Annotated in this window: 54 protein-coding genes, 1 tRNA gene and 1 other annotated feature (1 of these 56 running past the window's edge); of the genes, 42 read left to right on the forward strand and 13 right to left on the reverse strand. The window is 35.7% G+C overall.

Features of this window, described 5'->3' with window-relative positions:
• From RTL21_RS15690 to cysK, 12 genes are all read left to right on the forward strand, one after another.
• Positions 1 to 192: hypothetical protein (locus RTL21_RS15690; protein WP_312097074.1), on the forward strand; the 192-nt coding region annotated here is incomplete at its 5' end.
• Positions 193 to 500: 308 nt separating this feature from the next.
• The gene (locus tag RTL21_RS15695; RefSeq protein ID WP_312097076.1) at positions 501 to 1,043 is read left to right on the forward strand and encodes a YwhD family protein; all 543 of its coding nucleotides are present in this window, start codon (positions 501 to 503) and stop codon (positions 1,041 to 1,043) included.
• 17 nt (positions 1,044 to 1,060) lie between these two features.
• Positions 1,061 to 2,125: an LLM class flavin-dependent oxidoreductase gene (locus RTL21_RS15700; protein ID WP_312097185.1), complete on the forward strand. Its 1,065-nt coding sequence runs from the start codon at positions 1,061 to 1,063 to the stop codon at positions 2,123 to 2,125.
• Positions 2,126 to 2,128: 3 nt separating this feature from the next.
• The gene (locus RTL21_RS15705) at positions 2,129 to 2,695 is read left to right on the forward strand and encodes an NADPH-dependent FMN reductase (protein WP_312097078.1); all 567 of its coding nucleotides are present in this window, start codon (positions 2,129 to 2,131) and stop codon (positions 2,693 to 2,695) included.
• Positions 2,696 to 2,993: 298 nt separating this feature from the next.
• On the forward strand, positions 2,994 to 4,001 hold the full coding sequence (locus RTL21_RS15710) for a sugar-binding protein (protein WP_312097080.1): 1,008 nt from the start codon (positions 2,994 to 2,996) through the stop codon (positions 3,999 to 4,001).
• On the forward strand, positions 3,994 to 5,433 hold the full coding sequence (locus RTL21_RS15715; protein ID WP_312097082.1) for a sensor histidine kinase: 1,440 nt from the start codon (positions 3,994 to 3,996) through the stop codon (positions 5,431 to 5,433). The genes RTL21_RS15710 and RTL21_RS15715 overlap by 8 nt, the downstream gene beginning before the upstream one ends.
• Positions 5,430 to 6,998, forward strand: coding sequence for a response regulator (locus RTL21_RS15720; protein WP_312097084.1), 1,569 nt, complete (start codon positions 5,430 to 5,432; stop codon positions 6,996 to 6,998). The genes RTL21_RS15715 and RTL21_RS15720 overlap by 4 nt, the downstream gene beginning before the upstream one ends.
• 392 nt (positions 6,999 to 7,390) lie before the next feature.
• Positions 7,391 to 8,806 carry a D-xylose transporter XylE gene (gene xylE, locus RTL21_RS15725; protein WP_312097086.1) on the forward strand — a complete coding sequence of 472 codons (1,416 nt, stop codon included), beginning with the start codon at positions 7,391 to 7,393 and terminating at the stop codon, positions 8,804 to 8,806.
• A gap of 143 nt (positions 8,807 to 8,949) precedes the next feature.
• The gene (locus RTL21_RS15730) at positions 8,950 to 9,138 is read left to right on the forward strand and encodes a hypothetical protein (protein WP_312097088.1); all 189 of its coding nucleotides are present in this window, start codon (positions 8,950 to 8,952) and stop codon (positions 9,136 to 9,138) included.
• A gap of 297 nt (positions 9,139 to 9,435) precedes the next feature.
• Positions 9,436 to 10,674 carry an MFS transporter gene (locus tag RTL21_RS15735; protein WP_312097089.1) on the forward strand — a complete coding sequence of 413 codons (1,239 nt, stop codon included), beginning with the start codon at positions 9,436 to 9,438 and terminating at the stop codon, positions 10,672 to 10,674.
• Between the two features lie 238 nt (positions 10,675 to 10,912).
• Positions 10,913 to 11,536 (forward strand): lysozyme family protein, encoded by a 624-nt coding sequence (locus tag RTL21_RS15740; protein WP_312097090.1) that lies wholly within the window; start codon positions 10,913 to 10,915, stop codon positions 11,534 to 11,536.
• A 13-nt stretch (positions 11,537 to 11,549) separates the two neighbouring features.
• Positions 11,550 to 12,470 carry a cysteine synthase A gene (gene cysK, locus RTL21_RS15745; protein ID WP_312097092.1) on the forward strand — a complete coding sequence of 307 codons (921 nt, stop codon included), beginning with the start codon at positions 11,550 to 11,552 and terminating at the stop codon, positions 12,468 to 12,470.
• A gap of 289 nt (positions 12,471 to 12,759) precedes the next feature.
• Here the strand turns inward: cysK and RTL21_RS15750 are convergent, their stop codons facing one another.
• Together RTL21_RS15750 and RTL21_RS15755 are read right to left on the reverse strand one after the other, a co-directional pair.
• Positions 12,760 to 13,248, reverse strand: coding sequence for a DedA family protein (locus RTL21_RS15750; RefSeq protein ID WP_312097094.1), 489 nt, complete (start codon positions 13,246 to 13,248; stop codon positions 12,760 to 12,762).
• Between the two features lie 174 nt (positions 13,249 to 13,422).
• Positions 13,423 to 13,677: a hypothetical protein gene (locus RTL21_RS15755; protein ID WP_312097096.1), complete on the reverse strand. Its 255-nt coding sequence runs from the start codon at positions 13,675 to 13,677 to the stop codon at positions 13,423 to 13,425.
• A gap of 199 nt (positions 13,678 to 13,876) precedes the next feature.
• On the opposite strand from RTL21_RS15755, the gene RTL21_RS15760 reads away from it, so the two are divergent.
• The 13 genes from RTL21_RS15760 to RTL21_RS15820 all read left to right on the forward strand — a co-directional run bounded on the left by RTL21_RS15760 (position 13,877) and on the right by RTL21_RS15820 (position 29,598).
• The gene (locus tag RTL21_RS15760) at positions 13,877 to 14,176 is read left to right on the forward strand and encodes a phasin family protein (RefSeq protein WP_312097097.1); all 300 of its coding nucleotides are present in this window, start codon (positions 13,877 to 13,879) and stop codon (positions 14,174 to 14,176) included.
• A 13-nt stretch (positions 14,177 to 14,189) separates the two neighbouring features.
• Entirely contained in the window at positions 14,190 to 15,848 is a 1,659-nt protein-coding gene (locus RTL21_RS15765; protein WP_312097098.1) for an ABC1 kinase family protein, read from the forward strand.
• A gap of 247 nt (positions 15,849 to 16,095) precedes the next feature.
• On the forward strand, positions 16,096 to 17,238 hold the full coding sequence (locus tag RTL21_RS15770) for a zinc-dependent alcohol dehydrogenase (protein ID WP_312097100.1): 1,143 nt from the start codon (positions 16,096 to 16,098) through the stop codon (positions 17,236 to 17,238).
• 285 nt (positions 17,239 to 17,523) lie between these two features.
• Positions 17,524 to 18,084 (forward strand): hypothetical protein, encoded by a 561-nt coding sequence (locus RTL21_RS15775; protein WP_312097102.1) that lies wholly within the window; start codon positions 17,524 to 17,526, stop codon positions 18,082 to 18,084.
• A 219-nt stretch (positions 18,085 to 18,303) separates the two neighbouring features.
• Positions 18,304 to 18,723: a NusG domain II-containing protein gene (locus tag RTL21_RS15780; RefSeq protein ID WP_312097104.1), complete on the forward strand. Its 420-nt coding sequence runs from the start codon at positions 18,304 to 18,306 to the stop codon at positions 18,721 to 18,723.
• 340 nt (positions 18,724 to 19,063) lie between these two features.
• Positions 19,064 to 19,987: an ABC transporter permease gene (locus tag RTL21_RS15785; RefSeq protein ID WP_396954459.1), complete on the forward strand. Its 924-nt coding sequence runs from the start codon at positions 19,064 to 19,066 to the stop codon at positions 19,985 to 19,987.
• Between the two features lie 15 nt (positions 19,988 to 20,002).
• On the forward strand, positions 20,003 to 20,872 hold the full coding sequence (locus RTL21_RS15790) for a carbohydrate ABC transporter permease (RefSeq protein WP_312097106.1): 870 nt from the start codon (positions 20,003 to 20,005) through the stop codon (positions 20,870 to 20,872).
• A 96-nt stretch (positions 20,873 to 20,968) separates the two neighbouring features.
• Complete coding sequence (locus RTL21_RS15795) at positions 20,969 to 22,645, forward strand: type 2 periplasmic-binding domain-containing protein (RefSeq protein WP_312097108.1); 1,677 nt, start codon at positions 20,969 to 20,971, stop codon at positions 22,643 to 22,645.
• Between the two features lie 155 nt (positions 22,646 to 22,800).
• Complete coding sequence (locus RTL21_RS15800; protein WP_312097110.1) at positions 22,801 to 23,739, forward strand: family 43 glycosylhydrolase; 939 nt, start codon at positions 22,801 to 22,803, stop codon at positions 23,737 to 23,739.
• 59 nt (positions 23,740 to 23,798) lie between these two features.
• The gene (locus RTL21_RS15805; protein ID WP_312097112.1) at positions 23,799 to 25,529 is read left to right on the forward strand and encodes a sensor histidine kinase; all 1,731 of its coding nucleotides are present in this window, start codon (positions 23,799 to 23,801) and stop codon (positions 25,527 to 25,529) included.
• A complete protein-coding gene (locus tag RTL21_RS15810; protein WP_312097114.1) occupies positions 25,507 to 26,862 on the forward strand; it encodes a response regulator transcription factor in 1,356 nt (451 codons plus the stop codon). Before RTL21_RS15805 ends, RTL21_RS15810 begins: the two co-directional genes overlap by 23 nt.
• 12 nt (positions 26,863 to 26,874) lie before the next feature.
• Complete coding sequence (locus tag RTL21_RS15815; RefSeq protein WP_312097116.1) at positions 26,875 to 27,576, forward strand: DUF624 domain-containing protein; 702 nt, start codon at positions 26,875 to 26,877, stop codon at positions 27,574 to 27,576.
• A gap of 36 nt (positions 27,577 to 27,612) precedes the next feature.
• Positions 27,613 to 29,598, forward strand: a complete 1,986-nt coding sequence (locus RTL21_RS15820) for a hypothetical protein (protein WP_312097118.1) — start codon at positions 27,613 to 27,615, stop codon at positions 29,596 to 29,598.
• Between the two features lie 69 nt (positions 29,599 to 29,667).
• Here RTL21_RS15820 and RTL21_RS15825 read toward each other — a convergent pair whose 3' ends face one another.
• The 3 genes from RTL21_RS15825 to RTL21_RS15835 form a co-directional block, all read right to left on the reverse strand.
• Positions 29,668 to 29,997 carry an ArsR/SmtB family transcription factor gene (locus RTL21_RS15825; protein WP_312097120.1) on the reverse strand — a complete coding sequence of 110 codons (330 nt, stop codon included), beginning with the start codon at positions 29,995 to 29,997 and terminating at the stop codon, positions 29,668 to 29,670.
• Positions 29,998 to 30,019: 22 nt separating this feature from the next.
• On the reverse strand, positions 30,020 to 31,768 hold the full coding sequence (locus RTL21_RS15830; RefSeq protein ID WP_312097122.1) for a SulP family inorganic anion transporter: 1,749 nt from the start codon (positions 31,766 to 31,768) through the stop codon (positions 30,020 to 30,022).
• A gap of 261 nt (positions 31,769 to 32,029) precedes the next feature.
• Positions 32,030 to 32,818: a formate/nitrite transporter family protein gene (locus RTL21_RS15835; RefSeq protein WP_312097124.1), complete on the reverse strand. Its 789-nt coding sequence runs from the start codon at positions 32,816 to 32,818 to the stop codon at positions 32,030 to 32,032.
• A 403-nt stretch (positions 32,819 to 33,221) separates the two neighbouring features.
• On the opposite strand from RTL21_RS15835, the gene RTL21_RS15840 reads away from it, so the two are divergent.
• Together RTL21_RS15840 and RTL21_RS15845 are read left to right on the forward strand one after the other, a co-directional pair.
• Entirely contained in the window at positions 33,222 to 34,709 is a 1,488-nt protein-coding gene (locus RTL21_RS15840) for an MFS transporter (protein ID WP_312097126.1), read from the forward strand.
• A gap of 428 nt (positions 34,710 to 35,137) precedes the next feature.
• A tRNA-Gly gene (locus tag RTL21_RS15845) sits at positions 35,138 to 35,211 on the forward strand.
• Between the two features lie 124 nt (positions 35,212 to 35,335).
• On the opposite strand, the gene RTL21_RS15850 is transcribed toward RTL21_RS15845, so the two are convergent.
• Positions 35,336 to 36,001, reverse strand: coding sequence for a B3/B4 domain-containing protein (locus RTL21_RS15850; RefSeq protein ID WP_312097128.1), 666 nt, complete (start codon positions 35,999 to 36,001; stop codon positions 35,336 to 35,338).
• 93 nt (positions 36,002 to 36,094) lie between these two features.
• On the opposite strand from RTL21_RS15850, the gene queG reads away from it, so the two are divergent.
• The 6 genes from queG to yhbH all read left to right on the forward strand — a co-directional run bounded on the left by queG (position 36,095) and on the right by yhbH (position 43,800).
• Positions 36,095 to 37,228: a tRNA epoxyqueuosine(34) reductase QueG gene (gene queG, locus RTL21_RS15855; protein WP_312097130.1), complete on the forward strand. Its 1,134-nt coding sequence runs from the start codon at positions 36,095 to 36,097 to the stop codon at positions 37,226 to 37,228.
• 537 nt (positions 37,229 to 37,765) lie between these two features.
• Entirely contained in the window at positions 37,766 to 38,641 is an 876-nt protein-coding gene (locus RTL21_RS15860; protein WP_312097132.1) for an amidase domain-containing protein, read from the forward strand.
• 80 nt (positions 38,642 to 38,721) lie between these two features.
• Positions 38,722 to 39,198: a tRNA (uridine(34)/cytosine(34)/5-carboxymethylaminomethyluridine(34)-2'-O)-methyltransferase TrmL gene (trmL, locus tag RTL21_RS15865; RefSeq protein WP_312097134.1), complete on the forward strand. Its 477-nt coding sequence runs from the start codon at positions 38,722 to 38,724 to the stop codon at positions 39,196 to 39,198.
• 230 nt (positions 39,199 to 39,428) lie between these two features.
• Entirely contained in the window at positions 39,429 to 40,184 is a 756-nt protein-coding gene (gene nfsA / locus RTL21_RS15870; protein WP_312097136.1) for an oxygen-insensitive NADPH nitroreductase, read from the forward strand.
• A gap of 264 nt (positions 40,185 to 40,448) precedes the next feature.
• Positions 40,449 to 42,344, forward strand: a complete 1,896-nt coding sequence (locus RTL21_RS15875) for a PrkA family serine protein kinase (protein ID WP_312097138.1) — start codon at positions 40,449 to 40,451, stop codon at positions 42,342 to 42,344.
• A 280-nt stretch (positions 42,345 to 42,624) separates the two neighbouring features.
• On the forward strand, positions 42,625 to 43,800 hold the full coding sequence (gene yhbH, locus RTL21_RS15880) for a sporulation protein YhbH (protein ID WP_312097139.1): 1,176 nt from the start codon (positions 42,625 to 42,627) through the stop codon (positions 43,798 to 43,800).
• Positions 43,801 to 43,875: 75 nt separating this feature from the next.
• Here yhbH and RTL21_RS15885 read toward each other — a convergent pair whose 3' ends face one another.
• On the reverse strand, positions 43,876 to 44,166 hold the full coding sequence (locus RTL21_RS15885) for a hypothetical protein (protein WP_312097140.1): 291 nt from the start codon (positions 44,164 to 44,166) through the stop codon (positions 43,876 to 43,878).
• Between the two features lie 140 nt (positions 44,167 to 44,306).
• On the opposite strand from RTL21_RS15885, the gene RTL21_RS15890 reads away from it, so the two are divergent.
• The 4 genes from RTL21_RS15890 (at position 44,307) to RTL21_RS15905 (ending at position 46,382) form a co-directional block, all read left to right on the forward strand.
• Positions 44,307 to 44,795, forward strand: coding sequence for a CBO0543 family protein (locus tag RTL21_RS15890; RefSeq protein ID WP_312097142.1), 489 nt, complete (start codon positions 44,307 to 44,309; stop codon positions 44,793 to 44,795).
• Between the two features lie 226 nt (positions 44,796 to 45,021).
• Positions 45,022 to 45,195: a hypothetical protein gene (locus RTL21_RS15895; RefSeq protein ID WP_312097144.1), complete on the forward strand. Its 174-nt coding sequence runs from the start codon at positions 45,022 to 45,024 to the stop codon at positions 45,193 to 45,195.
• A 67-nt stretch (positions 45,196 to 45,262) separates the two neighbouring features.
• Positions 45,263 to 45,655 (forward strand): DUF454 family protein, encoded by a 393-nt coding sequence (locus RTL21_RS15900; RefSeq protein ID WP_312097146.1) that lies wholly within the window; start codon positions 45,263 to 45,265, stop codon positions 45,653 to 45,655.
• 211 nt (positions 45,656 to 45,866) lie between these two features.
• Positions 45,867 to 46,382 carry a hypothetical protein gene (locus tag RTL21_RS15905; RefSeq protein WP_312097148.1) on the forward strand — a complete coding sequence of 172 codons (516 nt, stop codon included), beginning with the start codon at positions 45,867 to 45,869 and terminating at the stop codon, positions 46,380 to 46,382.
• Positions 46,383 to 46,672: 290 nt separating this feature from the next.
• Here the strand turns inward: RTL21_RS15905 and RTL21_RS15910 are convergent, their stop codons facing one another.
• Positions 46,673 to 47,653, reverse strand: a complete 981-nt coding sequence (locus tag RTL21_RS15910) for an aldo/keto reductase (protein WP_312097150.1) — start codon at positions 47,651 to 47,653, stop codon at positions 46,673 to 46,675.
• Between the two features lie 398 nt (positions 47,654 to 48,051).
• Between RTL21_RS15910 and RTL21_RS15915 the strand changes: the two genes are divergently transcribed.
• Positions 48,052 to 48,762, forward strand: a complete 711-nt coding sequence (locus tag RTL21_RS15915) for a dihydropteridine reductase (protein ID WP_312097152.1) — start codon at positions 48,052 to 48,054, stop codon at positions 48,760 to 48,762.
• Positions 48,763 to 48,868: 106 nt separating this feature from the next.
• Here RTL21_RS15915 and RTL21_RS15920 read toward each other — a convergent pair whose 3' ends face one another.
• From RTL21_RS15920 to desA, 3 genes are all read right to left on the reverse strand, one after another.
• On the reverse strand, positions 48,869 to 49,468 hold the full coding sequence (locus tag RTL21_RS15920; protein WP_312097153.1) for a response regulator transcription factor: 600 nt from the start codon (positions 49,466 to 49,468) through the stop codon (positions 48,869 to 48,871).
• Positions 49,465 to 50,598 (reverse strand): sensor histidine kinase, encoded by a 1,134-nt coding sequence (locus RTL21_RS15925; RefSeq protein WP_312097155.1) that lies wholly within the window; start codon positions 50,596 to 50,598, stop codon positions 49,465 to 49,467. Before RTL21_RS15925 ends, RTL21_RS15920 begins: the two co-directional genes overlap by 4 nt.
• A gap of 117 nt (positions 50,599 to 50,715) precedes the next feature.
• The gene (desA, locus tag RTL21_RS15930; protein ID WP_312097157.1) at positions 50,716 to 51,744 is read right to left on the reverse strand and encodes a Delta(5) desaturase DesA; all 1,029 of its coding nucleotides are present in this window, start codon (positions 51,742 to 51,744) and stop codon (positions 50,716 to 50,718) included.
• Between the two features lie 537 nt (positions 51,745 to 52,281).
• Positions 52,282 to 52,509: a binding site (T-box leader), on the forward strand.
• A 51-nt stretch (positions 52,510 to 52,560) separates the two neighbouring features.
• Between desA and thrS the strand changes: the two genes are divergently transcribed.
• Complete coding sequence (gene thrS / locus RTL21_RS15935) at positions 52,561 to 54,471, forward strand: threonine--tRNA ligase (RefSeq protein ID WP_396954457.1); 1,911 nt, start codon at positions 52,561 to 52,563, stop codon at positions 54,469 to 54,471.
• A 51-nt stretch (positions 54,472 to 54,522) separates the two neighbouring features.
• Here the strand turns inward: thrS and RTL21_RS15940 are convergent, their stop codons facing one another.
• Positions 54,523 to 54,945 carry a DUF4395 domain-containing protein gene (locus tag RTL21_RS15940; RefSeq protein WP_312097161.1) on the reverse strand — a complete coding sequence of 141 codons (423 nt, stop codon included), beginning with the start codon at positions 54,943 to 54,945 and terminating at the stop codon, positions 54,523 to 54,525.
• A 92-nt stretch (positions 54,946 to 55,037) separates the two neighbouring features.
• Complete coding sequence (locus RTL21_RS15945) at positions 55,038 to 55,427, reverse strand: helix-turn-helix domain-containing protein (RefSeq protein ID WP_312097162.1); 390 nt, start codon at positions 55,425 to 55,427, stop codon at positions 55,038 to 55,040.
• Positions 55,428 to 55,593: 166 nt separating this feature from the next.
• On the opposite strand from RTL21_RS15945, the gene RTL21_RS15950 reads away from it, so the two are divergent.
• From RTL21_RS15950 to RTL21_RS15960, 3 genes are all read left to right on the forward strand, one after another.
• Positions 55,594 to 55,797 carry a helix-turn-helix transcriptional regulator gene (locus RTL21_RS15950; protein ID WP_312097164.1) on the forward strand — a complete coding sequence of 68 codons (204 nt, stop codon included), beginning with the start codon at positions 55,594 to 55,596 and terminating at the stop codon, positions 55,795 to 55,797.
• 142 nt (positions 55,798 to 55,939) lie between these two features.
• Positions 55,940 to 56,770: a pyrroline-5-carboxylate reductase gene (proC, locus tag RTL21_RS15955; protein WP_312097166.1), complete on the forward strand. Its 831-nt coding sequence runs from the start codon at positions 55,940 to 55,942 to the stop codon at positions 56,768 to 56,770.
• Positions 56,771 to 57,053: 283 nt separating this feature from the next.
• On the forward strand, positions 57,054 to 57,671 hold the 5' end (the start) of the coding sequence (locus tag RTL21_RS15960; protein ID WP_312097168.1) for a response regulator. The gene runs 993 nt beyond the window's last position; only the first 618 of its 1,611 coding nucleotides appear in the window; the start codon lies at positions 57,054 to 57,056; its stop codon lies beyond the right edge, outside the window.

Raw genomic sequence — 57,671 nt, forward strand, 5'->3', positions numbered from 1 at the left:
CGAAAAGTGGTGTTCATTAAGGGGATGAAAACCGAAAAAGCGAGAGCGCAACCGAAAAATGGTGTTCATAAAGTGAATGAAAGTCCAAATAGCAACAACGGCAATAAAAGTTGTTCATTAACCAGCATCTCAATTCCTCCCACCCCAACCATCCCAAAGCCAGTATTTACAAACAACCAGATTCATACATAGCTCTCTTAAAGGAAAGGCAATATATACAGTAGACTTCACTGTACATAGGATTGTTTTCCTATAGGCGGAATAATTGCCATTAAACATCATAACCCTTAATATTACTATCAAGACAAGCCATTTATAAAAGCGTAATTATCCTCAAATAACGCCTACGATTTTTCATAATAGGAAAATTAAGCGTATATAGGAGGCTTGTAAAATACTAGTTAGTACAAAATTGTGCTGGCAATTAGTAACATTTCTCGATAGTAACGAGAATTTAGGTTAATTGTAGGAACTAATAATCCCGAAAGGAGGAGCTAAACATGGAGAACAAAAAAGAAGGATCTTCCAAGCAAAACGCCCAATTTAATATTTTACGAAATGACCCTACAAAAGGTGACGGTGGTTACGGAGTAGGCTCTATTTCCTTGGAGAATGTTACACCGATTATTATTGATCGAGAAACGCAAAAAGTATTTATTGATATGGATGCTTTGCATGGCAGAAGCAAAGTAGAACAAAAAGTATTCTTTAAGAATGTGACGAAAGAAGAAGTGTTAGAACTAGATCCACATAAATATTGGGTTATTTGGCTTGCGTTAGATAGGAATCAGAAGGGGGTTCACTATTCTGGGGCAGGAGCTTGTGAAATTTTGGTAGCGAAGCAAACGAAAGAAGGAAGTAGAAGAATTTTTGGCTATAAGTCGATGCCTGAGCATGTAAATAGTCTTGATAAAGCAATCAAAAGAAAATTTGCATTAGACATAATGGATGAAGAATCCAAACAATCTTTAAAAAAGTTCCTGATTGATTTCAACAGTGAATATTGGGAGAAATCTCCCAAGGAATTGAAAAATAGCCTATAAAAAGAAAGGTGAATCAATTGAAAAAATACGGAGTAGATCCAAGCAAAGGCTTAGAGTTTGGAATATATACACTAGGTGATCATTTGCCCAACCCGCTAACAGGAGAGCGAATTTCTGCGGAAGAGCGTGTGCATGAAATCATCGAGTATGCAAAATTAGCCGATCAAGCAGGACTTGATTTCTTTAGTGTCGGGGAGAGTCACCAAGAATATTTTGTCACACAAGCACATTCTGTTGTTTTATCAGCAATTGCCCAGGCAACAAAAAATATTAAAATTGCTAGCTCCTCTACGATTATTAGTACCTCCGATCCAGTTCGAGTTTATGAGGATTTTGCGACAATTGATTTAATTTCGAAAGGTCGTGCAGAAATTATTGCTGGCCGTGCATCAAGAGTAGGATTATTTGATTTATTAGGCTATGATCTTCGTAATTATGAAGAATTATTTGAAGAAAAATTTGATTTATTAATGAAAATTAATGAAGAGGAAGTAGTGAACTGGAGTGGGGAATTCCGTGCGCCATTAAGAAATGCACAGGTTTTGCCACGCCCTAAAAATAGATTTATTCCCATTTGGCGAGCTGTTGGAGGAACCCCAGCTAGTGCAATAAGAGCAGGGATTGCAGGAGCACCAATGTTTATGGCTCATTTAGGAGGTCCAGCATCTGTATTCAAACGTACCATAGATGCCTATCGCGAAGCAGCGCGCAATAGTGGGTTTGACCCAGCAGAATTACCAGTAGCAACAGCAGGCTTTTTCTATGCAGCAGACTCATCTCAACAAGCATTGAAGGATATGTATCCACATATTAATGAAGGAATGAAAAAAACAAACGGAGCTGGTTTCCCAAAACAGCATTTTGCACAGGGAGTAGATCCACATAATATTATGAATATCGGAAGCCCTCAGCAAATTATTGAAAAAATTCTTTATCAACATGAAATGTTTGGACATCAACGCTATATTGCACAAATTGACTTTGGTGGTATGCCATTTGAAAAAGTCATGAAAAATGTGGAAATCATTGGTGCGGAAATATTGCCGGCTATTCGAAAATACACCAAAAAATCGGAGGCATAAGAAATGAAGATTGTTGGATTATCTGGTTCAAAAGTCGGATCGAAAACAAGAACAGCAATGGACTATACAATGAAAGCTATCACGGATAATTATCCGGAAGTTGAGATAACGTTACTCGACTTAGCTGATTATGATATCCAATTCAGTGATGGAAGAAACTATTTAGAGTATGAAGGCGACACGGGATATATTACCAAAACATTAATGGAAGCAGATGCTATTATTATCGGAACACCGGTTTTCCAAGCATCAATTCCAGCGACGTTAAAAAATATTTTTGATTTACTGCCTCAAAATGCCTTTCGTGATAAAGTTGTTAGTATCGTCGTAACAGCAGGTTCAGCGAAGCATTATTTAATTGTCGAACAGCAATTGAAACCAATATTAGCTTATATGAAAGCACAAATTGTCCAAACATATGTATTCATCGAGGAAAAAGATTTCTATCGAAAAGAAATCGCTGATGATGATGTCCTTTTCCGTATTGAACGATTAGTGGAAGATACGATAATACTAACAGAAACCTTTACGGAAATAAGAGAAAAGAAGGAAGCAAAATACGATTTTTAATGTAAAATAGGAAATCCTTTTTTGTGCATTTTATATTGTTAATTTTTATACATTTTAGTCTATAAAGTATTTAAATATACTTTTTAAAAATGGACAATTAAATAAAGAGCCAGCATTTTTCAATCGTAAAAATGCTGGCTTCTTCATCGCAGATAGGAAAAAATAATTATTGGTAGAAAATGAAGCGATAAAAATTTTTCCTTCTAAAGTCCTTTCTAACTATTTTTTTGTTTATCCGTTTTAAATATATGTTATCATCAACGTAAGAATACACTAGTTGCGTCATTTGGAGGAACATATGAAACGAATCTTTTTTTATACTATTTTAATTATCTCTTTTCTGATAGCGGTTGCATACTCCTTGTATTCTTATAGACAGTCTCAAATTTATGATCAGAAAATGCTAGAAGTGATTGCAGAGGAGACGCCCTTATCTAAATATCATTTTGCGTTAATTGGAGAAGAAATGGATCATGATTATTGGCGCTTAGTAGGGGCAGGAGCAAAAAAAGCTGCGTTGGAAAATGAGGTTTTTGTTGAATATGAAGGACCAAAGCGGTCTAACCCTGAAGAACAATTAAAGCTTCTAGATATGGCGATACAAGCTAAAGTTGATGGCATTATTGTGCAAGCGCTTAACGATAATTTCACTCCATTGATTAACAAGGCTGTTAAGGAAGGAATTCCTGTTATTACGATTGATACAGATGCGCCGGATAGCCTACGTAATGCTTATATTGGCACAGATAATTATGCAGCTGGTCAATTGGCAGGAGAAGCATTAGTGAAGGATACTGGCGGAAAAGCTACCATTGGTATTATTACTGGTGGAGTGGATAATGCCTATAATCAGCATCAATTAAGAGTGCAAGGCTTTAGAGATGCAATTGCTAAGGTGGAAGGAATTAAGATTATTGCGATAGATGAGTCAAACCTCACAAGAGTACAAGCAGAAGAGAAGGCTTACAAGATGTTGACAGAGCATAGGGATATTACCGCGTTTTATGGAACGAGTTCATTAGATGGGATTGGGATTGTTGCTGCAGCAAGCTCATTAAATAAACAGGATGACTTGTATGTCATATCATTTGATGCATTAGATGAAAATATTGATTTGCTAAATAAAGGGGAGATAAATGCCATTGTTGCACAGGAGCCTTTTGAAATGGGAGAAAAAAGTATTGAATTAATGTTGAATCTCATAGAAAAGAAGTCTATTCCTCTGGTTAATCATACGAATGCAGCAATCATCCATCGAAATGACATGGATATGATAGTAGAGAAAAAGGGGAATGCCCATGATTAGAATTCGTACGAAGCTGCTTATATATTTTGGCGTCATTTTACTTTTACTTTTGCTATTATTTTGGATTCGGGAACATAGTAATCAACAAGTTAAGGATTTATATGATGAGAATATGGAATATTTTTTCTTATTAAATGAAATGACGAAAGAGACGAATCAGACCTATCAGTCGTTACAAATATATGTTCATGAACCATTAATGGAAAATTTAACCTCATATAAGGAAGAAAAAGAGAAGTTTATCAGATTACAGCGGCAATTTATTGTAATTGAAAAAGAAGGAATCCCGAAGAAAAATCTAGTAAATATGATGGATAACTTTCGAGTGCAAACAGAAAAGACAGTAGAGGGAATCGAGAACCAAGATATCCAACAATATTCTACCTCTTTAAAGGAAGTGGAAAAGATATCGAGCTATATTCATGAGAAGGCACTTGATTTGATTGATGAAAAGCTAACTGAATATCAAGAGGTTTCCTTTCTGCTAGATAAAAAAATTATCCATACGAAAAATATGGGGACTACGATTCTATTTGCTATCATCCTATTAAGCATTTTATTTGCACTATGGTTTTCCAATGGAATTACAAGAACCATTGGACGGTTGACAAAGGAAGCAGAAGAAATTTCCGCCGGAAGATATGCCGGACCGGATATCATTGTCTCTCAAAAGGATGAGCTATGGTTTTTAACCAAAACATTTAATGAGATGAAAAAAAATATTTTAGAGTCCGTCAGTCAAATAGAAGAGAAAGCTAAGTTAGGTCATTTACTTAAGGAGATGGAATTGAAGAGCTTACAAAATCAAATTAATCCCCATTTCCTTTTTAATACACTGAATACTATTTCAAAAACAGCTTACATTGAAGGAGCAGATCTTACATGTGAACTAATCTCTTCTGTGTCTGCCTTGCTTCGTTATAATATTGGTAGCCTTGATCGCCAAACAATTTTGAAAGACGAGGTTACCATTGTGAAGGAATACTTTTTTATCCAAAAAACGCGTTTTGGTGGAAGAGTGGAATTTATAGAAGAAATTGACCCGGCTTGTTTATCGGCACCGATTCCTTGCTTAACCTTGCAGCCGATTATTGAAAATGCATTTATACATGGAATTGAGAGTTTGGCAAAAGGGGCTACGATTACCCTATCAATCTATGAAAAGAATGAAAAGGTATGGATTGAAGTGATGGACAATGGTGTAGGGATGGATCAGGAGACAATCGGCCGATTAATGGACTTAAGAGAAGAAACAGAAAGGCAAGTAATGAAAAAAGGCTCCGGTCACTCTACTGGAATTGGTATGAGTAATGTGATTAAACGGCTACGATTATTCGATAAAGACAGTCAGGTAAAGATACGTTCTACTATTGGAGAAGGAACAACCGTAATCATTAGTTTGAATAAATATGGAAAGGGGGCTTACTCGTGATCAAAATAATGCTAGTAGACGATGAACCAATTGAAAGAGAAGGATTAAAGCTAATGCTTAGCCGAAATCGTTCTAATTTTGAAGTCATTGCAGAAGCAGAAAATGGAAAAGAAGCGGTTGAGCTTGCTCTTACCCATAAGCCAGATTTAGTATTTATGGATATTAAGATGCCAGAATTTGATGGGATTGAAGCGATTAGACGAATACATGCCTCTAATCCAACGATGAAATATATAATGGTTTCTGCTTTTGATACATTTGATTATGCCAGAGAAGCGATGAAATTTGGGATTAAAGAATATTTACTTAAACCAAGTAAAGTTTCGGAACTATTAGAGGCGTTTGATGGGATGGCAGAAGAGATTGAACAGGAGAAACAAGAGAGGATGAAGAAGCAGGAAATCCATCATCGATTGGAGAGAGTTAGTTCTGTTATTGAAATGGAATTTATCGTATCTTTTATTATGGATTATGTATATGAGTTTAATCAGGAAGAGTGGGATGAATGGCTCGACCTTGAACAGAAGAAAGGCTTTGTCGCCGTTTTCTCCTTTGAATCAGATAAACAGCATCCTAGTAGAGAAGTGAAAAGCTATTGGTATCGAATCCTAAAGCAAGCATTGCAAGAACAAGAGCTTCAATGTCTTGTTGGACCATTAACAGGCTTTCAGGTCCCTATACTAGTTTTAATCAATGAAAATGAGCAACCAGATAGAGACATAAGAGATGCTTTTTCTCGAAAGATTATTCATGATGTGCAAAATCAACTTGAACAGTGCTATTTATATGCAGGGGTGGGAACGCTTGTTTCAAGTGTTCAACAGTTTTCTGATTCCTATAAAGAGGCCATCTATGCATTAGAGCTCGTTCATAGCCATCCAAGTGCAGCTTATATGGCTTATAATGAACGAGTGAAACAAAAACGAAAACAGTTAATTCCCTTTGAGGTGGAGAAAGAGCTGCTGGATGCAGTGAAAAAAGGGGATAGCCAAAAAGGATTGCAAATGTTTGAAACCTATTTTCATTCCATTCAACAGGCATCTGATTTCCAACCAAGAGCAATACAAAAAGCAATGGAGAATTTCTTTATCGTATTAACTCGTTCTATGAGAGAACTAGGGTTTGAAGAGGAAATTGACACGAGTTTAGGCCAATTTGATAGCCCAATGCAAATTAAAGAGGCGGTGAAAGCTCGTTTGTTGGTTCTTATCAAGCGCCTAGGAGAATGGCGATCAAATGGGATACGAGCACTATTATTACAAGCAAAAGATTATATGGATAAAAATTATGATAGAGCTATAACGCTTGATGAGGTTGCTGATCAAATTGGAATTAGTTCATTTTATTTAAGCAAATTATTTAAAGAACGATTCCAGGTGACATTTATTGACTATTTAACGAAAACACGATTAGAAAGAGCAAAGAACCTTTTATTAGATCCCCATGTGCCATTAAAGGAAATTGCCTTAACAATTGGCTACAAGGATCCAAACTATTTTAGTAGAGTATTTAAAAAAGAAACAGGAATGAGCCCAAGTGAGTATCGAATAAAATATCAGCAGTAAAACAGCGATCTTTGGTCGTTGTTTTTTTATGCAGTTAAATGAAAAAATGGTTTTGTTCCATTCAACACCCGATTTTAATAATTTTCTAAAGCACTTTTTTAATAGACTCAAAAAAATGAGGGACTTTACAAGAAAGTCTAGATAATAACAAAAAAGTGAAGAGGAAAGTGCTATAAAGAATGCGTTTTCGTGATAATTTAGTTATATGTAATGAATGAATTAAATGCATGGTTAAATAAAAATGAAAACGGAATCAATGGTGTTGTCAAGGAGGAGAGAAGACACGATATTTACTAGATAGACTAAAAAAGTGATTATGATTAGCAGAAATGAAAAGGCTGCCAGTAATCAAAGAGGGGAGGAAAGAAGGAGATTATGTCTCTTTCAAATATATGGTAAATAAAAATAGTTATTTTTATATCGTACTAATCACGTTGGTTGCAACACTTGGAGGCTTGCTATTTGGGTATGATACAGCAGTAATTTCTGGGGCGGAAGGATCGCTTCAAGCCTATTTTACAGAGGGATTAGGCCTTAGTTCCCTTGTGCATGGAATTACCGTATCAAGTGCTTTAATTGGTTGTATAATTGGTGGTTTTATATCCGGATCCTTTGCTACGAATTTTGGACGAAAATACTCCCTTATTATCTCAGCGGTACTATTTTTAATCTCAGCTCTTGGATCTGCGTTTCCTGAATTTTTATTTTTTACAAAAGGGGAACCTACATATGCTCTTTTAATTACTTTTAATATCTATCGAATTATTGGAGGAGTTGGTGTAGGGTTAGCTTCAGCAATCTCACCTATGTATATCGGGGAAATGGCCCCTCCAAAAATTAGAGGTACCTTGGTTTCTTTAAATCAATTTGCGATTATCTTTGGGATGCTTGTTGTTTATTTTGTAAACTGGGGTATTGCAAGAGGGCAAACCATAGAGTGGGTAAATGACATCGGTTGGCGCTATATGTTCCTGTCAGAAGCAATCCCTGCAGTGCTATTCCTAGTCTTATTATTTACAGTGCCAGAAACACCACGTTATCTTGTTTCAAAAAATCAGGATGAGAAGGCAATGAATGTTCTATCCAGATTATACGAAAAAACGATGGCAAAAGCGACTATGTTTGAAATTAAGGCATCCTTTAATGAAAATACATCGAAAGCAAAGCTGTTTACTTTCGGTAAGAAAATTGTAGTGATTGGGATTTTATTATCGGTCTTCCAGCAATTCGTTGGAATAAATGTGGCTTTATATTATGCACCACGCATTTTTGAAAGCATGGGTGCAGCAAGAGATGCTTCCATGTTCCAAACAATTATTATGGGCTTAGTTAATGTTGTTTTCACACTTATCGCGATTTTTACAGTGGATAGATTCGGACGTAAACCATTATTAATTATCGGTTCTGTTGGGATGACAATCGGTATGTTTGGGGTAGCAGCCATGGCGTTCTCAAACAAAATTGGAATTGCAACATTGATCTTCATCATTATTTATACTGCGTCATTTATGATGTCATGGGGACCAGTAGTGTGGGTACTCATCTCAGAAATCTTCCCGAATAGAGTAAGAGCACAAGCTGTCGCAATTGCGGTAGCAGCACAATGGGCAGCAAACTACTTTATTTCTTCCACATACCCAGCAATGATGGAGGTAAGTGGTGGATTAACCTATTCCTTCTATGGAATTATGAGTCTACTATCAGCAATGTTCATTTGGAAGTTTGTACCGGAAACAAAAGGTAGATCATTAGAAGAACTAGAGAAAATGCTTGTTAATTCTCAGAAAAAGGATGAAGATGTAGCGTAAGGTATGATGGGAAAAGCAGGGGACTAGTCCTCTGCTTTATTTTATTTTTGAAAGGAAGCGGTATTGGCTGAAAAAAGTGGAGTTTGGCTGATAAAAATAAATTTTGGCTGAAAAAAGTGGAGTTTGGCTGATAAAAATAAATTTTGGCTGAAAAGGGAGCGAGTTTGGCTGATATAAACAAATTTTGGCTGAAAAGCGAGCATGTTTGGCTGATAAAAAAATATTTTGGGCTGAAAAGCGAGCATGCTTGGCTGGAAAAATCTAATTTTCGCAAATCATCGCATTCACAGTTTAGTTTTTACAACGAGAGTGAAATGAAAAATATATTGTAAGCGATTGTATCATTCCCTATGCTTATGCTATGATTAAATGGAATTTGAAATGAAACGGAGGTTTTCCTTTTGACAGCATCAATGAGATTAAGATTCCCACTTTTCATCGTTAATTAAATACGTGTGGATACTCTTCTTATAGAAGAAACGGGATTGGTCTGTCTATTTATTGGAAACCTGAATGAATGGTTTATAAAAAGAGGGAAGAATACCATGTCTTCGCTCTTTTTTTCTGCCTTATAGATAGAGATAGACTTATTCTAAATGATCAAATAATGAGAAATGTGAGGTTTAGGAATGAGTACAGTTAATCATAAAGAAAATTGGTATCGGAATATCGTGTTGTTTCTTAGTAGTCAGACGATATCCCTGTTTGGATCGTCGCTTGTGCAATACGCCATTATGTGGCATATAACGTTGACAACAGAATCTGGCTTAATGATGACGTTATTTATACTTTGCGGCTTTCTTCCAACGTTTATTTTGTCGCCAGTCGCTGGAGTTTGGGCAGATCGCTATAATCGCAAAATGTTGATTATGCTATCAGATGGGCTTATTGCATTTGCGACACTTATATTGGCCATTTTGTTTTTAATGGGATATGATGCGATTTGGCTGCTGTTTGTGATGGCAGCGGTTCGAGCATTTGGAACAGGGATTCAAACACCATCTGTCGGTGCGATTTTGCCACAAATTGTTCCAAAGGATAAGCTGACAAAGGTTAATGGGGTTAATGGAAGTATCCAAGCGATTATCATGTTCGTTTCACCAATGGTAAGTGCTGCTTTATTGACTTTGGCATCCATTGAAACCATCTTTTTCATTGATGTCGTGACAGCGGCAATTGCTATCTTTACTTTGCTTGCCTTTTTAAAGATTCCAGCACACCAAAAGGCAACGGAAGAACAATCAACAAGTTATTTTAGTGATTTTAAAGAAGGCCTGAAGTATGTAAATAATCATGCCTTTTTGAAAAAATTCTTTCTATTCTTTGCGATTTTCTTCGTGCTAATGGCACCTGCGGCATTTTTGACTCCTTTGCAGGTTACGCGCAGCTTTGGAGATGATGTCTGGAGATTAACTGCGATTGAGATAGCTTTTTCCCTTGGAATGATGGTAGGCGGAGGAGTCATCGCATCATGGGGTGGATTTGAGAACAAAATAAAAACAATGACCCTGGCAAGCATCATTATGGGTGTTTGTACATTTGCACTGGGGATTATTCCCTTCTTTTGGATCTATTTAGCATTCATGGCATTGTTCGGTGTGGCTATGCCAATCTTTAATACACCGACGACTGTTTTATTACAGGAAAAAATAGAAGAGGGGTTTTTAGGAAGAGTTTTCGGTGTAATGGGAATGATTTCTACTTCTATGATGCCAATTGGAATGTTAATATTTGGTCCAATTGCAGATTTCATTAAAATCGAATGGTTATTATTAGGAACTGGAGTGTTTATAATTATTCTGTCCATTTTCTTAGGAAGAGACAAGGTGTTGATTGAAGCAGGAAAGCCTGCTGTTCAGGAATCTTAATTGGACTGCTAGAGGATAATAATAACAAAGAAAACAACCTAATATTTAACGGAAAAATGTTTAGACTTAGCTAGCGCATTTATTTCTGCGTTTAGTTAAGTCTTTTTGCTTTTTGAAAAGTTCTACTCCCCGAGGAATGAAATTCGATATTGTTTCTTGTATAATGAATAAATGTATCGGTAACGACAAAAAATCAGGAAACGTTTAATCGATTTTTAAGCGTCAACGAGGGATAGAAATGAAAAGAAAAAGAAAATCTGCAACGAATACAATTATTGTCTTAATAATGGTAATATACTTTGGCTACTTATTTACTAATAGTACAATCAAGCAGAATACGGAACAAAGATTGTTGAAATATTTACCAGAAATTACGAATGAACTAGAATCCAATCAGTTAAATGCAGAGGAGCTTGCGCCGGTTGTGCTAGCCATCATGGATCAAGAAAGCCATGGAAAAGGAAATGATCCGATGCAATCCTCTGAATCTGCTGGGCTAAATAGAAATGCAATAGAAGACCCGTTAGAAAGTATTAAGCAAGGAGTTTTTCACTTTGCAGAAATGTACAAGTATGGTCAGACGCAAGGAGTCGATATGGAAGCTATTATCCAGAGCTATAATATGGGGCCAGGCTATATTGATTTTATTGTCAGGAATAATCAAGTCGAACATAGTGAGGAATCTGCGAAGACTTATTCAGAATATATGGTTGAACAATCGCCAACGATTTATACATGTAATAATGACAAGTTGAATTTTCGTTACCCATATTGCTATGGTGACTTTAGCTATGCGGAAAAAGTAACGTCAAAAGTAGAAGAAATGAGTAGTATGATTGAAAAATATGCTCGGAAATTATAGGAGGAAAATATAAATGAAGCTTTATAAATCTGTACTTGAGTTAATAGGGAATACGCCTATAGTTCAATTAAATCGAATCCCTCAAACGACTGGGGCGGAGGTTTACATAAAATTAGAATCTTTTAACCCAGGTGGAAGTGTTAAAGACCGTGCTGCTTTAAATATGATTGAATGTGCCGAAAAAGAAGGAAAGCTTATTCCAGGAAAAAGTACGATTATTGAGCCAACTTCAGGAAATACCGGTATTGGCATTGCGATGGTAGCAGCTGTGAAAGGCTACCGTTGTATCATTACGATGCCAGATAATGCCACAAAAGAACGTGTGCAAATTTTAAAAGCATATGGTGCAGAGGTACATTTAACGCCAGGAAGCAGACGGATGCAAGGAGCGATTGATGAGGCGAATCGTTTAGCTAGTGATATGGCAGATAGCTTCATTCCTATGCAGTTTGAAAATCCGGCAAATGCTGATGCACATCGAGGTACTACAGCTGTAGAAATTTATGAAGCTTTTGAAGGAAAGCTAGATGCACTTGTATTAACTGCTGGTACAGGCGGAACTGTTACTGGTGTTGGAGAAGAATTAAAGAAATTAATCCCTAGCATAAAAATATATGTAGTAGAGCCATTTGGTTCTCCAGTATTGTCAGGTGGGAAACCAGGTCCCCATAAAATCCCAGGGACTGGCCCAGGCTTTATTCCTAAAATTTTAAATCGTGACATTTTTGATGAAGTATTACTAATTAAAGATCCTGATGCGGAAATAATGGCAAGACGTCTTGCATCTGAAGAAGGTATTTTTGTAGGTGCATCAGGTGCTTCTAGTGCCCATTTTGCTGTACAAATTGCAAATGAACTTCCACCAACTGCTAAAGTGCTATGCCTAGCACCAGATACAGGAGAGCGTTACTTATCATCGGATTTATTTGTTTAAGCTATATTTAATGGAAATGGGTAGTCTCCTTGTAGGGGGGCTGCTCTTTTTTTGCTTTTAGAGTGGGGAGTAATCTGCGTATTCGGTGTTTGGCTCATATATTAAAAATTTGGCTCATATGTGAAAGAGTTTGGCTCATATATTAGAATTTTGGATCATATGTGAAAGAGTTTGGATTATATATTAGAATTTTGGCTCATATGTATGAATAGTTGGCTCATACATTTATTAACTAGTTAACGAAAAAGCTTCTTTTTATAAAAATAACAAAAAAAGAGTGCATTCTATTTTAAAAAGGAAGCACTCCAATATAATAACCGATGATATTAAAAAGCAGGCACCATAGGAAGGAGCCGATAGCTGCAAAAAGGATATATTTTGATAGATTCATGCCAGAAACGCCTGAAAAGTAGGAGGTTAATCTTCTGACACCTGGGATGAAATTGGCAATAACAATCGTCCAGGGACCATATTGATCGAACCATTTTTCCACTCGCTCTAATTTGGCAGGGGTTAGCTTCACCCATTTACCATGTGTGAGCAGAAATGGTTTTCCTATTTTCCTGCCTAATGTGTAATTAATAATCATGGCACTAAGTGCACCAATAAAACAAATAATATCAGCAAGAAGGAAATTCATCATGGAAATGGAGGTAAGATAGCCTACAAAGGTTAATAAAGCTTCATCTGGTATAGGAATACCAAGACCACTTAATGCAAAAAGAGCGAATATGGCAATATACCCGTAGTGGGATATGAATTGTATAGAGGCACTCATTTTATTTACTCCGTTCTTTCATTCTAGAAAACTAGCAAAATTTAAACAGCGCATCTTATAGGAAAGATTGTTAATAATTGCGCCTTTCTTATCATACAGGGAAATAATTAAAAAGGGGAGGACTTTTCTTTATAAAAATATATTTTGATTTTAATGATAATAAGCTGACTAAAATTAAAATTTATACATAATGTAGATAATGAAAATGAAAACAAGAATCAGTGATTGAGTCCAGATTACTTTCTTGCTAAAACCAGCTCTTTTTTCTAAAAAGAAAATATAACCGTTCATGAGACCAAAACCTAAAATAAGTGGTGGTATAGCCATTGAACGAAAGTTGGAGGAGATTGCATTTACGATAAATATGGAAACAATAACCATCCCAATCGAGCCAATTACTAGTTCAAAATACAGTCTTCTTTTTTCCACAAAATTATACCCCCTCTAATATGAAAAAATCACCATTATTTACATATATAAGAATATCATAAATATATTGAAACTAACGAAGAAATAACTCCCGTATGATTTGACTTTGCGCATTATTTGAATTACTTTAATCACAAATAGAAAAGTAATCTCGGGAAAATGAAATATTCTAGGAAGAATAGAAGGAGGTTTTCTGAGTATGAGAACAACAATTGAAAAAGCACTTTCCTTAGGTTTAGGTTTAGCGATCGCAGGTAAAGAACAAGTAGAGAAAACAGTGGAAGAATTAGTGAAGAAAGGAGAGGTAAGCAAAAATGAATCAAAGGATTTAATCAATCATTTGATTCAAAAAGGAGAGGAAATGAAAAGTCAGCTGGAAGCAGTTGCGAAAGAAAAGGTTAATGCGGCATATGGGGAATTAAAGCTAGCGACTTTAGAAGATGTGAAGAAATTAGAAAGAAGAATTGAGGCATTAGAAAGAAAAAATCTCGACGAATAAAGTAGGTTTCTAAATGGGTGTAAGTAAACGTATTAGACAGATGAAAAGATATCGGAAAATCACGTCTATTCTCGCTCGCAACGGAATAGGCTTTTTTTCCAACAAAATGGGATTGGAGGAGAAGTTTTTTTTTCATAAAGAACATCCTCCTAAAAGTACGGGACGTCGCATACGCTTAGTTCTAGAAGAACTAGGGACGACCTTTATTAAGCTTGGGCAGATTGCCAGTACTCGTCCTGATATAATCCCACCAGAAATAATCAATGAGCTAAAGGAGTTGCAAGATCAGGTTCCTCCATTTACTTATGAAGAGGCAGTGCGGATTTTAGAGGAAGAGTTGGGAAATTCCGTTGATAATCTGTTCCAGCAATTTTCCGAGACTCCTTTAGCAGCAGCGTCTATTGGTCAAGTGCATAAAGCTATTCTGAAGGATGGGACAAATGTTGCTGTAAAGATTCAACGACCTAATATTAACGCCTTAATCGAGACGGATTTAGAAATTATAGCTGATTTAGCTCGAATCGCGGAAAATACATGGGCATGGGCGAAACAATATCGTCTTCGTGAGATAGTCGACGAATTAGCAAAAGGGCTGCTTACAGAATTAAATTATGGGATAGAAGCAAGAAACATGGAGCGCTTTTTCGAACATAATAAATCGTTAGGATATGTTGTTATTCCATCTGTTTACTGGAACTATTCCACAAAGAAAGTATTGACGATGGATTATATAGAAGGCATAAAGCTTTCCGACCATCAGCGCTTAGATGACGCCGGAATCGATCGTGAACAACTGGCAGAAAGATTAGCCTATATTATTTTTTATCAGATTTTAGAGGTTGGTCATTTTCATGCAGATCCCCATCCAGGAAATGTACTTGCACTACGGGATGGAAGAATCGTTTTATTAGATTTTGGAATGGTTGGACAGCTTTCCTCCTATACGAAAAAGAATTTTGCTTCTTTTGTAGTGGCTCTTCGCAATAAAAGCACGAAAGGGATTATCCGAGCTATTTCTGATTTAGGGATGATTCCAGAAAATGTTGATATAAAAAAATTAACGGCAGATGTGGAAGAAATGCGTGATAAATATTATGATATTCCATTGCAGGAAGTAAGTGTCGGGGAAGCAATTAATGATTTGTTTATTATTGCATTTCGACATAATATTAGAATTCCAACGGAGTTAACACTTTTAGGAAAGTCGTTAATGACAATGGAAGGGGTTGTCGTTTCCTTAGATCCTACGTTTAGCGTATTTGATGTGGCCGAGCCATTTGGAAGAAAACTCTTTTTAGATAAGCTAAAGCCTTGGAAGATAGTCAAAAGCATAACGGAGGAGATTCCAGAGTATTTTGCTTCTATAAAAGATATTCCATTGACGGTTAAACAGTTTATGGGAATCTTGCGAAAAGGAAAAATTGAGGTAGAATTTACATCGCCACAACTCGATTTATTAATCAAGAAGATAGACCGTTTCAGTAACCAGATAGCATTTAGCATCGTATTACTTGCATTAAGTATTGTGATGGTTGGTCTAATTATTGGTGTTGCACTTAGTGGGGTGCAAACGGTTCTCTGGAAATTTCCGATTATCGAAATTGGTTTTTCCATTGCTATGCTGATGGTTGCTTGGCTTATTTACTCCATTTTCCGGTCAGGAAGATTTTAGCTTATGATTAAACTTCCTCATATCGTAACAAATTAAAAGTGTTAAAGACTCTTTATAGAGTTTTTGACACTTTTTTCTTTTATCTACCTCCCAAAGGGGCTGTTTGCATAAAATTACTTTATATGGAAAAAATATTTTTTGTATGCGTTTTGTAAGGATAATACAGACTGTTAGGTAATAATTGGATGTTTGTTTCTACTTCCAAATTGGTAAAGTTAAGCAATTCGTAAAATAGGAGGAGTTTGCAATGAAGGCTGTCACTTTTCAAGGAATAAAAGATGTACAAGTTAAACAAGTGGAAGATGCGAAGCTCCAAAAGAAAGACGATATTGTCGTTCGAATTACTTCAACAGCTATTTGTGGTTCGGACCTACATATTTATCAAGGAGCGTTACAAGCAGAAAAAGACTATGTAATTGGGCATGAGCCAATGGGAATTGTGGAAGAGGTAGGTCCTGAAGTAACGAGAGTTAAAAAAGGAGATCGCGTAGTACTTCCGTTTAATATTTCTTGTGGACATTGCTACTATTGTGAGCATGATATGGAAAGCCAGTGTGATAATGCAAATCCAAATAAGAATATTGCCGATACGGGAGCATATTTTGGCTTTACAGAGCGCTATGGTGATTATCAAGGAGGACAAGCGGAATTATTACGTGTCCCATACGGTAATTTTGTGCCCTTTGTTATCCCAGAAACTTGTGAATTAGAGGATGAAGCACTTTTATTTATGTCTGATGTTCTTCCAACGGCTTATTGGAGTGTTGAAAATTCAGGGGTAAAGGATGGAGATACGGTTGTTGTATTAGGCTGTGGTCCAGTTGGGTTAATGACTCAAAAGTTTGCTTGGATGAAAGGGGCAAAGCGTGTTATTGCAGTCGATAACATTCCTTACCGCTTAAACCATGCACAAAAAATGAATCAAGTAGAAATTGTTAATTTTGATAATCAGGAGGATACAGGTAACTATATAAAGGAACTATCTTCTGGTGGTGCAGATGTAGTTATAGATTGTGTAGGAATGGATGGAAAGAAATCTCCAATGGAAGCTATCGGACAAAAATTGAAGCTCCAAGGAGGAACACTAAGTGCCTTTGAAATCGGCATGAATGCAGTGCGCAAGTTCGGTACCATACATTTAACAGGGGTTTATGGCTCTAAATATAATATGTTTCCATTAGGGAATATTTTCGAGCGTAATATTACTTTGAAAATGGGACAGGCACCGGTTATTCATTATATGCCAATGCTATTTGATTTGATTTCTTCTGGAAAAATCGATCCAACCGAAATTATTACACATCGTATTTCATTGGATGAGGCAAGTAACGCTTATCAAATATTTAATGATCATCAGGATGAAGTAATCAAAGTTGTTCTAAAACCTTAAGAAAGAAGTCTTTGTTTTAAAGGTGGCTGACTTTTAAATAAGGTTGAACTGTTTATAAAAAAACGTCCCATGTTGCGTTTAATCATATTTATAAAAAGAATGAACCGGAATTTCCTATTCTGTAAAGGAGGGATTTCGGTTTTTTGTGTTTAAGAATTTCTTACGCAAGAATAAAGTTATTTCAGTTTAATGCTCGAGTATGGAGTAACATTTTAAAATGAATCGTGAAGATTAGGGTGAAATATTCTTTGTTTTTATCGTAAAATATGAATAGGAGGTGATAAAGTGAAGATTAAAAAACGCATATATGGCTTTGCAATCGATTATTTTCTTTCAATCGCTATCTGTCTATTTTTTTCCATCCTAACCTTTCTTGTTGCAGCAGTTATAGCTTTACTATTTTTGCCTTTCGTTGCAAGTGCTGGAGATACATGGAATCCCATATTAACTGCAACAATGAATGGCACGCTGCTGTTGGGATTTTTGGTGTTTATGCTCACATCTCTAGGCGCTAATTTCAAACTATCCTTAACATGGGGTTACAAATTTGCCGGTTTAATAGTAGAAAATACCAGTAAATTTAGATTGTTTACATGGTGGTTTATAAGAAACGGAATAGCAGGTCTATTTATATTCATATTTGCTTATCATATAGCAAATGACAAAGACTACAATTACCTATTTTTTCCTGTTATTATCTACATAATATATTTATTGATCGATGGAATAGTGTTCCTTCTGACAAAGGGAAAGAGAACTTTAACAGATATTTGGACGGACATAAAAGTATTAGAAACAGCAAAAGTAGAAAAAGATATTATTCCACGGTCTGGAACTAAACTATAAGGCTTATTTATTCTCAGAGAATGATGTTTTTTAAGAAATTGATTAAACAAATTATCGGGCGCTTTAATTGTATAAGAATCATAAAAGAAATTAACTTTTTTTATAAAAAAGATTTGAATATATGTCAATTTATCGACGCTTTGTCTCTGTCCATATGTTTCTACTATCAAAACCTTTATAATGTAAGTATAAACTAGCTGATAGAGAGGGAAGTTTTCGATGAGAAAATACTCCAAGATGATTAAACCCTTTGATATTATAATGGTCATTCTCCTCTTAATCATTTCTTTTGTCCCAATGGCTGTATTTGCGATGCATCAAAGTAAAGACGAAGGCAATAAGATAATCGCAATCATTACACAGGACGGTAAAGTCATTCGAGAGGTAGAATTAACTGATCATACGGAAAATGAGCAATTTATGATTAAAGGAAACGGTAAACAATATAATTTAATCGAAGTAGAAAACGAGCAAATCAGAATCAAAGAAGATAATAGTCCAGACCAAATTGGAGTCAAAATGGGTTGGAAGAGCATGCCTGGTGAGACAATCATCTGCTTGCCGCATAAAGTATTAATTGAAATTGTCGCGGAAAAACCAGAAGAGATTGAAGAGGATGGTTTGATATTATCTCATTAGATTAATATATTTTTGAGTAGTGAGAACGGTGTTGTATACATCGTTTTTTTTTTTTGAAAATGAATGGGTGAAACTTTTGCTTGAGTAAGCAATCTTTGCTAATAAAAGAAAATCAAAATTAGGCTAATAACAGGGTTACGATGTTAAAATAGTGATATTTTAAAATGAAAGCGCTTTTGTTATTCTTAAAGCATGAACTAAATGATGTTAACATCAGATGTTTTTTAGTAAGAAAGATGGAAAGCGAATAGAAATGAAAGCGTTTTAAAATAAGGAGGGGAGTGGATAAAAAGTGAACCAAGTGACACCAACAGAAGTCAATCCGATAGGGAATACAAAAATCAAAAAGAAAAAAGTATATAAAACGCCATGGAGCTCAGAAATAAAAAAGAATTGGCCTTTATATGTATTATGCATTCCAGCGTTAGCGTTTGTTCTTGTTTTTTCTTATGCTCCAATGGGAGGAGTAATCATTGCATTTCAGGACTATAAACCTTGGTTAGGTATCTTAGGTTCTGAATGGATAGGGCTGGATAACTTTAGAAGAATCTTTGAGTACCAAGAATCTATTCAAGCCATTTATAATACAGTAATCATTGCTGTTATCAAAATCGTTGTCGGCATTGTGGTTCCGATTATAATGGCGTTGCTTCTGAATGAAGTTAGACATATGGGATTAAAGAAAGGAATTCAGACATTAGTTTATTTACCTCATTTCCTTTCATGGGTTACAGTAGCCGGAATTATGTTGAACATTTTAAGCTTAGACGGGGGAATCAATCATTTTCTAGCCAATTTTGGGATAGAGCCGATCTTTTTCTTAGGGGATCCAGATTTATTCCGTCCAACCGTTATTATTAGTGATTTATGGAAAAACTTTGGGTTTGGCATGATTGTTTATCTTGCTGTACTGGCTGGCATTGATCCAACTTATTATGAAGCAGCAGAAATCGATGGAGCCAATCGTTGGCAACAAACGATTCATGTAACACTTCCTACGATGCTTCCGATGATTATTGTTATTGCGACATTAAGTCTTGGTGATATTCTAAATGCAGGTTTCGATCAGATTTTTAACTTATATAACCCACTTGTCTATAGTACTGGAGACATTATTGATACTTATGTATATCGCTCGTCTTTATTAAATGGACAATATGGTTTTGGTACAGCAGTTGGTTTATTTAAATCAGGAATTAGCTTAATTTTGATTATTATTTCTTATCGATTAGCTTATAAATTTGCAGGGTATCGAATTTTTTAGAAGGGGGAGAAAAAAATGTCGCATAAATCGAAGGGATACAGGGTTTTCTCCTTCTTTAATCATCTATTCCTTATTGCTATTGCGTTAACTTGTTTATTGCCACTCCTTCATTTATTAGCGCAATCCTTTAGCAGTAAAGGAGCAATCAATGGGAATCTGGTCTCCTTTTGGCCGGTAGGTTTTAATGTGGATGCCTATATTAAAACCTTTGAAAACTCTAACTTTGTACGTTCTATGGGAATATCTGTTATCAGAACGGTACTTGGAACATTTATTAGTATGTTTATTATTACGACAGCAGGCTATGCATTATCAAAAGACTTTCGTGGACGAAATGGGTTAATGTGGATTTTTATCGTAACTATGTTATTTTCTGGTGGGCTAATTCCTTCCTATATTTTAGTATCAAGTTTGGGCTTAAAGGATACGATTTGGGCCTTGGTTTTGCCTGGTGCATTTGGTGCTTATAACTTAATATTAATTATGAACTTCTTTCGGACTATTCCGAAAGCATTGGAGGAAGCAGCGCTTATTGATGGAGCATCTTTCTTTAAGATTTTCTGGAAAATATATTTACCCCTTTCACTTCCAGGTCTTGCGACTATAGGGCTATTTATAATGGTAGGTCATTGGAATTCTTGGTTTGACGGAATTCTCTATATGTCTAGCACAGAGAATTATCCTCTAGCCTCCTTTTTGCAAACAGTAGTTGTCCAAAGCTCCTCACAAAGTATGGCATTAGATCCTACTGCTGCAAAAGCTATGTCAGAAAAAAGTATAAAGGCTGCTCAAATTTTTATCGGTACATTACCAATTATCATTGTCTATCCATTTTTACAAAAATACTTTGTTAAAGGGATTGTTCTAGGCTCTGTTAAAGAGTGATTTCTAAGCTTTTTCAGATAAAGCAAATATAGACTGGCTGGACCATTTATTTCTTGTTCAGCCTAAGAATATATAATAAAAAAAGGGGACAAAACAATGAAGAAAAAATTAGGTCTTTTCTTTTCAACTGCATTAATTGTTGGTTCAATGCTTGCTGGCTGCGATAATGGGAGCAAAGAAACATCTTCCGAAGAACTTGTGCTGAAAGATGGAAAATATGATCCAGAAATCACCTTAACGATTGCCAAACAATTAGATGAAAACGCAGGGAAATATAAAGAGGGCGAGAGCTTAAATGATAACGTAATGACTCGCTGGGGCAAAGAGAACCTAGGAATTAATGTAAAAACTACTTTATTAGGCGGGGATGCAGGAAACTATAATACAAAATTACGTTTAGCTTTAACTGGTTCAGAGGATTTACCAGATGTATTCCCGGTATATGACAAACAATTAATCAGTGATTTAATAGAATCTGGACGTGTGAAAGATATAACAGAAGATATTGAGACATACATGCCAGACCGATTAAAGGAAATTTATAAACAGTTTCCAAATACATTTAATCCTGTTGTAGAAGATGGAAAAGTATATGGGATGGCCATTTCACCTAATTTAACAGAAGGTGAGGTAATACTTATTCGTCAGGATTGGTTAGATAAGTTAAATTTGAAAGCGCCTACGAATTTAGAAGAGTTTGAAAATGTCATTAAAGCATTTACAACACAAGATCCAGATGGAAATGGAAAAGATGACACGTATGGATTCACTTTCTCTGGTAAGGATTCCTATAACACAGGTTGGGTTAGTGACCCTGTTATGATCTTCAGTGCCTTTACAGGTAAAAATCTTCCTGGACAATGGAATGAAGAAAACGGCGAGCTTACTTATGGATCTATTGCAGATGGTACAAAGGATGCCTTAGCTACGTTAAATGATTGGTATAAAAAGGGCTATTTAAATAAAGAGCTAGCAACACAGGGAGCTTGGGATGCAATTACGCCATTTACGGAAGGAAAAGCAGGTATCATTATTGGTAGACCATGGTTATATGGCAGTGTTAAAGATGTTGAAGCAAATATAGACGGTGCAAAGGTTAAACCATATGCAACTATTCAAGGAAAAAACGGCGAGCCTACGTATCAATCAGGTCAAGAAAATGATGGTTATTTCATGTTTAATGGCGATACAAATAAAATGGAAGCATTCTTTTTATACTACGATAAGCTTTATGATGCAGCTTTCGGAACAGGTGACTTTAAGTACGGTTATGCAGAAGATTATGACTATGACATTGTGAATGGAGAAGTAGTATTCGATCCAAAGAAATTTGACCCTCCAATGGATGAAGCTCAAATGGTTGGGAAAATGTCCTTTACAAAGAATACTCCAAGTGTAGATGGGCCAGGAAAATCATTCTATGATGTGGTCAATGGTGCGAAAGCTGATACAGGAATGTTAATGAAAGCTGAAGCTGCAGATGAACCAACAAAAGAAGGATACGCTATCTCCTATGAAAATCAGGATGTCCTTTTACCAAGTGTTTTCAACGGGGCACCTACAAAAACAATGGAAAGCAATTGGGAACAATTATCTACAATGGAAAGAGAAACATTTACAAAGATTATTTATGGAAATCTTCCAATCACAGCCTATGATCAGTTTGTGAAAGACTGGAATGAAAAGGGCGGAGAGCAAATTACAAAAGAAGTAAATGAATGGTATACAAACGCAAATATTAGTGAGGTTATGCCAAAAATGGGATTAGAGTAACTATACGTCATTTGATAAGTTGATAGGGAGTCTGTGTTTTAGCAGATTTCCCTTTTTTAGATTTACGATTTTTCATTAGCATTTCGTTCTTAAACATTTTATTGCCGATTTTTTGAAACCGTTTTAATATATTAATAGAAGAGGAATGAGAGTAAATGATACAGGAATTGATTAATGGCACTCAGTGGATTGATACGGATGGTAATCCAATTCATGCACATGGCGGGCATATCTTGTTTTATAAAGGATTCTATTATTGGTATGGAGAAGACCGTAGGGAAAATTACTATATTAGTTGCTACCGATCGAAAGATTTATTTAATTGGGAATTTAGAAAACATATTATTACAACAGAGAGTCTAACCTCTAAAATACGAGTAAGAACAAGCATTTTATTAAAAAGAGAAGATGGCAAGAAAGTGAATTTGGAAAGACCAAAAGTATTATATAATGAGAAAACGCAAAAATTTGTATTATGGGTTCATTTTGAAAACGGCGTAGATTATCGAGATGCGGCATGTGCAATTGCCACCTGTGATAAACCAGATGGCGAGTTTGTTTACCATGGTCATTTTAATCCATATGGGTATATGTCAAGAGATTGCACGCTTTTTCAAGATGATGATGGAACTGCCTATTTTGTTTCAGCTGCTAGAGATAATGCGGATCTTCATATATATCGCTTGCAGGAGGATTATTTAAACATCGAAAGCTTAGCTGCAAGAAGCTGGCAGGGCGAATATCGAGAAGCACCTGCAGTAGTTAAAAAAGAGGATGTTTATTATCTATGCACCTCGTTTTGTACAGGATGGGCCCCAAATCAAGGAAAGTTTGGAAAAGCAAGCAGAATGGAAGGACCATGGAGTATGCTAGAAGACTTTGGTGACGGAACGACATATGACAGTCAACCAGCATTTATTGTGAGAACAGAAAATGGTCAGCTTTTATATGTTGGGGATAGATGGGATGGTAAAAACTATTTTAATTCTAGCTATATTATATTGCCTTTAGTGATAGAAGATGGCAAGGTGTCAATCGATTATTATCATACGCTTGAGTTAACGGATAATGGTGACATTCGTTTTATAAAATAGAAGAATAATTGTTTTATGATTATACATTTAATAGTATTCAACAAAGAGGAGGGAATAGGATGAAAAAAGTAAATATGAAACAGTTTATTTATTTTTTCCTATTTTTTCTTCTCCTTACTTTAAGCTTGTTCTTTATTCAAGGGAATATTGGAACGAAATCAATAAAGGAAAGTCTTGTTCAATCTTCCAAAAATCAATTGGATTATACAGAAAGAATGCTGAGTGGTGTCATTGAAGAAGCAAACATGTACGCTGTTCAATATACGGCAGACAATGATGTTAAAAATTATCAAAAACAAGTAAAAGAGCTGGATATTTATTCAGCACAAATGCAGAAACTTTCCATTTTTAATCGATTAAGAGATCAACTTCTTTCCAGCCTAGCAGTTGAAAACATAGGGATATATTGGAGAAAAGAAGAGGAGTTTATTGCTACATCCAAGGGAGATTTTTTCGTACCCTCTTTTAAAACGGTTCATAAAAGAGGCTGGGAGTATGTTGATCATTCTTTCTTTTTCTTTTCCATCTATCCATATATTCGACAACCGAAAAATGCCGCCGATATTGACTATGTTGTAGGTGTAAGACTGAAGGATTCCTACCTATTAAGCTTGCTTGATAACGCAGTAAATGCAACAGAATCGAAGGCATTTTATCTAGTGAATGGAACTACCGTAATGAATTATGGAGAAATAAACGAGGAAATTGTCAAAAAAATAAAGGCTGATGCCCATCCAAATACCGAAAAAATTGAGGAATTTAATTATAAGACAATAGATGGAGACTATTTTGTCTTATCGAAATATATAGAAGCAATTGATACCTACTTAATAACCTATACAAGGACGAATGCATTTTTAAATCCACTTCATCGAATGCAACAAGTATTTTCCATAAGTATTATTATCATTCTATTAATTGGCATCTCCGTACTTATAACCTATTACCGAAATTTTTATCAGAATGTTTATTTACTAGATAAGAAATTTTACCAGGTAGAACAAGGAGATTATACTACCAGGATAAAAGAAAATCCGAATAATGATTTTTATCGTCTCTTTAAAAGTTTTAATCATATGGTTGCACAAATACATGCTTTATTTGCTTCTTTAAAAATAGAAACAGATTTAAGAAGAAAAGCAGAATTAAAACAGCTGCAGGCACAAATTAATCCACATTTTCTTTATAATAGTTTGTTTTTTATTATATCTATGGCAAAAACCTCACCAGAAAGTGTCATAAAAATGAGTAAACATTTAGCGGAATACTATCGCTATTTAACGAAAAAGGAGTCACTAGATATAACAATTGCCTCTGAATTAGAGCTTGCCAATCATTACCTATCGATCATGTCTCTTGTGAAAAATTTGCATTACGAAATCAATTTGCCTAGTGATGCTGGAAATCATCGGATGATGCCGCTTATCATACAACCGATCGTTGAAAATGCGATCCAGCATGGAATTGAAGAACGACAAGGAGCATATCAGGTCATAATAGATGTAAAAGAAGTAGAAGCAGGACTGCTTATCGCCATTGCAAATGATGGAAAAGGACTAACAGATCAAGAAATACAGGAACTAATAAGACGTATCGAAAAGGAAACTCCTCCTAAAGGAGAAAGAGGAATTGGATTATGGAATATTAATCACCGCCTTATAAATATTTATGGAAATCAAAGTAAACTGCAGTTTTTCCAAAATGAGTGGGGAGGGTTAACCGTTTTGTTCTTCATAGACTTTACGCTTGATAAGGAGGGAGAAACACATGCATTTACTAATAGTGGATGATGGACAGTATATTGTGGAATATATAAAGCATTTGTTAGATTGGACAAATTTTGGAGTTAGTGTAGTAGAAACAAATACTAATTCGATTGAAGCAAAAGAAATATTGAAACAAAATACTGTGGATATCCTTATTTCTGATATTAGAATGCCTGAAGTTTCTGGTCTTGATTTACTTCAATATATTAAGGATACGAACCTTAAGACAAAGGTAGTACTTCTCTCTGGTTATTCAGAATTTGAATACGCTCAAAAGGCGATTCGATTAGGAGCGGTTGATTATTTACTTAAGCCAGTTGAGAAAGAAGAAGTAGAAAAGACAATGAAGAATGTTCTACTTAAAATGGAAAATGAGAAGGGGGAGGAGAGTATAGATTGGGGAAGATTCGATGGTTTTGGCTATCTCCTCTCTATTATTTGTGAAGATAACGATAAATTAAAAGATTACCACCTGTATCATGATTGTTTGAAAGAACAAGAGTTTTCTTTTTTTCATGCAAGCACCCTAGGGGAAAAAGAAGAGATGATAATGAAAGATAATATGGAAGGAATCGATTCTTTTATTTGGAAAACAGAAAATGGGCTAAATGGTATGGGCTTAAGCGCAAATATGGGTGCAATGAAAGAAAGAATACAACAACTTCATTTTTCAGATGCATTTATTTTTCAAAAAAAGAATACGGTAAGGCATCTTTTCTATCAATTTTTCTTTAAAGCAAGCATTTCGTTAAGTGATACCCAGCAATTGCAGAATGGTATTGTATTTACCAAAATGAAAGCAAAAGAATGGGGTTCTGTAAAAAAAGAAGTAGCAAGAGAATTTTCTCTCCTTCCTACGAAAATACAGAAAATAATGTATCTCCATGAAGTTTTTAAGGAGCTTTATTTTAGTGATGTAAAGATACAGCCAACAGTATTTGCACAATGGATGTTCGATGAAATAGATATTCCGGATAAGGCATTGCACGAACTTTTAAATCAACTATCAGCAATCGAGAAAACAAAATGCTCGAATGATGATATTATACGCAAGATTCAGAGATATATTGAAGAGCATTTAGGGGATGAAATTAATTTATCCGATTTAGGAAAATTAGTTTACCTACATCCTGTTTATCTATCGAAATTATATAAACAGGAGACTGGTGAAAATTTATCCAACTATATATTACACAAAAGAATGGAAAAGGCAGCAAAGCTTTTGATTGAGTCTAATTTACAAGTTGTGGATGTTTCACGGATTGTAGGCTATAAAAAATCACATTATTTTATCAAGCTATTTAAGTTACAGTACGGGATAACACCCACTCAATTTAGAAGAAAACAAATTAAGTAGGGAGAAAGAATGATGAATGTAATGACCAAATTAACAAAATGGATTTATGCGATTGTAAGGATAACAATAGTATGGTGGGTAGCTACTATTCCGTATTTATATCTGCTATTTTCAGCGATTGGTGCAGAAAGTGTAGACCAAATTGGAACATTAGCCTTAACGGGTTGGATACTTATACCGTTTATTTTAGTTCCTGGCGCTATTGCTGCGTTAGGTGTATCTAGAGAGTTTCTCAGAAGTGAAGAGGATAAGCCAAGTGATCTTCCTCTTTATTTACTGTTTTGGAAGTATTACAAACGAGAATATGTAAACGCATTAAAGACTGGCGTGGTATGGATGCTTGTATTAGCTGTTTTTTATATGGCTTATTCTTATTACTCAATTGTATTAGGGGGAATTTCAGGATTTATCTTCCTTCTATTTATTTTTATTGCCATCTTCTATTTTATCTTTCTCCTAACTATCTTAATTGATCGTAGTGATAGTTTTATTGGTTACTTTAAAGTAACTGCTCAATTAATGTGTAGGCATCCAATACTGATTATCTCCATGGTTTTTGAAGCCTTTTTAGTCATCTATTTGTCAGCCACTTTTATGCCATCCCTTCTTCTATTTGTATGCCCAGGCATTATTGCATTGTTGTTCACTCATTTTTACAGAGAATGTTTAAAGCAGGAAGAAAAGAAACAGACATTATTGATGAAAGAATGTTAATAGATTAAACGAATCTTTATTAGAAGGGATGTTGAGATGATGAATATTATTGTGGAAGAAAAAAATAGCAACAAAATACAAGGTAATTATAAGCTTGTTTTGTCAGAGAAGGGATCTTCCTTTTTATTAATGAATAAGAAAAATCAAAAGCTTTCTCAAAAGGAAATAGTCGATTTTTCTTATTTGGTAATCCGTTTGGAAAATCCAACCGAAGAGACATTAACCATGCAGGTAGATTTTTATGAAGAAGGACAAAACGATGCAGATCATGCAAAGCTATCGATTGCCTTTGATATATTGCCAAGTACAGATATTACAGTCCCTATTAAATTGGATTACTTGAATAGCCAGATTTTATTTCCACCAAGAACAGCTGGTAGATTAAGGATGATGGTTTCTGGTAAACCATTGGATAGGGAAAAAGTGCAAGCTGTTTGCTTACGTTCTCGCCCTTTTTATCAAGAGAGGAAAATTAACCTAAAAGGCATTTATTTAAATCATGAGGCAGATGCTATAATTCATCAACCAAAAACCCTCATCGATGAATTAGGACAATGGAAAAACAAAGAATGGCCAGAAAAGGTGTTGAATCGTGACACACTAAATGAATTATTAAGGGAACAAAGAAAAGAAGCTGAAAATAGAAAGAATGAATGGTCAGAAAAATGGAGCAGATTTGGAGGAGTATTAGAAAAAACAGGGCGAAAAACAGGGTGGTTCCATGCTGAAAAGCAAGATGGAAGGTGGTGGCTTGTTGATCCGGACGGCTATAGATTCATTTCCTGTGGCATTGACTGTATTAACCCAGGTACAGATACAAGAGTTGATATCATGGAGCCATACATCAGAGAGACATTAAAAAGCTTAGGTGTTGAACCACTTACAAAGCAGTTTGATTTTCAGGTGAATAATTTAAAGCAAGCATTTGGAGAAGACTGGTGGGTTTCGTGGGCAGAGATTGTGAAAAATTACTTTCGAAAATGGGGCATTAATACAATTGGGAATTGGTCATCCCGTGAATTTATAAAATGGGCGAATATCCCTTATGTTATTCCCTTAGATTCGATAGGTAATGGTCGATTTCCTCAAACCGAGCAAATAATTTTTCGAGATTTTCCAGATGTATTTGCAAAAGAATATGAAGAGAAATCAGTCGTTTATGCACAAGGGTTAGAAGCATTTAAAGATGATAAGAATATGATTGGTTATTTCATGCGCAATGAGCCAGAATGGGGATTTGTATATGGTTTAAATATTGCGGAGGAAATGTTAGCTAATCCACAGCTAAGCTCCTCTAAGCAAGTATTTATAAAAACAATGGAAGAAAAATACCAATATATTGAGGCATTTAATCAAGCATGGAACCTTTCTCTTCAGCATTTTGCTGATTTAAGCAGTGTAATAAAGAATGCTTCATCATTATCTGCATCTGCCTATGAAGATTTATGTGAATTTTCAAGAAGAATGATTACAAGATATGTAGAAATCCCTGCACGAGCATGTCGCAAAGTAGATGCTAATCATATGAATTTAGGGATGAGATATTCTTATGTTGCTAGTGAATTAACACTATCAGGCTCCGAGTTTTTTGATGTGTTTTCTATTAATTGCTACCAGGAAACGCCGCTGGATAAAATGGAGGAAATAGCTAAAATAATCGATAAGCCAATCATGATTGGTGAATTTCATTTTGGAGCCATTGATAAAGGGTTAACAGCAACTGGGATAAAAGGGGTTATAAATCAGCGAGAAAGAGGGGTTGCCTACCAGTATTATATGGAATCGGCTTCTACACATTCTCATTTTGTTGGAGCGCATTTTTTTCAACTTTCTGATCAAAGCTGCTTAGGAAGATTCGATGGCGAAAATTATCAAATCGGTTTTCTTGATTGCTGCCTACAGGAATATCACGAAATGACTAGCTATGTGAGAAAGACAAATGAACAATTACCAGACATTCACGAAGGGAAGAAAATGCCAGCAGGGCAGAGGGCATTGGGAATTCCGCCGATATTTTGTTGATTATTCATCTTTTCATATTAAAAAAGGCATGGGAATTGTTTTAACATACAATTCCCATGCTTTTTATCATTATTCGGTTTCATTAACTTTATCTAAAATAGTAATGGTATCGATTAAATGATTGTTAAAGATTTTTTTTGCAACTGATAGAAGCTCAATGATAGCTGGATCTCTAAGAGTGTAAATGACTCGGTTGCCTTCTTTGGTTCCGATAACAATGTTTTTAGAGCGGAGGATGCTTAATTGTTGTGAAACAGCTGATCCTTCCAATTCTAAAAGCTCGAGAATTTCATTCACACTTTTATCTCCTTGTGCTAGAATTTCTAAAATTTTGATTCGTAAAGGATGGGCTAGTGCTTTAAAAAAATCTGCCTTAAATTGTTGAATATCAAGATTCAATTGCCTTCCCTCCTTTTTTCAATTACTTAAATGCAATTGAGGCTGTCTTATCCATCCCCTGTTCTTGTTGTTTGGAAAATGTTTCGCATTCTTGAAACGCAAAATGATTGCAGCCTTGGCATTGCTGCTTATTTACAAGGAATAAGCCATAGTCAATTGCTTCTCCTGTGTGTATAAAGAAATGGTTGGCGCCAATTTGTTCAAACAAGCCGGTTTTCCGAAGGATGCTTTCTGGTTGCGGATTAATTCCGCAAATTAGAACCTTGCCATGCTTGGAAAAGCTTTGAATAATATTGGCAAAATAAGCTTCCCCGGTTAAATCCATGAAAGGCACTCTTCCCATCCGTAGAATTAATATTCCAGGCTTGTGATGAATGGAGCGTAATAAGGTTTGTTCAAAAGCTTGGGCAGCACCAAAAAATAACGGCCCTTCTACATCGAAAATGCTAATTTGAGGACATCCGTGTGACCGTTTTTCATCCAATTTTTCTAATTTATTCAAGTGGCTAGGCAATAATTGCGATGTTTTCATTATATCACTCATACGTTTCGTAAAGATAATAATAGCTAAAAACAGACCTATTTCTACTGCTGTCGTTAAATCGAAAAAGACGGTTAGCAGAAAAGTAACGCTTAAAACAAGGGAATCTCCTGTTTTGGTTTGAAGAATCGTACGAAAGGATTTCTGTTCACTCATATTCCATGCGACTACCATTAATAGGGGAGCCATGCTTGCAAGCGGAATTTTTCCTGCGAAAGGTGCAAGAACCAATAGAATGACAAGAACAACGATACCGTGAATGATTCCAGAAAGAGGGGAAACTGCTCCACTCTTTATATTGGTAGCTGTACGTGCAATTGCTCCTGTAGCTGGAATGCCGCCAAATAAGGGGGCAACCATATTGGCAATTCCTTGGCCAATTAATTCTTTATTGCTATTATGCTTGCTGTTTGTCATACCGTCTGCCACAACAGCAGATAAGAGGGATTCAATTGCCCCAAGAATAGCGATGACAAAAGCAGGTTGAATTAATAATGTAATCCGATCCCAAGTTAAAGCAGGAAGATGAAAGGATGGTAATGTATTTGGGATGCCACCATACATCGAATCTATCGTAGCGATTTCATTAGGATAAAAAACAGTTGCAATAATGGTTGAAATAATTAAGCCCATTAAGGGTCCAGGAAGCTTTGGAAACCATTTTGGTGACAAAAGAAGGATCACGAGGCAAATAACAGCTGTCAGAATACTATAAAGACTAACGGTATCGATATGCTGTAAGATTTCTCCCATGTTAGCTAGAAATGCCTCATGTTTTTCGATATCCTGTAATCCAAAAAAATTGGAAATCTGGCCAGTAAAAATGATAACGGCAATTCCTGAAGTAAAGCCGATGGTTACCGATCTAGGAATATATTTAATAAGAGAACCGAGTTTAAATACACCAAATAAAATTAAGATAACACCGGCAAGGAATCCTGCAATTAGCAGGTTTTCAAAACCATAACTGAGCACGATGCCAAGCACGATAGGGATAAAGGCGCCAGTCGGACCGCCAATTTGAAATTTAGACCCTCCTAATAAGGAAATAAGAATGCCTGCAATAATCGTAGTATAAATCCCAAATTCGGGCTTCACACCCGATGCAATTGCAAAAGCCATCCCAAGGGGGATCGCGATAATACCAACAATAATTCCAGAAATAATGTCTTTTCTTACTGATGCAAACGAATAGTGAGCAAATCGATTGTCAACCAAGTTCCATTTCATAATAACCCTTCTTCTTTGAATATTTGTATATATGAATATTTGAATATACTATTAGAATTTACTCCTTGCATTGGAAGAAGTCAAAATAAATTTTGTGAATTTTAATTGTTTTTTAGAAGGGGGGCTGGAGGATGAATTTTGAAGCATTTTTCTCGCCTAACTTGGAACTAGCACTAGCCTTAAAGCAGGGCGGGGATCCATAAAAAAAAACCGATACCCCCACACTTTATAATGCGTTGCATCGGTTCTTTTTACATCTTATCATTTTTCTTCCTCTTCCATAAAAGGCTTATTCACATAATAATACATTACACCCATAAATCCGACTCCGCCAATTAAATTTCCAATTGTTACTGGTATTAAGTTGCGAATAATCGCTGGAATGGTAACAGCAGGATTTTGATCCAGTACATAAGAAATAGAGAATGTGGCCATATTGGCAATGCTATGTTCATAGCCTGAGATAAAGAAACAGAAAACGAATAAAATCATGACTGTAATTTTTGCGATATCTTCTTTTAAAGCCATAGGGATAAAGAAAGCTAAGCAGACAAGCCAGTTACATAAAATGCCTCGAAAGAAAAGCTCGCTAATTGGTGCTTGTAATTTAGCTTCCGCTGCATGGAGCAAGAAATCATTTACACTAGGAGACTTAAATAACCCGGTTAACAAGATAAATATGGCAAAGAAAATAGCTCCTATAATATTTCCAGCATAGCTTGTTCCCCAAATTTTAAAAACATCAGACCATTTGATTTTTTTTCTTAATGCTGCGTAAGTATAGTAAAAAGTGTTCCCTGTGAATAAATCTCCGCCACCATAGGCAATAAGAATAATTGCTGCACCGAATACTAAAGCTGCCATTGGATAGGCAAGAGGTGATTCTACTGCATAAAAGAAATTCCCAGTTTTAAATGCAACAATTACCCCAAAGCCAATAAACATACTTGCGACAACGGCACGCATAAAAAAGCGAAACTTGCTTTGTTTATAAATTTTTAATTTTTTTAAGGCTAATTTTTCTACTTCATGAAGAGATGCGCCTTCCATATTAAATCCTCCTGATCAAGGTTTTTCTTTGTTTTTCACTGTAGATATGTTTCTTACCCTATTATTATCCCGTTGATTCCTTAACAGGTCAATAAAATTATGTGAAAAAAATCACAATAAATATGTTTATTCAATTTTTGTTCACAATTTAATTATAATTTTTTCTATTACTTTAGTATTCCCAAAAGTAATACTTTAAAATATACAAATAATATGCAAGATTTTTCTGAAAATACAGTAAATAAGGATGTGTAAGAAAGAGGAAAAACGGATGATAGTGCATAATATCAGTATGGAATAATTTGTCGAAGATTTCATGTTATATTTTCTTACAAATGTATAGACTTTATATTTATTCAATCATAAAATAGAAGATGGAAACTAACAAGGGAGTGAAGAGCTCATGACTTCAGCATATCGCATTTCGATGCTTGTAAACGATCAGCCGGGAGTTCTGGCTCGTATATCCAGCTTATTTGGAACGCATCATGTAAATATTGAAGATATAAAAACAAAAAAATATAAACGAGAGGCAACTACAAGAATACAAATTTCTAGTTCTGCAGAAGAAAAGCAAGTAAAGACGCTTTTAACTGGCTTACAGGGATTAATGGATGTAGTGGAAGTGGATGCAGATGCAATCCATAAATCAGCTTTTCAACAAAGGCTGCTTCAAGGCACAGATACTATTCAGGTATTAAGAGAGCAAAAAACATTAAGCAAAAAAGTATCTTACTGGCTAGTTGCTTGTAGCTTGTTTTTAACTTTATTCGGAACAAATATACCAGCTTCCCTCTATTCGCTTTATCGATTGGAGTGGGGACTAACATCGGGGATGATTACCCTTGTGTTTGCTATTTATGCTTTTACCGTTATCCCTGCAATTGTTATCGCGGGGCAATTATCTGATCAGATTGGGAAAAAGAAAGTGCTAATTCCAGGAATTTTCTTCTCTCTAATAGGGACATTTTGTTTTACTATCGCAAATGGGCTTGGAATGCTACTTATCGGACGATTATTCCAAGGATTATCTGTTGGTATTTTAAATGGAGTGGCAGTTGCTGCTTTAACGGAGCTTGATGAGAAGAAAAACACGAAAAAAACGGCATTAATATGTGCCCTTGCTGTCACACTTGGAAATGCATTTGGGCCGATTCTCTCCGGATTACTTGGGGATTTTGCTCCAATCCCGTTAAGATTATCTTACTATGTGCATTTATTATTTATTATTCCTTGCTTTATCCTGCTATTTTTCCTAAATGAAAATATTAGACCTGGCTTAAAGCCTGTTCAGTTAAAGAAGCCATTTGTTCCAAAAGAAATCATGAAGCCCTTTTTATTAGCTTCCTTTACTTCTTTTGTAGCATGGTCGATTATTAGTATGTTTATGTCTTTAATTCCATCTAATTTGTCTAGCTTTACAACAGTAACTAGTTTAACGATTTCAGGAGTTGTCGTTGCACTTGGATTGATTGCTGCAGCATTTAACCAAATTTTATTAAAACAACTATCGTTAATGAAATTAATTACAATCGGTTACGCCTTCCTTGCAGTTGGCCTTGTACTTCTAGTTATTACGATTTATACACAATCACTAACTTTATTGCTGATTTCTGCCGTACTTATTGGTGGTGGGAATGGGCCAGCATATGCGGGAAGCTTAGCGCTGGTAAATGAAGTTGCCCCAAGTAAAACAAAAGGAAATATTGTCTCTACGTTCTTTGTAATTACCTATCTTGGTGTGAGCCTCCCAGTAATCGGTCTCGGGTATTTATCGCAATCATTTGGAGTTGTTGGGGCAGTAACTACTTATGTAGTAATCATGGGAACACTTCTATTAGTCATTGCAGGCTTTGCCTGGAAAGAAAGAAAAACTATTTTTTCAAAATAAGTATGGTATTAAAAGATCAGTGTTCCCTTCTTATAAGGAGAGCTGGTCTTTTTTTCTTAAAAAATGAAGGAAAGTAAATTAAATGTAAATAAGCAAAAAAATAATAATAAATATTAGACTATTGAATACAATGATGATGTAGTATTTTTAAAAGAAGTCTTTGGGAAGGGAATCTGCTTAGAAATTCCATAGAAGCTTAATTGGAAGGCCCCGTAGACAGAGACGATCTAGGAGGCTAAAGTGAAAGTCTATAAAAGAAAAGTAGATTCCCTAAACCAATGAAAATGACTTCTTAAAGTAATGGAATCAACCGAATGGAAAATAAAATAAAAAAATGTCGAAAAGAGGTTGCGTTTTTTACTTTATGGTTATATAATAAAAAACGTGTTAAAAATAAGTAAAAAAACAGTGAAGAAAAGTTAATAAATGCGGGTGTAGTTTAATGGTAAAACCTCAGCCTTCCAAGCTGATGTCGTGGGTTCGATTCCCATCACCCGCTCCATACATACGCTCACAACGCAGTGTTTCGTTTCATTAAGAACGAAGCATTGCGTTTTTTATATTTTACGCAAAAAAACAGCAATGCTAGGAGAGTATGATCCTTTTTCAAGGCTCTCCTGACATTTTTATTCCACAATGGAAAAAGTAGCTTCTCCTCCATGCACTTGGACAAACATGTTAAGCAAGGATTCTACCATTTGTTCTGCTTTTTCATTTTCAATGGATGGCGGAAGGTAGATGACTTGTATAGCATTTTTCGTAGATGCTTGGACAGGTGCTCTGTCAGAATCGACAAAAGGGCTGCCAAATGGACCAAGCTCATCTTCCGATACAATTAAATGTTCAATAGAATTCATTCTTCCATTCAAACCAGCGTATTGTTCGTCCTCTTTTCCAATACGGATGTTTATATTTCCTTGAAGATTGGCACAATCATAAATACCGATAGGAACACCGTATTGCAGGGAAAAGAAGTTGTTGATATCAATACTACTATTGATTGACTGTAAGTAATTTTGCTTTTTGATTCGTCTAAGAAGGCTTTCCGCTGAATGACGATAGCGATTTGGATCCTTGCCTGTTTTTTTGAAGATTTCTCTCCATTCTTTTACAGAAGGAATTTCGGTCACATTGCTATCTTCCAAATCAAAAAAAATAGACTCTTGAAAAAGCCGCATCCGTCCCTTGATCATTTGTGGCGTGTCCATTACTTCCATGCCTTGATAATGAATGAAGCCAATCTTAAAAGTAGGAATCAATTGCTTAATCTGCTCTGAAATTGAAATATCCAATATATACACCTCCAATATAATTGTTGTCTATGTTATTCTATATTTTAGCGTAATCTTTATGAAAAACCAATGAAAAGGAAGGGGGGAGACCTTATGGATTACCGCGCATTAAAGAAAGATATAATTGAATATAGTAAAACAATCGGAATCGATAAAATAGGTTTTACAAGTGCTAGTACATTTGAAGAAATGAAAATTCGTTTAATAAGACAGCAGGAATTAAACTATCAATCTGGTTTTGAAGAGAAAGATATAGAGAAGCGGGTAGACCCCTCCCTTCTATTAGAACAACCAAAATCGATTATTTCGATAGCACTTGCTTATCCTTCTAAAATGAAGGAAAGAGTAGTCAGCAAAAAAGGAGAGCGCAGAGGAATTTTTTGTCGTGCTTCCTGGGGAACGGACTATCACATTGTTTTAAAAGATCGCTTGAAGAAGCTTGAAGATTATATAAAAGAAAGAATTCCGGATGCATTATGTAAATCGATGGTAGATACAGGGGAATTAGTGGATCGAGCGGTTGCACAGCGAGCGGGAATTGGCTGGTCAGCAAAAAATTGTGCTATTATTACACCGGAATTTGGTTCTTATGTTTATTTAGGTGAGATGATTACCAATCTACCATTAGAACCTGATAAGCCAATGGAAGATCAATGTGGTACCTGTAATAAATGCATTGAAGTTTGTCCAACAGGAGCTCTTATTCAAGGTGGACAGTTAAATGCCCAAAGATGTATCGCATTTCAAACGCAGACAAAGGGATTTCTTGCGGAAGAATTTAGAGAAAAGCTGGGTAATCGAATTTATGGCTGTGATACATGCCAAACCGTCTGTCCAAAAAATAAAGGAATCGATTTTCATAATCATCCAGAAATGGAGCCAGATCCAGAAATCGCAAAACCATTGCTCCAGCCACTTCTATTTATAAGCAATAAAGAATTTAAAGAAAAGTATGGGCATATTTCTGGTTCTTGGCGTGGAAAAAAGCCAATTCAACGTAATGCCATCATCGCACTTGCTCACTTTAAAGAAGAAGGAGCAGTCGGTGATTTAATTACCGTGATGAAAAAAGATCCAAGACCAGTTATTAGAGGAACAGCAGCTTGGGCATTAGGGAAAATTGGCGGCGATGACTCAATGACGGCCCTACAAGCTGCATCACAACAAGAAGACGATCAAGAGGTCTTACAAGAAATTGAAGATGCTTTACAACGTTTAGTGCATTAATTATCGAGCGCGGGTGAATGAACACTAATTTGCCTTGGAATAAGAGGAAAAGTGGTTTTCATCGGGTGAATGAACGCCGATTTTTCTTGTGGTAAGAGGGAAAGTGGTTTTCATCAGGAGAATGAACGCCGATTTTTCTTGTGGTAGGAGGGAAAGTGGTTTTCATTAGGTGGATGAACGCCGATTTTTCTTGTGGTAGGAGGGAAAGTGGTTTTCATTAGGAGAATGAACGCCACTTTTTCCTGAAGCAAGAGGGAAAGTGGTTTTCATTAGGTGGATGAACGCCGATTTTTCGTGGAGTAAGAGGGAAAGTGGTTTTCATTAGGAGAATGAACGCCACTTTTTCGTAGAGTAAGAAGGAAAGTGGTTTTCATCAGAGGAATGAACGCCACTTTTTCGTGGAGTAAGAAGAAAAGTGGTTTTCAACCATTTGTTAATAGTTAATATAAGACCAAAAAAGAAGGATATCCATGCCTTCTTTTTTTTGTACAGTTCTTCTCTCTTTAAACATAGTTATTAAAGAAGGGAGTAGATGGAATGAAACAACAATTAATGGAGCTAATTGAGAAAAGAATTCAGCAATGTGTTGCACGGGAAAGATCGACAATTGTGGATGAAAAATTAGAGCGAAAAAGAGATAGTCTGAATAGAAGAAATGCTGAGATAGTTCATGTGAAGGCGAAAGGAAAAATTGAAGAAATGCAAAAAAAGGAGGATGAGACTGAAGAATTGGTTTATACAGTCCATCTGCAATATTTCATCAAGCAAGGTGAGCTATTTTTCGTAGAAGAAGAGGTGGAAAATAGAAAGGGGATTTTCTATAAAGGAGTCTTAATTGAGGATAAAGAGATTGCTCCTGTCTATCCAGAATACAGAGAACATCCATTGTCTGAAGAATTTGGAAGCACGACAGAAGGCTGGAGCCGATATACGTATGATCGCCTTAAAGCCGTTCAATATGCGGAAAAATGGTGGAATAGCTATAATCCGAAATACCATCAATTCGAAGTGGATTGCACCAACTATATTTCCCAATGTTTGCATGAGGGAGGGGCTCCGATGCGAGGATATCCTAATCGCAATAAGGGCTGGTGGATGCAAAATAATAATTGGAGCTACAGCTGGTCAGTAGCCAATGCATTTCCCCGATATTTAGAAACCTCTACTACTGGCTTACGTGCAAAACAAGTGACTAGTGCAATGGAGCTAAAGCTTGGGGATGTCATTTGCTATGATTTTGAAGGCGATGGGAAATATAATCATACTACGATTGTTACAGGGAAGGATGCGAATGGAGAACCATTAGTAAATGCCCATACGTATAATAGTCGAATGCGCTACTGGAAATACGAAGATTCAACTGCCTATACTCCAAATATTAAATATAAATTTTTTACGATTATTGATGGCTGAGAAGCAAGAAATAACTCCTTCGCATTTCCCTTAGAGTAAGTGTATAATGGAACGGAAAGCAATAGTTAGAGGTGACAAACTTGGCCATACATATCGTCCTATACCAACCACAAATACCTTCCAATACAGGCAATATTGCACGAACATGTGCAGGAACAGACACTGTTCTTCATCTAATTCGTCCTTTTGGCTTCTCCACGGATGATAAAGCTTTAAAGAGAGCAGGCTTAGATTATTGGGAATTTGTAGAGATTCATTCTTATGACTCGTTAGATGAATTTTACGAAAAAAATGAAGGTGGTTCGTTTTATTATATTACGAAGTCAGGAGAAACTCCTTATGCCTCCTTCGATTACAGTGACATAAACAAAGATCATTACTTTATATTTGGAAGTGAAACAACAGGTCTTCCTCCAGAGGTTATCCGGAATAATGTAGATAGAACAGTACGAATTCCGATGACAGGTAATATACGTGCTTTTAATCTTTCGAATACAGCGGCAGTTCTTATTTATGAGGCATTAAGACAACAAAATTTTGGGCATTTAAAAAAATAATACTGAAACAATAGCGAGTGTAAATCAGAATAGATTTATACTCTTTTTTATTTTGATAATAAAATGACTAGAGTTCACGGTAGGAACCAGAACCGAAATATGATTGTTTATATTAGCTCATAAGCAAAGCAACTGGGCTAATTCTTTTTATCATGACGATTATTAGTATATTATTAGGCTATAGTCATTATCAGAAATAGTTCACTAAAACTTTTAAGGAGAGATTATCCATGAATCAAGCAATCGAAACGATACTCAATCATCGATCTGTCAGAAAATTTACCGATAAGGAGTTAACCGAAGACCAAATTCGTCTCCTTGTGGAAGCTGCTCAAAGTGCTTCTACCTCTAGCTTTGTTCAAGCTTATAGTATTATCGGCGTGAAGGATAGGGAGAAAAAGAAAAAATTAGCGGAACTAGCGGGAAATCAGCAGTATGTTGAAAACAATGGCCATTTGTTTATTTTCTGTGCGGATTTATATCGCCATACAGTCGCTGCAGAAATGGAAGGGAAAAAAGAAGCAGCACTGGATTCGATTGAAAGCACCGAAAAGTTTATGGTTAGTCTAATAGATGTTGCATTAGCATCGCAAAATATGGCTATTGCCGCGGAATCATTAGGACTTGGCATTTGTTACATAGGTGGTATTCGCAATAATTTAGTAGAAGTGAGTCAATTATTAAAAACACCAGATCATGTTTTACCGGTATTTGCTTTAGTTGTAGGTTATCCAGACCAGCAAACAGAGAAAAAACCACGAGCTCCCTTTCATCACGTTTATCACGAAAATGAATACGAGCAAGATACGGAACAATATAAACAAGAGCTGCAGGAGTATAATAATGAAATCTCTGCCTATTATCAGGAAAGAACCAATGGATCGAGAACAGATACATGGACAGCACAGATGGCTGGTAATTTTGAGCAAAAATCACGTATGTATATGAAAGAATTTGTTCAACAGAAGAAATTTGATTTGAAATAATCAATGGCTAGCCTATATAAATTTTAATCCTAAAAACAGCATCGGAGTGAACCGATGCTGTTTTTTATTAGAATCACCAAACATGAAAATATTTCCTATTTAATAATAATTGTTATTCTATAGCGGTTCTCCGTGTCAAAGATGCGGTTTTCCCCTTATGGTTTAGGTTCTTTAAAAAAACTATTCTTTCTTTTAAGCATGTTCGCATTCGCTGGTGCATAGATTATATTAATCGTCTCTGATAATGTGACAGGGGAGGTCCATATGAATATATTAAAGAAAATCGAGATGTATAGACAAGAAGAAGAGTTGTTGAAGTGGGAAGGGACATTTGGAGAGTACTTAGAAATTTTGAAGGAAAAGCCATGGGTAGCACAATCAGCGCATTCTAGAGTATATAACATGATTAAAGATGCTGGTATTGATGAAGTGAATGGGAAAAAGCAATATAAATTTTTCTCTGATCAGCTCTTCGGATTAGAAGAGCCATTAGAAAAGCTAGTGGAAGAGTATTTCCATCCAGCTGCAAAGCGCTTAGATGTAAGAAAACGTATTTTACTACTTATGGGTCCAGTCAGCGGTGGTAAATCTACGTTAGTAACGATGCTGAAAAGAGGCTTAGAAGCATATACGTACACAGAGCGTGGAGCTGTTTATGCGATCAAAGGTTGCCCAATGCATGAGGATCCGCTTCATATGATTCCACATAGTCTAAGAAAAGATTTCTTTGATGAATATGGAATTCGCATTGAAGGAAATTTATCGCCACTTAATATGATGAGATTGCAAGAAGAATATAATGGAAGAATTGAAGATGTCATGGTAGAAAGGGTATTTTTCTCGGAAGATAAACGAACTGGGATTGGAACCTTTAGTCCATCTGATCCGAAGTCACAAGATATTGCGGATTTAACAGGAAGCATTGATTTCTCTACCATTGCTGAATATGGATCTGAATCAGATCCACGTGCCTATCGTTTTGATGGAGAGCTAAATAAAGCGAATCGAGGCATGATGGAGTTCCAAGAGATGTTAAAATGTGATGAGAAGTTCTTATGGCATTTATTATCATTAACGCAAGAAGGAAACTTTAAGGCAGGAAGATTTGCCCTTATTTCTGCAGATGAGTTAATTGTCGCTCATACGAATGAAACAGAGTATCGCTCCTTTATTTCTAATAAAAAGAACGAAGCATTGCATTCTCGTATCATTGTAATGCCAGTTCCATATAATTTAAAAGCTTCTGAAGAAGAAAGAATCTATGAAAAAATGATTCGAGAAAGCGACGTTTCGAATGTGCATATTGCTCCACATACGTTAAAAATTGCTGCCATATTTACGATCTTAACTAGATTGAAGGAGCCGAAAAAAGGTGATATTGATTTAGTGAAGAAAATGCGCTTATATGATGGGGAAAGTGTGGAAGGCTTCAGTTCTGCTGATTTAAAGGAACTGCAAAACGAATATGGCGATGAAGGAATGAGTGGAATCGACCCACGTTATGTCATCAACCGTATTTCTTCCACGATTATTCGCAAGGATGTAACAAGCATTAATGCACTGGATGTGCTTTTATCGATAAAAGAAGGATTGGATCAGCATTCTTCCATTACCAATGAGTTGAAAGAAAAGTACTTAAACTGCATTTCCTTAGCAAGAAAAGAATACGACGAAATTGCTAAGAAAGAAGTACAAAAGGCATTTGTTTATTCTTATGAAGAGTCTGCTAAAACGTTAATGGATAATTACTTAGACAACGTAGAAGCGTACTGCAATAAAAATAAGTTGCGTGATCCATTAACTGGTGATGCGATTAATCCAGATGAAAAACTAATGCGTTCCATTGAAGAACAAATTGGGATTTCCGAAAATGCGAAAAAATCATTCCGTGAAGAAATACTCATCCGTATTTCCGCTTATGCAAGAAAAGGAAAACGATTTGATTATAACTCTCATGATCGCTTACGTGAAGCTATCCAGAAGAAGTTATTTGCCGATCTGAAAGATGTCGTTAAAATCACCACTTCCACGAAAACTCCAGATGAACAGCAATTGAAGAAAGTAAACGAAGTGGTTGCGCGCCTAATTGATGAACATGGATATAATTCCACATCCGCCAATGAATTATTGCGTTATGTAGGAAGTTTATTGAATCGTTAAATAATTGGTCGAGGGAGGAACAGGCTAAATGGCGTCTGTTCCTCTTTTGCCTAGTAGGATTTAGAAAAAGCTAAGGACTTAATTGAATTTTGGAATCGAAACCGTGAAAAAGCCATTTTCTAAAAAAAGTAAAATTATCAAAATTATTAGTAAATTATTTCGTCCATCTGCATATGATAGAGTAATCACTTTATTTAGGTATAGCGATACCCAAATTAGTGTATGCGAGAATCACTTCATACGTGCACAAAAGGATAAAAAACTTTTTAGGAGGGGTAAGATGACGGAAAAACCGAATAAGCATCAGTTTGTAATATCCCAAGAAAATTGGTCCCTCCATCGCAAAGGCCATGATGATCAGCAACGCCATCAAGAAAAAGTGCAGGAAGCCATTAAAAATAACCTACCTGATTTAATTACAGAAGAAAATATCGTCATGTCAAATGGTAGAGAAGTTGTGAAAATTCCCATTCGTTCATTAGACGAATACAAAATTCGATATAATTATGATAAAAACAAACATGTAGGGCAAGGAAATGGAGACAGTCAGGTTGGCGATGTGGTCGCACGCGATGGATCTGGAGATAAAAAGGGCCCAGGAAAAGGGCAAGGAGCAGGAGATCAAGCTGGTGAAGATTACTTTGAGGCAGAAGTATCTTTAATGGAATTAGAAGAAGCTTTATTCAAGCAATTAGAATTGCCGAATTTAAAAAGGAAAGAACAGGACCAAATTGTTGTGGAGAATATCGAATTTAATGATATTCGAAAAGTAGGATTGATGGGGAATATTGATAAGAAAAAAACAATGATATCAGCCTTTAAGCGTAATGCAATGTCGGGAATACCAGCTTTTCATCCTATTTATCCAGAGGATTTAAAATTTAAAACATGGAATGAAGTGCAAAAACCAGAATCAAAAGCAGTCGTCCTTGCGATGATGGATACGAGCGGATCGATGGGTCTATGGGAAAAGTATATGGCAAGAAGCTTTTTCTTCTGGATGACAAGATTTCTTCGTACCAAATACGAAACAGTGGAAATTGAATTCATTGCCCATCATACAGAAGCAAAAGTTGTTTCAGAGGAAGACTTCTTTTCTAAAGGAGAAAGCGGAGGGACGATTTGTTCTTCTGTATATAGAAAAGCATTAGAATTAATTGACGATAAATATGATCCTGGTCGATTTAATATTTATCCATTCCATTTCTCAGATGGAGATAATTTAACATCAGATAATGCTAGATGTGTAAAATTAGTAGAAGAGCTGATGAAGGTTTCTAATATGTTTGGATATGGGGAAGTCAACCAATACAATCGACACAGTACCCTTATGTCTGCTTACAAAAACATTCAAGATGAAAAATTCCGGTACTACTTACTAAGACAAAAAGCTGATGTATTTAATGCGATGACTAGTTTCTTCCGAAAAGAGGAAGAGGGACAGATGTATGCATAAAGGATGAATGCACAACTCACTTTTGGGTTGTGTTTTTTCAATTAAGGATGATAGAAAAATGAATTATGAAGTCTTTTAATGTGCTTTTTTCTTCTTCTTTTCAAGATAAGACAAAATCGTAGTTTTCAATGAAGCATAGGATCCAATCGCGGAATAACCATAAAACCAACCCATAAATAATCCAGCAACGAGACTATGTCTATGACTAATGAAGACAGAGATGAATAATCCTAAAGCTAAAGCTATGGTTGGAACATATTTTTTCGGTATGTTAAAAAAAATCTTGATTAATTGCGTAATAATCATCACTACAGGAACGGCAATTACGGCATCCCAAAAATTTGTTTGAATGGTAGGGAAATCCATTCCATGCACCACCTTTTAAAAATTAGTATTCCATGTCCTTACTAACCTATACTAAATGGAAAATTTGTTCTGGGAAAAGTACCTTAAACATGGAATAAACAGCTTTATGAAGTGCATATTAATGCAGAGGTGGTCAGTTAATGGAAAAAAATAAAATGGAGAAACGGTTTTTAAGAGGATTACTTATTGGAAATTTATTGATCCTGCTGCCGATTTTATATAGAAAACCCCCAATTAGAGATTGGATTATTGTTTATGTGTATAATGCTATTACAAATGGTTTACTTGATATGCTATTAACACACCATAAAGTCATTAGATACCCAGTTCGCTTTTTGCCCAAGAAATTTAAAATTCATATATTATTTGATTTTTTAATTTATCCTACATTTACAGTTTTTTACAATCAGTTAACGAAGAAAGATAAACCTTTCGTTGTTATTTATAAATTAGTTTTATTTACTATACCTCCTTTTTTTATTGAATTATGGGCAGAGAGAAAAACAAAGTTAATTGAATGGAAAGAAGGATGGAGATGGTATCATACTTATTTTAGTATTATTCTTAAATCTCTTTTAACAAGATTAGTGATCGAAGCACTAAGGAAACTAAAATTTCTAACTGAATAACAAGTGTATGCTCGTTTTATAGTTTATCTACTTTCTAATATGGGGAAAATAAATTAAATAAACTAAATCTTTCTACCCCATTTTAAAAGAAATGATAGTTATTTCCTTCTTTTTATTGTAAAATTGCGAAGTAGAATAGAGAATTAACGTATCGATTATTTAGTTATTGTTCATACATAATGTGCGTGGTTAGGATGTATTTAGTAATCCTAAGAAAGGAAAGCAAATGACGAAAATCGTAAATATCATTCTTTTAATTAATGTTATTGGAATTGTTCTATATGCAGCCGGCGTCCTTAATACGGATATTTTCAGAGTGGAGTTTTTATCCTCTGGTGTTATTATGCTTCTTTTTGGTTTAAGAGATGTTGTTAGAGATGTGAAAAGAAGACGACGTTAATGTTTGGTTAAAGTAGTTGGAAGTCCATACACAGCTCTTCTTAAAAAGAGGAGGAGGGAGCAAAAAAATGAAGCCTATTTATCGATGGATATATATTTTTTTAGGAACAGTTTTTTTGATTTTAGGGATAATGGGAGTATTTTTACCATTGTTGCCAACTACACCATTTTTATTACTAACTTCCTACTTTTATACGAGAGGTTCTGAGCGCTTAAATAAATGGTTTCGTTCGACTACATTTTACCATGAGTATGTGAAAGGATTTCGCAAAGGAGAGTTGACTAAAAAGCAAAAGATAAAAATAATTATCTCTTGTTATATTTGCTTAGCAATTAGCGCTGTTCTTGTTGATAATCTCTATACTCGAATTATTTTGGGCTGCATTGCGATTGTCCAAGCAATATCGATGTTTATCATAAAGACAAAAAAAGAAAATCCAGAAGTAATGATAAAGAAATAAGAATTAGCCAATGGATGGACCTGTTTTCAGGTAGATCCTTTTTTTATTTTTTTTAATATATACTGATAAAAGAGGAGAATAGCGACTTTCCTTTTATATGTTAAAAGTTGAAAAAATAACCTAATTACTAGTAAAATGAAAATCTAGTAGTTTCTAAGAAAAACACTCATGATATTTCCACAGTAATACTACATATCCGTTGGAGGTAAAAATGAATAAGATTTCACAAGCCGAAGCAGTCAAATTAAAGAGCGTTTTGTCTAAAAGAATCCATGAACTAGAAGAGGAAATGGATAGAGTTGCTTTTGTGCAAATAGAAGCAGGTAAATCTATTCCGAAGCAAAAACGAACGATTCTTGATGTAGAGCAGGAGATAGAAGAGGTACGTACTGATTATCGATTGCTTGATAAACTAATGTATCGTGCCAATATTGAAAACGAAATAAGCTATGAAAATACGAATATCTCGATAGTAGAAGCAATTGAGCTTGCAACACAGCTTCGTGCAAAAGCAAGAAAATACAAGGAGTTTGCTGCAGCGGAAAAGGAAGAATACGTTTATTCCTATGGCGAAGCAGTACAACTAATGAAGGTCGCAACCTTTGAACCAGAAGATTATCGTTTGAAAAGTCTTGAATGTGAAAAAAAAGCAAACCGTTTATCAAACTTGATTAATAGTAAAAACTATCAAATTGAACTAGAATTTGATGGGGAAAAATATTTTTAAGATTATTTACCTTGAATAGGTGAGACTCCTATTCAAGGATAGAAGGATCCGCTCAATTTGTGTACAAAGGTACGTTTAAATGGTACTGGCTAAACCGATGACCACTAACCCATTAATCGTTCACCCTTTATCCTTGACCAATTATTGCAATGGCGGTCGCAGACCATTATAGTCCTCTATATCCTTCTAGGAAGAAACCAGCCAAAGAATAGAATCTATTCTTTGGCTGGTTTTATTTAAGATTACATATTTCTTTGTTTTAAATGATAACTTAGAGCAGCTAAAAGAAATTACGCAAATCCAAGAACTGGATGAGGAACATATGGCTTTTCTAAGCTAGCAATTTCTTCTTGTGTCAATCCTATTGAAAGAGCAGCAACTGCATCGTCTAGATGATGAAGCTTCGTAGCACCGATGATAGGTGCAGTAACAGGCTCTTTTTGTAAAACCCATGCAAGTGCAACTTGTGCACGAGGCACGTCGCGTTTTTCTGCTATTGCTTTCACACGTTCTACTACTTGGCGGTCCGCTTCCTCAGTGTTAGAATATAACGTTTTTCCGAATTCATCAGACTCTTTACGAATACTTGTTTCTTCCCAATCTCTAGTTAAGCGGCCGCGTGCCATTGGACTCCATGGAATAACCCCAATTCCTTCTTCTTTACAGAGGGGAAGCATTTCCCGTTCCTCTTCCCGGTAGAGAAGGTTTAAGTAGTTTTGCATGGATATGAAACGTGTCCAGCCATGCTTTTCAGCAGTATAATTTGCTTTCAGAAATTGCCATGCATACATGGAAGAAGCACCAATATAGCGTGCTTTTCCGGCTTTGACTACATCGTGTAATGCTTCCATTGTTTCTTCAATTGGAGTTTTGTAATCCCATCTATGTATCTGATAGAGATCGACATAATCGGTACCAAGTCTTTTTAGACTATTGTCAATTTCACTCATAATTGCTTTTCGAGAAAGCCCAGCGCCATTGGCACCTGGACGCATCCTGCCATTTACCTTTGTGGCAAGAACAACTTCATCACGATTCGTAAAGTCACGCAATGCCCGTCCTACAATTTCTTCACTTGAACCATCAGAGTAGACATTTGCCGTATCAAAAAAATTAATGCCAAGCTCCAGCGCTTTTTTGATAAATGGACGACTTTCGCTTTCTGTTAATGTCCATGCATGTCCACCACGATCGGGTTCACCATAACTCATACAACCTAGACAAAGACGAGAGACTTCTAAACCAGTAGTACCTAATTTAATATAATCCATTTGCTACTCCTCCTTTTGATTTTATTATAAAGAGTGGTTAGTAATAATGCGAAGGATATGAATTATACTTTTAATAGAGTATTCCGTTATTTTGATATAGAAAATTCTTTCACAGTTTGAATCTATATTAATTTAAAAGAAAGTGACGACATTATTGCCGCAACAGATGTATCGAGAGATGAACAAGTTGAGGGCAATATAAACCAAACAGTTGAGAAATAAGGAATCTTGACAGAACTGCGAAACTTTATTTTTTTGTTATTACTTAGGGCGGCATACCTTTAATAAATTTAACCCCGTAAATTATCTGAAATAATCAATCTTTTTAATTGAGAATTATTATCATTTGTTGTATATTAGATAGTACGATACAAATAAGGGGATAAGGAGAATATATAATGCAAATATACTGGACTAAGATAAATAAGATTATTGAGGAAACGCCTGAGGTTAAAACATACCTGCTCGACTGTCCGAAAGACTTTACATGGGAAGAAGGCTCCCATACTCATTTCGCACTGAAAGGTTTCAATGCCGGAGACAAACCAAACCGTAGCCTGATTCGCCATATGTCAATCTCCTCTTTACCGCACGAAAATGCAATCGCAATTACAACACGCATCAGAGAGCAGTGCTCTGAGTTTAAATCGATTTTAAGAAATCTTGAAGTCGGCAATGAAGTTGCAATCTTTAAAACGCACTCGAATTTACCGCTGAACAGAGAGGGGAAAAATGTGTACCTGCTGTCATCAGGTGTTGGTTTGGCAACTTTTAGACCGATTGTACTGGAGTATTTCGAACGTGCTGACAACGTCAATCACATTCATTCTCTAAACATTGATTCATCAAAAGCTTTCTTATTCACCAATATTTTTAAATCTGCACCTGACAAGAAGTTCACGGCTCAGTTCGTCGATAACCGTAAAGACTATTATGAAGAAGTGAAAAATCTTGCTGCAGACAAGGATGGGCACTTCTATGTTGTTGGCAGCGACGACTTCCTTGTGCAGAACATTGAAGTACTGCGTGAGCAGGGTATCAAGCCAGAACAGATTATGCTCGATAAGCGTGAAAATGAACTGTCTAAGTTTTTTAATCAATTAAATTAGAAGTGTATTGATAGGTAACTGATACTTCTGTGGTACAGCTACATTTATCATTTGAATATTTCGATTGGGAACAAGAACGAAAAAAAGGACTGGCCACAGTCCTTCTCTATTTAAACCATCCTTTTTCTTTAAATCTTGTGATGGCTTCTATTCGGTTTTTCACTTCCAGTTTATCGAGTATCATGCTGATATAGTTTCGCACTGTTCCTGTCTTAATGGATAGTTCTTGGGCGATTTCTTTTGTATTTTTGCCATTTGCTACTAGAGTAAGCACTTCTTTTTCTCGCTCTGTAAGGGGATTTTCTTCTTTGTATACATCATCCACCAATTCTGGTGCGTAAATTCTTCTTCCTTCCATCACACTGCGGATGCTGTTTGCCAAATCGTCGCTTGGGCTGTCCTTAAGCAAATAGGCTGATACGCCAGCTTTCAATGCTCGCTGGAAATAGCCGGATCTGGCAAAGGTAGTTAAAATAATGACTTTGCAAGGGTGGGTCATGAGTTCTTCCGCTGCTTCTAATCCTGTTTTAGCAGGCATTTCTATATCCATTATACATATATCAGGATTTTTTTCTTTGACTAGCTGGATAGCTTCTTCCCCATTGTTTGCTTTGCCGACAACCGTGATATCCTCTTCCAAATCAAGCAATGAACCCAATGCACCTAAAAGAAGGCGTTGGTCTTCGGCAATGACAATCCGGATCATAATATATCCTCCCTTTCTATTATTTTTCCATCTTGTGGAACGGCTATTGTTACTATCGTTCCCTCATTCGCAGTAATCTCTATAGTACCGTTGATAAATTCCAATCTTTCTCTCATGCCCGCTAATCCGTTTCCTTTGTGAGCATTTTCTTCCTTAAACGGAGTGGTTCCATTATCTTTGATTTCCATGATTGTTTCTTTTTTATTTTGGCTGATGCTGATGAAGCAAGCGGTGGCATTGCTATGTCGAACCACATTGGTAACGGCTTCTTTTAAGCACATGCTTATAATGTTTTCTGCAATCGATGAAACTTTTAGATTGGAAGCTATATCAGAAGTTAGGCTTATTTCAGCCGCTTCTAATAATTTTTTTACGAGAAGGAGCTCGTCTTTTAATTTTATGCCTCGCATTTCAGATACCATTTTTCGGACTTCGTTTAATGCTGTTCTAGAAGCATGCTGAATATCTTTCAGTTCCGAGCGGGCTTGTTCTGGGTCTTTATAGACTAATTTTCTTGCTAAATCACTTTTTAAGCCAATAAGGGATAGCTTTTGGCCAAGTGTATCATGAAGGTCTCTGGCAATGCGTTGTCTTTCCTCTAGTTTAACTAAATGAGAAATGCGCTTATTCGCATCTTCTAGTTTTTCCTGTAGCTGATCCTTTTCTTTGCGGTTATGGATGGTCAGAGGCAATAAGATAACGCCAAACCAGATAATCAGCACGAAAGGAAGCTGCTTTAACAGCAAGGGATCTCCTATGATAATTTTGAAATAAATGGCGAATGTTGTAATGGCCAAATGTATAAAGTATAGGATGAAAAATGGAATTTGTTTTTTGATATTGCCGATAAAATAGGAAAGAAAAAAGGAAAAATACACATAGCTGTATGCATAAATGGCAGTAGTGGAAATCCCGATCAATAAGGATGGCCATAAATAGATTGTCCAGCCTTTGGAAAGATAAGCTATTCTGTAAAATAGAAAAAATAAAATGGTAAGGATGATGCCAGATATAACATCAACTGCTGAAGAGGCATGGAAAATAAAATAAAATGGCAAAATAGTAAGCAATGTCCAAATATAAGGAGAAATGCCAGTGCTCTTTTTTAGTATCTCTAATCTTTTTATCATTCGTTTCTAACCTCGTTATTTATTGGCTGTCATTCATCTATTTTAACATAGTCGAGCAGCAATTAATGGCATAAAACCGTATAATTGCTGCTCAGAATTAAAGAGATATCTTCCTGTTTATTGTATTTCTGTGGCAGACATGGAAAGGGATTTTTTTTGTTTTTTCCATTCATAAAAACTGATAAACTTCTTGTCTTTTTCGTCCCACAAACGGAATTTTAAAGAACGAAGACTACTTGTCAGTGTTATAGTTGGAACATTTTGCAGGGGCTCCGTCTGTTTATGGACTACCTCTAAGTTGTAATTAGGAACCCTTGGACTTAAATGATGCACATGGTGGTAGCCGATATTGCCAGTCAGCCATTGCATCCATTTTGGAAGGCGATAGAATGAGCTTCCTTCTACAGCGGCCTTAACATAATCCCAATTTTTATCTTCCTCAAAATAAGTGTCTTCAAAAGTATGCTGTACATAAAATAGCCATACTCCAACAGAGCCGGATATAAGAAAAATCGGCAGCTGTACAAGCAAGAAAGAAGACCAGCCAAGCGTACTTCCAAGAAGCACAGCCAATAATACAATGGAAATATTTGTTACGTACGTATTTAGCCTTTCCTTCGATCTAGCCCCTTTACGGTTGAATCGATTAGCTATAAGGAATTCATAAATTGGTCCTAATATAAACATAATGAATGGATTACGGTACAAACGATATTTGATTTTTAACGACATAGAGGCATTTTCATATTCCTCTATCGTCATCATCCATAAATCGCCGACTCCGCGCTTATCCAGATTACTGCTTGTTGCATGGTGAACAGAATGGCTATGCTGCCATTTGCTATAGGGGAATAAGGTTAAGATCCCAGTAATAGTTCCTAAAATCCTATTGGCTTTACGGTTCTTAAAGAAAGAATAGTGGCAGCAATCATGAAAAATGATAAAAATCCTTACCAAAAATCCTGCTGCAGCTATCGCGATCACAAAGGTTAAAATATAAGAAATACTTAAGCTTTTGTAAGCTGCAAACCAGAGTAAAACGAAAGGCAGAATAGTATTGGCAAGCTGCCAGACACTTATCTTTACAGTGGATTTCTCAAAAGGCGCTACAGCAGTTCTCAATTGTTTTAAGTTTTTTATATTCATTATTTGCTTCCCTTCTGTTAATAGATATCTATAGTATAAATATATACCAAACATATTTGCAGACATACATGTCATGTTTGGTACATGACATTTGTCATATAGCGATATACTCTTCTTGAAATGTCCAGTAAGAAAGGGGGAAGCGTAAGTTAAAATATTATAACCACCGAGAGTATTGCTTAGCAATCCAATGAGAATAAATATAATACAAAATAGAGGTTGCAAATTTTTCCATCCTGTAATAGAATATAAAAAAAATTGATTATTAAAAGCTTTGACAAGGACATGAGCTACTATTTCGGTTTCCAGAGAGGGGAGAATTGCTGAAAACTTCCTAACGCAGAAAAGTATCTTACCGCCTTTGAGCTGTATTGGGGAACCTTTTAGTATCCAATGCCGTAGACGCAAATGTTATTGCACCAAGCCATGAGAAAATAACTGAACTGTGCTTTTTTCATGGGAATTTGGGTGGAACCACGGGTAAACGCACTCGTCCCTTTCTTTAGGGATGAGTGCGTTTTTTGTTTATAATTTCATAAAAAAGCGATGAAAAGGACATGAATTATTTTTACTGTTATCAGAGAGGGAAGAACAGGTGCGAGCTTCCTAGCAAAGGAAAATAATTTACCACCTTTGAGCTATATTGGTGAACTAGAAGTAATCAATATCGTTTATGCAACGTTACTGCACCAAGCCATAAGAAAACCACTATGTTTTTTCATGGGAATTTGGGTGGAACCACGGGTAAAAACACTCGTCCCTTCGTTTAGGGACGAGTGTTTTTTTTGTACAAAAAATAAAAAAGGAGTGGAAAAAATGATTCAGATAGTATTAGCAGATGGAAATAAGAAGGAATTCCCAAAAGGGAGCACAGTAGCAGAAATTGCGGAGTCGATTAGTGTTAGTTTAAAGAAAAAAGCAGTGGGTGCAAAGATAAATGACGAAAGGATCGTGGATATGAGTCATCGCATAGAGGAAGATGTACATTTGTCTATTTTAACAATAGATTCAGATGAAGGTGTATCTATTATGCGTCATTCCAGCGCCCACGTAATGGCGCAAGCGATAAAACAATTGTATCCGAATGTACAATTAGCAATTGGACCAGTTGTAGAGGACGGCTTTTATTATGATATAAAGCTTGACCATAGCTTAACTGTTAATGATTTAGAAGCTATTGAAAAAGAGATGAACAAAATTATCAAAGAAAATCTGTCTTTTATCCGAAAAGAGGTTTCATACGAGGAAGCAAAGGCACTTTTTCAAGCAAAGGACGAGAAATTTAAACTGGAGCTTTTAGATGGAGTACCAAAGTCAGAGCCAATCTCCCTTTACCAGCAAGGAGAGTTTATTGATTTATGTCGTGGAACTCATCTTCCGTCAACTGGATTTATTAAGGCATTTAAATTAATGCGTGTGTCGGGAGCTTATTGGAGAGGAGATAGTGAAAAAGAAGTATTGCAGCGAGTCTATGGGGTAGCATTTTCTAGCAAACAGGAATTAGGAGAATACTTGGAGATGCTAGAGGAAGCTGCGAAAAGGGATCATCGTAAATTAGGAAAGCAATTGGAGCTATTCATGTTTTCGGAAGAAGCGCCTGGCATGCCGTTTTATTTACCGAAAGGACAAATTATTCGCAATGAATTAGAGCAATTTTCAAGAGAGCTTCAAGGTGAGGCAGATTATGAAGAGGTAAGGACTCCACTGATGATGAATGAACGAATGTGGAAACAATCAGGGCATTGGGATCATTATCATGAAAATATGTATTTTTCTGAAGTGGATGAACAAAAGTTTGCTCTAAAGCCGATGAATTGCCCGGGACATATGCTTATTTTCAAAAATAGTCTTTACTCTTATCGGGATTTACCAATTCGATTATCCGAATTTGGTCAGGTTCATCGCCATGAATATAGTGGTGCATTGAACGGAATGCTCCGTGTTCGGACATTTTGCCAGGATGATGCTCATCTATTTGTAAGGGAGGACCAAATAGAAGCGGAAATAAAAAGCATCTTTCAATTGATTGACAAGGTATATCGTACATTTGGATTTGAATATTCGGTTGAACTCTCGACTAGACCAGAAGATTCCTTGGAAGGAGATGCCATCTGGGAGATAGCAGAAGGAGCTTTAAGAAATGTTCTGGAGCATCTAGAAATCAATTATGTTCTAAATGAAGGTGATGGAGCATTTTACGGTCCGAAAATTGATTTCCATATCAAGGATGCATTAAAAAGAAGCCATCAATGTGCAACTATTCAGCTTGATTTTCAAATGCCAAAACTCTTTAACTTAGCTTATATAAATGAGAACAATGAAAAAGTATGTCCGGTAGTCATCCACCGTGCAATATATGGGTCGATTGATCGTTTCTTTGGCATACTGATTGAACATTTTGGAGGAGCCTTCCCTGTTTGGCTTGCGCCTACACAGGTTCAAATTATTCCGGTATCAAGTGTTCACCTGGATTATTGCTTAGAAGTTCAATCAGCTTTAAGAGAAGTAGGGGTTAGAGTGAAGATAGAGGAAAGCAACGAGAAATTAGGGTATAAAATCCGCGCAGCACAAATGCAAAAAATCCCTTACTTGCTAGTCCTTGGTGATAAAGAGAAGGAGCAGAATAAAGTAAATGTAAGAAAGTATGGTGAAGAAGTTTCAGAAGCTCTTTCTTTGAAAGCATTCAAACAAATGATTGGTGAGCAAATAAAAGAAAGAAGTCTATAAAAAAATGGGGGATTCAATATATGTATATTGAATCCCTAAAATTATTTCGAGTTAATGACTTCGATTATATTGATATTTCTTCCATTGGTAGCGGATAAAGCAGCCGATGCAAAATCCAAGTATCGCAACAATGGAAGCAAGCCCAACCATTATCGAGAAGATATAGCCAAGAATAGTCCATTTAAAGAAAAAGGAAATGGAAGCAATCGCTAAACAAACTACAGCAATTATCTGGTTAAACTGCTGTTGGTTCCAGTCCTCCTGACGGTAATCCTTTTTCGGCCTTTTGAGAAATAAACTTGCTAGTTTCATAATTGGATTCCATTGAAACAATAATCCACATAGCCCTGCTACAAGAGGAATAAGCATAATCCAATATTGCTGTAAGAATAAGCTAAGTAAAACGGAAAGGAAAATAATCCATTGATTGGTACGCACTAATGGTTGTGGAATTGTTTTTATCAGATCAGTCATAAAAACCAACCTTTCTTATGAGAATTATGTATATTATACTCTCTAATAAGAAATTTGTTAAGAATAATGAAAACTTATAAAGAGAAGAATCATTACAAGTTTTTATTATTCTTCTCTTCTTCTAAAAAACTCCATAGTCTATACAGCTGAAGAACTGTTTTTTCCGGGTCATTTATTAAATGGTCATAAAGGGTAGGGTATTTCTGTAATTGAGTAAGGAGTGCAGCTTCTTCTATCGTAATCTCATTTTTCGTCGTGTGATAGGTAGCTCTTGTTTCTTTTGTCTCCGAGCGGCCGAGGAGATAATCAGTGCTTACTTCAAAATAATCCGCAAGTTTTTGTAATGTGTCTGTATCAGGTTTTCGATTACCCGTTTCATATCCTGAGATAGATACCTTGGTCACGTTCATTGCATCCCCAAGCGTTTGTTGAGAAATTTTTGCAGACTTACGTAAATATCTCAATCTTTCTGGAAAATTCATCTGAACCAGCTCCTAATTTCGATACCTCTATTATAAGTTAACAAATAGCTAACAGTAAATAATGAATATTTGTTAACAAATACGGAATTTTATATTGAAGTAAACTACTTGTTTACGTATAATTTTAATAAAGGAAAAAAAGATGATTGGAAGATGGGGTGTAAAAATGCATCGGAATAAACTGCGTATCATAAGAAAGCAATATGGCTATACCTATCAAATGATGGCTGATAAGCTAGGCATTACAAAGTCTTATTATTGGCAGATTGAGAATGGCAAACGAGGATTATCTTATGAACAAGCAGTACAGATATCCAGTATTTTTTCAAAAACGCCAGATGAAATTTTCCTTCCAGATTATATAAAATAATAATTCCTGTGGATGACCGACCCAAAGGATACAAACAAAAGGATAGAAAGCCTTATGTTAAATTTCGGTCTTAGGTTGGATAGGTTGATTTTCTTCTCGTACTATGTAAGAGTAAAGAGACTAACGAGAGAGGAAGATCAGATTGGAAAAAAGAAAAGTTGGTTTTATCGGGTGCGGAAAAATGGCCCAAGCAATGGTAAATGGCATGCTTCAATCTTCTTTTTCACAGAGAGAAGATATATTGGCAAGTACAAAGTCAGCAGAAAGCGCAGAAATTGTTAAGGAAGCTTTTCAGATTGAAACTATCTTAGATAATAAACAAGTAGCTAGATTTGCTGATGTCTTAATTATTGCAGTGAAGCCACATCTATATGGAGAGGTTTTACAAGAAATCAGCTCATATGTGAAGGAAGAAACAATCATTGTTACAGTTGCTGCTGGAATTGATATGGCATACATAGAATCTCAGATGTCCGAAAAAATAAAGGTGATTCGCTCGATGCCAAATACTCCATCTCTAGTAGGAGAAGGGATGACCGTATTTTGTGCAAATGCTAGGATTAACGAGGAAGAGATTGCTTTTATCAAAGCAATGTTTTCATCATTTGGACAAGTGGAAATGGTAGACGAAAGTTTAATGGATTACATTCCGGCCATTAGCGGTTCATCGCCAGCATATGTATATATGTTTATTGAAGCATTGGCAGATGGTGGCGTTCGAAGCGGAATACCAAGGGATAAAGCGTATAAATTGGCTGCTCAATCTGTTTTAGGAGCAGCGAAGATGGTTTTAGAAACAGGCAAGCATCCTGGTGTATTAAAAGATGAGGTATGCACACCTGGTGGAGCAACGATAGAAGCAATAACAACGTTAGAACAAAATCAGTTTAGAGGCACGATTTTAGCGGCGATGGAAAGTTGTGACCGCAAAAATAGTAAAATGCAAAATCGAAATGAAAAAGATTCATTTTAGTGGGAAAGTTTTTCTACCCAATTAGGGATTCTTTTTATATAATGAGAATAGTTTTCGTTGAATAAGAAGAAAGTCCTAGTCATTCTAGGCATTAATAATTATTTAACAAAATTATCTAGTTTATGAATCAGGCCAGTCTCTTGGTCTGTTTTTTTGTGCTAAATCTTTATATTTTTTAAAATGAATCATCGTAAAAGCAAATTAATTATTTTTTTATGTTGGAGAAAAATAGCAAAATGATTTTTAAAATAGAGACCGTTCTATAAAGGGGAGGGGAAAATGTGTGGATAAATATAAAGCAATATTTATTACAAGGATAACGCACCAGTTAAAAATTTTATTAAACAAAAAAGAGACTGAAATCATAAAAAATAAAGAAGTGTATGCCTTATTAAATTCCATTCAAGGTACTTCAGATACTTTGGATTTGGACTTATTATTTCATTTAGTTTCAAGTTTAATGAAAAAAATAGAACCACGAAAGGTAGATTGGACCCAATCTGAACTAAAAGCCTTTTTAAGTGAGTTGCTGGATATATGCGAAGAATATGAGCATTTTCATGAAGAAATTAATCGAATCCCAGATTTTAGAGATACAGAGGTTCCGCTTATACAATTAATTGATGATGATATTTCCTTATTAATTTTTTTAAAGGAAATGATGGAGAATAAAGGTTGGATGGTAATAGCTAATTCAAATGCAGAACATGCGATTGAACAATTTTATAGCATGCAGCCAGATTGTATCATTATTGATATTAATCTTCCTAATAAAACAGGGTTAGATGTTCTTGAGGATATTCAAAAGCACACAAAACACTCCTTTGTTCCAAAAATCATTTGCAGTATAGATAACTCAAGAGAAAAAAGAATTGCTGCATATAAAAAGGGAGCAGATGAT

The sequence above is a fragment of the Niallia sp. genome (assembly GCF_031978665.1).
Taxonomy (GTDB): Bacteria; Bacillota; Bacilli; order Bacillales; family Cytobacillaceae; genus Niallia.

Coding starts and splice junctions, on each gene's coding strand:
- xylE (WP_312097086.1), top strand. CDS start 7,391: ATGGTAAATAAAAATAGTTATTTTTATATCGTACTAATCACGTTGGTT.
- RTL21_RS15830 (WP_312097122.1), bottom strand. CDS start 31,768: ATGAAATGGAACTTGGTTGACAATCGATTTGCTCACTATTCGTTTGCA.
- RTL21_RS15835 (WP_312097124.1), bottom strand. CDS start 32,818: ATGGAAGGCGCATCTCTTCATGAAGTAGAAAAATTAGCCTTAAAAAAA.
- RTL21_RS15950 (WP_312097164.1), top strand. CDS start 55,594: ATGCATCGGAATAAACTGCGTATCATAAGAAAGCAATATGGCTATACC.
- RTL21_RS15800 (WP_312097110.1), top strand. CDS start 22,801: ATGATACAGGAATTGATTAATGGCACTCAGTGGATTGATACGGATGGT.
- RTL21_RS15765 (WP_312097098.1), top strand. CDS start 14,190: ATGGGTGTAAGTAAACGTATTAGACAGATGAAAAGATATCGGAAAATC.
- RTL21_RS15715 (WP_312097082.1), top strand. CDS start 3,994: ATGATTAGAATTCGTACGAAGCTGCTTATATATTTTGGCGTCATTTTA.
- RTL21_RS15735 (WP_312097089.1), top strand. CDS start 9,436: ATGAGTACAGTTAATCATAAAGAAAATTGGTATCGGAATATCGTGTTG.
- thrS (WP_396954457.1), top strand. CDS start 52,561: ATGATTCAGATAGTATTAGCAGATGGAAATAAGAAGGAATTCCCAAAA.
- RTL21_RS15940 (WP_312097161.1), bottom strand. CDS start 54,945: ATGACTGATCTGATAAAAACAATTCCACAACCATTAGTGCGTACCAAT.
- RTL21_RS15710 (WP_312097080.1), top strand. CDS start 2,994: ATGAAACGAATCTTTTTTTATACTATTTTAATTATCTCTTTTCTGATA.
- RTL21_RS15695 (WP_312097076.1), top strand. CDS start 501: ATGGAGAACAAAAAAGAAGGATCTTCCAAGCAAAACGCCCAATTTAAT.
- RTL21_RS15925 (WP_312097155.1), bottom strand. CDS start 50,598: ATGATAAAAAGATTAGAGATACTAAAAAAGAGCACTGGCATTTCTCCT.
- RTL21_RS15890 (WP_312097142.1), top strand. CDS start 44,307: ATGGAAAAAAATAAAATGGAGAAACGGTTTTTAAGAGGATTACTTATT.
- RTL21_RS15910 (WP_312097150.1), bottom strand. CDS start 47,653: ATGGATTATATTAAATTAGGTACTACTGGTTTAGAAGTCTCTCGTCTT.
- RTL21_RS15820 (WP_312097118.1), top strand. CDS start 27,613: ATGATGAATATTATTGTGGAAGAAAAAAATAGCAACAAAATACAAGGT.
- RTL21_RS15860 (WP_312097132.1), top strand. CDS start 37,766: ATGAAACAACAATTAATGGAGCTAATTGAGAAAAGAATTCAGCAATGT.
- RTL21_RS15770 (WP_312097100.1), top strand. CDS start 16,096: ATGAAGGCTGTCACTTTTCAAGGAATAAAAGATGTACAAGTTAAACAA.
- RTL21_RS15875 (WP_312097138.1), top strand. CDS start 40,449: ATGAATATATTAAAGAAAATCGAGATGTATAGACAAGAAGAAGAGTTG.
- RTL21_RS15900 (WP_312097146.1), top strand. CDS start 45,263: ATGAAGCCTATTTATCGATGGATATATATTTTTTTAGGAACAGTTTTT.
- desA (WP_312097157.1), bottom strand. CDS start 51,744: ATGAATATAAAAAACTTAAAACAATTGAGAACTGCTGTAGCGCCTTTT.
- RTL21_RS15915 (WP_312097152.1), top strand. CDS start 48,052: ATGCAAATATACTGGACTAAGATAAATAAGATTATTGAGGAAACGCCT.
- RTL21_RS15945 (WP_312097162.1), bottom strand. CDS start 55,427: ATGAATTTTCCAGAAAGATTGAGATATTTACGTAAGTCTGCAAAAATT.
- RTL21_RS15790 (WP_312097106.1), top strand. CDS start 20,003: ATGTCGCATAAATCGAAGGGATACAGGGTTTTCTCCTTCTTTAATCAT.
- RTL21_RS15905 (WP_312097148.1), top strand. CDS start 45,867: ATGAATAAGATTTCACAAGCCGAAGCAGTCAAATTAAAGAGCGTTTTG.
- RTL21_RS15760 (WP_312097097.1), top strand. CDS start 13,877: ATGAGAACAACAATTGAAAAAGCACTTTCCTTAGGTTTAGGTTTAGCG.
- RTL21_RS15840 (WP_312097126.1), top strand. CDS start 33,222: ATGACTTCAGCATATCGCATTTCGATGCTTGTAAACGATCAGCCGGGA.
- RTL21_RS15740 (WP_312097090.1), top strand. CDS start 10,913: ATGAAAAGAAAAAGAAAATCTGCAACGAATACAATTATTGTCTTAATA.
- RTL21_RS15705 (WP_312097078.1), top strand. CDS start 2,129: ATGAAGATTGTTGGATTATCTGGTTCAAAAGTCGGATCGAAAACAAGA.
- RTL21_RS15885 (WP_312097140.1), bottom strand. CDS start 44,166: ATGGATTTCCCTACCATTCAAACAAATTTTTGGGATGCCGTAATTGCC.
- RTL21_RS15895 (WP_312097144.1), top strand. CDS start 45,022: ATGACGAAAATCGTAAATATCATTCTTTTAATTAATGTTATTGGAATT.
- queG (WP_312097130.1), top strand. CDS start 36,095: ATGGATTACCGCGCATTAAAGAAAGATATAATTGAATATAGTAAAACA.
- cysK (WP_312097092.1), top strand. CDS start 11,550: ATGAAGCTTTATAAATCTGTACTTGAGTTAATAGGGAATACGCCTATA.
- nfsA (WP_312097136.1), top strand. CDS start 39,429: ATGAATCAAGCAATCGAAACGATACTCAATCATCGATCTGTCAGAAAA.
- RTL21_RS15810 (WP_312097114.1), top strand. CDS start 25,507: ATGCATTTACTAATAGTGGATGATGGACAGTATATTGTGGAATATATA.
- RTL21_RS15815 (WP_312097116.1), top strand. CDS start 26,875: ATGAATGTAATGACCAAATTAACAAAATGGATTTATGCGATTGTAAGG.
- yhbH (WP_312097139.1), top strand. CDS start 42,625: ATGACGGAAAAACCGAATAAGCATCAGTTTGTAATATCCCAAGAAAAT.
- RTL21_RS15795 (WP_312097108.1), top strand. CDS start 20,969: ATGAAGAAAAAATTAGGTCTTTTCTTTTCAACTGCATTAATTGTTGGT.
- RTL21_RS15750 (WP_312097094.1), bottom strand. CDS start 13,248: ATGAGTGCCTCTATACAATTCATATCCCACTACGGGTATATTGCCATA.
- RTL21_RS15805 (WP_312097112.1), top strand. CDS start 23,799: ATGAAAAAAGTAAATATGAAACAGTTTATTTATTTTTTCCTATTTTTT.
- RTL21_RS15920 (WP_312097153.1), bottom strand. CDS start 49,468: ATGATCCGGATTGTCATTGCCGAAGACCAACGCCTTCTTTTAGGTGCA.
- RTL21_RS15780 (WP_312097104.1), top strand. CDS start 18,304: ATGAGAAAATACTCCAAGATGATTAAACCCTTTGATATTATAATGGTC.